The organism is Streptomyces laurentii, assembly GCF_040635425.1.
Lineage (GTDB): Bacteria > Actinomycetota > Actinomycetes > Streptomycetales > Streptomycetaceae > Streptomyces > Streptomyces laurentii.
Genome location: NZ_JBEYHT010000036.1, coordinates 1 through 57,671, shown reverse-complemented (window position 1 = coordinate 57,671; position 57,671 = coordinate 1). Strand labels below are relative to the sequence as shown.

Annotated in this window: 47 protein-coding genes and 1 tRNA gene (1 of these 48 running past the window's edge); 26 read left to right on the top strand and 22 right to left on the bottom strand. The window is 73.0% G+C overall.

From position 1 onward, the window contains the following. Window positions 1-74, bottom strand: the beginning of a protein-coding gene (locus ABZ693_RS22065) for an enoyl-CoA hydratase family protein (RefSeq protein WP_359879825.1). The gene continues 700 nt to the left of window position 1, outside the view; only the first 74 of its 774 coding nucleotides appear in the window; it begins with the start codon at window positions 72-74; the stop codon falls past the left edge of the window. 64 nt (window positions 75-138) lie between these two features. On the opposite strand from ABZ693_RS22065, the gene ABZ693_RS22060 reads away from it, so the two are divergent. Together ABZ693_RS22060 and ABZ693_RS22055 are read left to right on the top strand one after the other, a co-directional pair. After that, window positions 139-945: an SDR family oxidoreductase gene (locus ABZ693_RS22060; RefSeq protein WP_359879822.1), complete on the top strand. Its 807-nt coding sequence runs from the start codon at window positions 139-141 to the stop codon at window positions 943-945. Window position 946: 1 nt separating this feature from the next. After that, window positions 947-1,822 (top strand): SDR family oxidoreductase, encoded by an 876-nt coding sequence (locus ABZ693_RS22055; protein WP_359879820.1) that lies wholly within the window; start codon window positions 947-949, stop codon window positions 1,820-1,822. 168 nt (window positions 1,823-1,990) lie between these two features. On the opposite strand, the gene ABZ693_RS22050 is transcribed toward ABZ693_RS22055, so the two are convergent. The 3 genes from ABZ693_RS22050 to ABZ693_RS22040 form a co-directional block, all read right to left on the bottom strand. Further along, a complete protein-coding gene (locus ABZ693_RS22050; RefSeq protein ID WP_359879817.1) occupies window positions 1,991-3,205 on the bottom strand; it encodes a DUF3103 family protein in 1,215 nt (404 codons plus the stop codon). A gap of 300 nt (window positions 3,206-3,505) precedes the next feature. Next, the gene (locus ABZ693_RS22045) at window positions 3,506-5,059 is read right to left on the bottom strand and encodes an ankyrin repeat domain-containing protein (RefSeq protein WP_359879815.1); all 1,554 of its coding nucleotides are present in this window, start codon (window positions 5,057-5,059) and stop codon (window positions 3,506-3,508) included. A gap of 40 nt (window positions 5,060-5,099) precedes the next feature. Beyond that, window positions 5,100-6,008 carry a hypothetical protein gene (locus ABZ693_RS22040; RefSeq protein WP_359879813.1) on the bottom strand — a complete coding sequence of 303 codons (909 nt, stop codon included), beginning with the start codon at window positions 6,006-6,008 and terminating at the stop codon, window positions 5,100-5,102. A gap of 421 nt (window positions 6,009-6,429) precedes the next feature. Between ABZ693_RS22040 and ABZ693_RS22035 the strand changes: the two genes are divergently transcribed. Further along, entirely contained in the window at window positions 6,430-7,218 is a 789-nt protein-coding gene (locus tag ABZ693_RS22035) for a S1 family peptidase (RefSeq protein WP_359879811.1), read from the top strand. 122 nt (window positions 7,219-7,340) lie between these two features. Here the strand turns inward: ABZ693_RS22035 and ABZ693_RS22030 are convergent, their stop codons facing one another. After that, complete coding sequence (locus ABZ693_RS22030; RefSeq protein ID WP_359879810.1) at window positions 7,341-9,128, bottom strand: glycoside hydrolase family 35 protein; 1,788 nt, start codon at window positions 9,126-9,128, stop codon at window positions 7,341-7,343. 229 nt (window positions 9,129-9,357) lie between these two features. On the opposite strand from ABZ693_RS22030, the gene ABZ693_RS22025 reads away from it, so the two are divergent. From ABZ693_RS22025 to ABZ693_RS21990, 8 genes are all read left to right on the top strand, one after another. After that, window positions 9,358-10,245, top strand: coding sequence for a helix-turn-helix domain-containing protein (locus ABZ693_RS22025; RefSeq protein ID WP_359879808.1), 888 nt, complete (start codon window positions 9,358-9,360; stop codon window positions 10,243-10,245). A gap of 11 nt (window positions 10,246-10,256) precedes the next feature. Next, a complete protein-coding gene (locus ABZ693_RS22020) occupies window positions 10,257-10,640 on the top strand; it encodes a chorismate mutase (RefSeq protein ID WP_359879806.1) in 384 nt (127 codons plus the stop codon). A 114-nt stretch (window positions 10,641-10,754) separates the two neighbouring features. Then, window positions 10,755-11,810: an asparaginase gene (locus tag ABZ693_RS22015; protein WP_359879804.1), complete on the top strand. Its 1,056-nt coding sequence runs from the start codon at window positions 10,755-10,757 to the stop codon at window positions 11,808-11,810. A gap of 127 nt (window positions 11,811-11,937) precedes the next feature. Then, window positions 11,938-12,555 (top strand): TetR/AcrR family transcriptional regulator, encoded by a 618-nt coding sequence (locus ABZ693_RS22010; RefSeq protein WP_359879802.1) that lies wholly within the window; start codon window positions 11,938-11,940, stop codon window positions 12,553-12,555. Then, complete coding sequence (locus tag ABZ693_RS22005) at window positions 12,552-13,118, top strand: SRPBCC domain-containing protein (RefSeq protein WP_359879800.1); 567 nt, start codon at window positions 12,552-12,554, stop codon at window positions 13,116-13,118. Before ABZ693_RS22010 ends, ABZ693_RS22005 begins: the two co-directional genes overlap by 4 nt. 124 nt (window positions 13,119-13,242) lie before the next feature. Continuing rightward, window positions 13,243-15,726 (top strand): aminopeptidase N, encoded by a 2,484-nt coding sequence (gene pepN, locus ABZ693_RS22000; protein ID WP_359879798.1) that lies wholly within the window; start codon window positions 13,243-13,245, stop codon window positions 15,724-15,726. A gap of 237 nt (window positions 15,727-15,963) precedes the next feature. Beyond that, on the top strand, window positions 15,964-17,403 hold the full coding sequence (locus ABZ693_RS21995) for a pyridoxal phosphate-dependent decarboxylase family protein (protein WP_359879795.1): 1,440 nt from the start codon (window positions 15,964-15,966) through the stop codon (window positions 17,401-17,403). Next, the gene (locus ABZ693_RS21990) at window positions 17,400-18,929 is read left to right on the top strand and encodes a lysine N(6)-hydroxylase/L-ornithine N(5)-oxygenase family protein (RefSeq protein ID WP_435842498.1); all 1,530 of its coding nucleotides are present in this window, start codon (window positions 17,400-17,402) and stop codon (window positions 18,927-18,929) included. The genes ABZ693_RS21995 and ABZ693_RS21990 overlap by 4 nt, the downstream gene beginning before the upstream one ends. Before the next feature lie 33 nt (window positions 18,930-18,962). On the opposite strand, the gene ABZ693_RS21985 is transcribed toward ABZ693_RS21990, so the two are convergent. Then, window positions 18,963-20,783, bottom strand: a complete 1,821-nt coding sequence (locus ABZ693_RS21985) for a bifunctional metallophosphatase/5'-nucleotidase (protein ID WP_359879793.1) — start codon at window positions 20,781-20,783, stop codon at window positions 18,963-18,965. Window positions 20,784-21,082: 299 nt separating this feature from the next. Between ABZ693_RS21985 and pyk the strand changes: the two genes are divergently transcribed. Next, on the top strand, window positions 21,083-22,513 hold the full coding sequence (gene pyk / locus ABZ693_RS21980; protein WP_359879790.1) for a pyruvate kinase: 1,431 nt from the start codon (window positions 21,083-21,085) through the stop codon (window positions 22,511-22,513). 21 nt (window positions 22,514-22,534) lie between these two features. Here pyk and ABZ693_RS21975 read toward each other — a convergent pair whose 3' ends face one another. Further along, window positions 22,535-23,317, bottom strand: a complete 783-nt coding sequence (locus ABZ693_RS21975; protein WP_359879787.1) for a helix-turn-helix domain-containing protein — start codon at window positions 23,315-23,317, stop codon at window positions 22,535-22,537. 110 nt (window positions 23,318-23,427) lie between these two features. Then, window positions 23,428-23,500 (bottom strand) — tRNA-Leu (locus tag ABZ693_RS21970). A 101-nt stretch (window positions 23,501-23,601) separates the two neighbouring features. Here ABZ693_RS21970 and ABZ693_RS21965 point away from each other — a divergent pair. After that, entirely contained in the window at window positions 23,602-24,282 is a 681-nt protein-coding gene (locus ABZ693_RS21965; protein ID WP_359879784.1) for an ANTAR domain-containing response regulator, read from the top strand. A gap of 68 nt (window positions 24,283-24,350) precedes the next feature. On the opposite strand, the gene ABZ693_RS21960 is transcribed toward ABZ693_RS21965, so the two are convergent. The 8 genes from ABZ693_RS21960 to ABZ693_RS21925 form a co-directional block, all read right to left on the bottom strand. Beyond that, entirely contained in the window at window positions 24,351-25,067 is a 717-nt protein-coding gene (locus ABZ693_RS21960) for an ABC transporter ATP-binding protein (RefSeq protein WP_359879782.1), read from the bottom strand. Continuing rightward, complete coding sequence (locus ABZ693_RS21955) at window positions 25,064-26,188, bottom strand: ABC transporter ATP-binding protein (protein ID WP_359879780.1); 1,125 nt, start codon at window positions 26,186-26,188, stop codon at window positions 25,064-25,066. Before ABZ693_RS21955 ends, ABZ693_RS21960 begins: the two co-directional genes overlap by 4 nt. A gap of 5 nt (window positions 26,189-26,193) precedes the next feature. Continuing rightward, the gene (locus tag ABZ693_RS21950; RefSeq protein WP_359879778.1) at window positions 26,194-28,263 is read right to left on the bottom strand and encodes an ABC transporter permease subunit; all 2,070 of its coding nucleotides are present in this window, start codon (window positions 28,261-28,263) and stop codon (window positions 26,194-26,196) included. Between the two features lie 5 nt (window positions 28,264-28,268). After that, on the bottom strand, window positions 28,269-29,201 hold the full coding sequence (locus ABZ693_RS21945; RefSeq protein WP_359879775.1) for a branched-chain amino acid ABC transporter permease: 933 nt from the start codon (window positions 29,199-29,201) through the stop codon (window positions 28,269-28,271). A gap of 138 nt (window positions 29,202-29,339) precedes the next feature. After that, a complete protein-coding gene (locus tag ABZ693_RS21940) occupies window positions 29,340-30,578 on the bottom strand; it encodes a branched-chain amino acid ABC transporter substrate-binding protein (protein WP_359879773.1) in 1,239 nt (412 codons plus the stop codon). Window positions 30,579-31,028: 450 nt separating this feature from the next. Beyond that, window positions 31,029-31,496: a hypothetical protein gene (locus tag ABZ693_RS21935; protein ID WP_359879771.1), complete on the bottom strand. Its 468-nt coding sequence runs from the start codon at window positions 31,494-31,496 to the stop codon at window positions 31,029-31,031. A 317-nt stretch (window positions 31,497-31,813) separates the two neighbouring features. Continuing rightward, window positions 31,814-32,317: a hotdog fold thioesterase gene (locus ABZ693_RS21930; protein ID WP_359879768.1), complete on the bottom strand. Its 504-nt coding sequence runs from the start codon at window positions 32,315-32,317 to the stop codon at window positions 31,814-31,816. A gap of 77 nt (window positions 32,318-32,394) precedes the next feature. Next, the gene (locus ABZ693_RS21925; protein ID WP_359879765.1) at window positions 32,395-34,677 is read right to left on the bottom strand and encodes an FdhF/YdeP family oxidoreductase; all 2,283 of its coding nucleotides are present in this window, start codon (window positions 34,675-34,677) and stop codon (window positions 32,395-32,397) included. A gap of 436 nt (window positions 34,678-35,113) precedes the next feature. Here ABZ693_RS21925 and polA point away from each other — a divergent pair, with 436 nt between their 5' ends. Then, window positions 35,114-37,834 (top strand): DNA polymerase I, encoded by a 2,721-nt coding sequence (gene polA, locus ABZ693_RS21920; protein ID WP_359879762.1) that lies wholly within the window; start codon window positions 35,114-35,116, stop codon window positions 37,832-37,834. A 75-nt stretch (window positions 37,835-37,909) separates the two neighbouring features. Here polA and ABZ693_RS21915 read toward each other — a convergent pair whose 3' ends face one another. Then, complete coding sequence (locus tag ABZ693_RS21915) at window positions 37,910-38,779, bottom strand: DUF4184 family protein (protein WP_359879760.1); 870 nt, start codon at window positions 38,777-38,779, stop codon at window positions 37,910-37,912. 193 nt (window positions 38,780-38,972) lie between these two features. Between ABZ693_RS21915 and ABZ693_RS21910 the strand changes: the two genes are divergently transcribed. From ABZ693_RS21910 to pgfA, 3 genes are all read left to right on the top strand, one after another. Beyond that, complete coding sequence (locus ABZ693_RS21910) at window positions 38,973-40,895, top strand: lytic transglycosylase domain-containing protein (protein WP_359879758.1); 1,923 nt, start codon at window positions 38,973-38,975, stop codon at window positions 40,893-40,895. A gap of 164 nt (window positions 40,896-41,059) precedes the next feature. Next, complete coding sequence (locus ABZ693_RS21905; protein WP_359879756.1) at window positions 41,060-41,197, top strand: SPW_0924 family protein; 138 nt, start codon at window positions 41,060-41,062, stop codon at window positions 41,195-41,197. Between the two features lie 11 nt (window positions 41,198-41,208). Beyond that, on the top strand, window positions 41,209-42,174 hold the full coding sequence (pgfA, locus tag ABZ693_RS21900) for a cell envelope lipid trafficking protein PgfA (protein WP_359879753.1): 966 nt from the start codon (window positions 41,209-41,211) through the stop codon (window positions 42,172-42,174). Here the strand turns inward: pgfA and ABZ693_RS21895 are convergent. The 3 genes from ABZ693_RS21895 to ABZ693_RS21885 all read right to left on the bottom strand — a co-directional run bounded on the left by ABZ693_RS21895 (window position 42,161) and on the right by ABZ693_RS21885 (window position 46,255). Continuing rightward, window positions 42,161-42,676, bottom strand: a complete 516-nt coding sequence (locus ABZ693_RS21895; RefSeq protein WP_359879750.1) for a GNAT family N-acetyltransferase — start codon at window positions 42,674-42,676, stop codon at window positions 42,161-42,163. The two genes, pgfA and ABZ693_RS21895, sit on opposite strands and share 14 nt — an antisense overlap. 75 nt (window positions 42,677-42,751) lie before the next feature. Continuing rightward, entirely contained in the window at window positions 42,752-45,307 is a 2,556-nt protein-coding gene (hrpB, locus tag ABZ693_RS21890) for an ATP-dependent helicase HrpB (protein ID WP_359879748.1), read from the bottom strand. Window positions 45,308-45,412: 105 nt separating this feature from the next. Continuing rightward, window positions 45,413-46,255, bottom strand: coding sequence for a class I SAM-dependent methyltransferase (locus ABZ693_RS21885; protein WP_359879745.1), 843 nt, complete (start codon window positions 46,253-46,255; stop codon window positions 45,413-45,415). 360 nt (window positions 46,256-46,615) lie between these two features. On the opposite strand from ABZ693_RS21885, the gene rpsA reads away from it, so the two are divergent. The 4 genes from rpsA (at window position 46,616) to ABZ693_RS21865 (ending at window position 50,530) form a co-directional block, all read left to right on the top strand. After that, window positions 46,616-48,124: a 30S ribosomal protein S1 gene (gene rpsA, locus ABZ693_RS21880; protein ID WP_359879743.1), complete on the top strand. Its 1,509-nt coding sequence runs from the start codon at window positions 46,616-46,618 to the stop codon at window positions 48,122-48,124. Window positions 48,125-48,316: 192 nt separating this feature from the next. Next, window positions 48,317-49,255, top strand: a complete 939-nt coding sequence (locus ABZ693_RS21875) for a PAC2 family protein (RefSeq protein ID WP_359879741.1) — start codon at window positions 48,317-48,319, stop codon at window positions 49,253-49,255. A gap of 31 nt (window positions 49,256-49,286) precedes the next feature. Next, on the top strand, window positions 49,287-49,910 hold the full coding sequence (gene coaE / locus ABZ693_RS21870; RefSeq protein WP_359879738.1) for a dephospho-CoA kinase: 624 nt from the start codon (window positions 49,287-49,289) through the stop codon (window positions 49,908-49,910). Window positions 49,911-50,074: 164 nt separating this feature from the next. Then, window positions 50,075-50,530, top strand: coding sequence for a tetratricopeptide repeat protein (locus ABZ693_RS21865; RefSeq protein WP_359879736.1), 456 nt, complete (start codon window positions 50,075-50,077; stop codon window positions 50,528-50,530). Between the two features lie 77 nt (window positions 50,531-50,607). Here the strand turns inward: ABZ693_RS21865 and ABZ693_RS21860 are convergent, their stop codons facing one another. Beyond that, window positions 50,608-50,877 (bottom strand): DUF6343 family protein, encoded by a 270-nt coding sequence (locus ABZ693_RS21860; RefSeq protein WP_359879733.1) that lies wholly within the window; start codon window positions 50,875-50,877, stop codon window positions 50,608-50,610. A gap of 118 nt (window positions 50,878-50,995) precedes the next feature. Between ABZ693_RS21860 and ABZ693_RS21855 the strand changes: the two genes are divergently transcribed. Then, window positions 50,996-51,712: a class I SAM-dependent methyltransferase gene (locus tag ABZ693_RS21855; protein ID WP_359879730.1), complete on the top strand. Its 717-nt coding sequence runs from the start codon at window positions 50,996-50,998 to the stop codon at window positions 51,710-51,712. Window positions 51,713-51,743: 31 nt separating this feature from the next. Here the strand turns inward: ABZ693_RS21855 and ABZ693_RS21850 are convergent, their stop codons facing one another. Then, window positions 51,744-52,076: a hypothetical protein gene (locus ABZ693_RS21850; RefSeq protein ID WP_359879728.1), complete on the bottom strand. Its 333-nt coding sequence runs from the start codon at window positions 52,074-52,076 to the stop codon at window positions 51,744-51,746. A 269-nt stretch (window positions 52,077-52,345) separates the two neighbouring features. On the opposite strand from ABZ693_RS21850, the gene ABZ693_RS21845 reads away from it, so the two are divergent. The 4 genes from ABZ693_RS21845 to ABZ693_RS21830 all read left to right on the top strand — a co-directional run bounded on the left by ABZ693_RS21845 (window position 52,346) and on the right by ABZ693_RS21830 (window position 57,581). Beyond that, window positions 52,346-55,237 (top strand): SCO1167/SCO6262 family helicase, encoded by a 2,892-nt coding sequence (locus tag ABZ693_RS21845; RefSeq protein ID WP_359879725.1) that lies wholly within the window; start codon window positions 52,346-52,348, stop codon window positions 55,235-55,237. Next, a complete protein-coding gene (locus ABZ693_RS21840) occupies window positions 55,234-56,586 on the top strand; it encodes an SWIM zinc finger family protein (RefSeq protein WP_359879723.1) in 1,353 nt (450 codons plus the stop codon). The genes ABZ693_RS21845 and ABZ693_RS21840 overlap by 4 nt, the downstream gene beginning before the upstream one ends. A gap of 38 nt (window positions 56,587-56,624) precedes the next feature. After that, on the top strand, window positions 56,625-57,092 hold the full coding sequence (locus ABZ693_RS21835; protein WP_359879720.1) for a hypothetical protein: 468 nt from the start codon (window positions 56,625-56,627) through the stop codon (window positions 57,090-57,092). A gap of 69 nt (window positions 57,093-57,161) precedes the next feature. Then, window positions 57,162-57,581 carry a hypothetical protein gene (locus tag ABZ693_RS21830; RefSeq protein WP_359879717.1) on the top strand — a complete coding sequence of 140 codons (420 nt, stop codon included), beginning with the start codon at window positions 57,162-57,164 and terminating at the stop codon, window positions 57,579-57,581. Window positions 57,582-57,671 lie beyond the last annotated feature (90 nt).

The following is a 57,671-nucleotide window of genomic DNA, read 5'->3' as shown; positions in this document are numbered from 1 at the left end:
AGGGCGTTGACGGGGGGGAAGTCGACGGTGACGACAGTGACGCCCGGACGTGGGCGGGAGGTGGAGACACTCATGAGCGGATCGGCTACCTTTCCACCAAACGTTTGTTAGGTAACGCTGAGAGGAAGGTAGCAGCCGATGGAGCTGGAGGGGAGGGTCGCCGTCGTCACCGGCGGCACCCGCGGGGTCGGCGCGGGCATCGCCCGGGCCTTCCTGCGGGCCGGGGCCGAGGTCGTCGTCTGCGCCCGCAGGCCCCCGGACGCCCCGGTCGCGGAGGCCGGCCGCGCGGCCGCGTACCACCCCGTCGACCTGCGCCGCCCGGACGAGGTGACCGGTCTCCTCGCCCGCGTCACCGAGCGGTACGGGCGGCTCGACACCCTCGTCAACAACGCCGGCGGCACCCCGTACCGCCCCCTCGGCGGCGGCGCCGACGGAACGGATGCCCAACGGCACGCCCGGATCGTCGAGTTGAACCTGCTCGCCCCGATGGCCGCGTCCCTCGCCGCGTACCCGCTGCTGCGGGCCGCCCGGGGCAGCGTCGTCATGATCGGCAGCGTCAGCGGTACGCGCCCCTCGCCCGGCACCGCCGCGTACGGCGCCGCCAAGGCCGGACTGGAGAACCTGGCCCGCTCGATGGCCGTCGAATGGGCCCCCGAAGTCCGCGTGAACACCCTCGTCCTGGGCATGGTCCGTACCGAACTGTCCCACCTGCACTACGGAGACGCCGACGGCCTGGCCGCCGTCGGCCGCACCGTCCCGCTCGGCCGGCTCGCCGAACCGTCCGACGCCGGCGAGGCCGCGGTCTTCCTCGCCTCCGACCGGGCGGCCTACATCTCCGGCGCCTCGCTGCTGCTGCACGGGGGCGGCGAACGCCCCGCGTTCCTGGCCGCGGCGACCGCCGACGCTTCCGGCACTTCCGACACCCAAGTGGACAAGGAGAACTGAGATGGGTCTGTGCGACGAACGCGTGGTGATCGTGACCGGCGGCGGACGCGGACTCGGCCGCGCCCATGCCCTGGCCTTCGCCGCCGAGGGCGCGAAGGTCGTCGTCAACGACCTGGACGTCGGCCTCGACGGCCGGGTCTCGGGCGGCGGCGCGGCGGCCGACGTGGTCGCCGAGATCCGGGCGGCGGGCGGCGAGGCCGTCGCGCACGGCGGCGACATCGCGAGCGAGCAGGGCGCGGCGACCCTCGTGCGGATCGCCCTGGAGACGTACGGGCGGCTCGACACCCTCGTCAACAACGCGGGCTTCCTGCGGGACCGGATGCTCGTCAACCTCACCGAGACCGACTTCGACGCGGTGCTGCGGGTCCACGTGAAGGGCCACTTCCTGCCGCTTCGGCACGCGGCCGCGTACTGGCGCACGGAAACGAAGGAGGGCCGCGAGGTCGTCGGACGCGTCGTCAACACCACGTCAGGAGCAGGGCTGTTGGGCAGCGTCGGGCAGGCGAACTACGCCGCGGCCAAGGCCGGGATCGTCGGCCTGACCCTCGTCGCGGCGGCCGAACTGGCCCGCTACGGCGTCCAGGTCAACGCCATCGCCCCGGCCGCCCGGACCCGGATGACCGAGCGGGCCTACGGGGACCTGGCCGCGCTGCCCGAGGACGTCTCGCCGCTGGTCGTCTGGCTCGGCTCGGCGGCCTCGGCCGGGGTCACCGGCCGGATCTTCGAGGCCGAGGGCGGGCGGCTGACCGTCATGGAGGGCTGGCAGGCCGGCCCCACCGCCGACAAGGGCACCCGCTGGACCCCCGCGGAGGCGGGCGAGACCGCCCTGAAGCTGCTCGCCTCCGCCACCCCGCCCGGTCCCGTCTACGGCGCCTGACCCGACGGCCGAGCGGTCGATCGGTCGATCGGTCGAGCGGCCGAACGACCCCAAGCGGCCGGGGAGTCGGGAGACGCGAAGGGGCCCGCGGAGAACTACCCTCTCCGCGGGCCCCGTTCGGGCGCCGCCGCGCCCGCCCGTGTGCGCGTGCGTGCGTACGCGCGGGTGTCAGAACTGCTGGACGAAGTACGGCTCGACGGTCATGTAGCCGTTGCCGCGGGCGCCGTAGAGGGTGCCCTTGCTCTGCTGGGCCAGGGTGTACCAGGACTCGACGTAGTCCGGGTCGTCGGTCCACCAGGAGTCCGGGATGGCGTCCAGGATCGCGTTCACCAGCGGGATGTACGCGCCCTGGTCGGTGATGGTCAGCAGGATGCCGGCGACGGCCTTGGCGAGGTCGCGGTAGTTGGTGCTGCCGTCCTCCTCCATCATCACGACGTCGGCGAGGTTGTACTTGTAGCTCGACCAGTTGACCAGCAGCTGGTTCGGGCGGTAGACGACGCCGTCGTCCTTGATGTACGGCATGGTGACCGGGTCGACGCGGACCTTGCCGTCCAGGCCGAAGCCGCTGACGAGGCTGTAGATCTCGGCGCCGCCCTTGATCCAGGGCTCCTCGTCGTTGTTGAGGTGGACGGCCGTGATCTTCGTGCTCCAGTAGCCCGCGGTGGCGGCCGCGGCGACGCCGGCCGGCTGCTTGGCGGCCGGGACCTGGGCCTGGCTCTGGGGCGTGGTGTTCACGGCCCCGGGGCCGGCGGAGGGGACGCCCGCCTTGTTGAACTCCTCGCGCATGACGTCGAGTCCGGCGGCGAGGGCCTTGTCGCCGTCGACATCGATGACGTACACCGGCCGCGTGGGCGCCTTGTCGGCGGACAGCTGGTGGGCGACGCCCTGGCTGTCGTACGCGGTGACGGTGGTCAGGTCGTCGTCGGAGACGGCGGCGGCGACCCACGGGGCCGTCCCGGCTTCGAGGGCGGCGCGCATGGACGCGTCGCCGAGGCGCAGCCGGAGCAGCGAACCCGTCTTCGCGTCCAGGCCCTTGGCCTTGACGATGTCCTGGTCGGCGGCGGCGAGCTGGGCCTTGAGGCTGCCGGTCGCCCGCTCGGCGACGGGCACCTCGGCCGACTTCAGGGCGGCCGCGCGCAGGCTCTTGTTCCAGGACGCGTCGCCGAGCGAACGCGCGACGGCCTTGGCCGCCCGCTCCTGGGCGGAGGTCACGGCGGCCTGGGTGGCGGTGCGGGAGTGGGCCGCGGCGGCGGCCGCCCGGTCCGGGGCCGGCGCCGCGGTGGCGGCGGAGGCGACGGACAGGGTCTGGGCCGCGCAGAGCGCGACCAGGGTGGCCGCGGTCGCGGTGAGGGTGCCGCGCCGTCGGGTGTGACGAGGTCTCACGGGCTCGATCCTCCTGGCTGGGAGCGGTCGGGGGCGTGTGTGGGGGGTGCGGGCCGCCGGATGGCGGAGGCGGAACGGGGTGACACGAAACAGACCCGGAAAGAGATGCGGAATTCCGGGTCCGGCAGGGGATCTATGCGAGTAGATTCTCGCTGCGGGCATCATCATGGCGTGCACATGTCATATGCACAAGATCTGTCGGACGCCGATGATCCGACGGATCAACTCGACGACGCGATACGACAGTTCGATGGCGGGTGCGCCCGGGGCGGGGCGGTCGGAAGCGCTCCGGGGCCCGGTTCAGCGGCCGCGCGGCAGAGTCCACTCCAGGCGGGTGCGGACCCGGGGATCCGCGAGGTGGTCGAGCGCCGCCAGTGCCGTCTCCCGCGCCGGACCCTCGGTGTCGCCGTCCGCGAGGATCGCCGCCAACGCCTCGACCGCGCGCGGATCCTGACGCAGGGCCAGACCGCGCGCCGCCTCTGCGGACGTCTCCGGATCCGGGTCGGCGAGCCGCGCCGCGAGCGCGTCCCGCACCACGGGCGTGTCGTCGGGGAGTTCGGCGAGCGCCAGCGTGGCCCAGTCGCGCACCCGCGGTACGGGGTCGCGGCTCAGCCGGACGAGGACACCGGTCGCCACCGCGTCCCCGCCGGGCACGAGCCCGGCCAGTGCCGCCCCTACCTGCTGCCGCACCTCCGGATCGGGATGTCCGGCGAGACCCAGCAGCTCCGGTACGGCGCCGGGGTCCGCGAGCCGCCCCAGCGCGACGACCGCGGACAGCGCGGGCTCCCGCGCGCCGAGAGCCCGCGCGTCCGCCGACCGGTACGCCTCCGCGCACCGCGCCGCCAGCCCGCGCAGCACCTCCACCGCATCCGCCCCGCCGCCCGGCAGCGCGCCCAGCACCCGGGCGCCGAACGCCCGGCGCAGCGGCTCCGGATCCGCGCACCAGCCGGTGGCGGCGGCCGACACCACCGACGTGCCGGAGGAACCGGCCGGGTCGGCGGCGCCGGCGCGTTCCGTGAGCGCGGCGACCGCCGTCGTCCAGTCCTCCTGCTCCGGGTCGCCGCAGCGCAGCGCCCGCCCGGCCAGCTCCTCCGGCATCACGGGCAGCCCCAGCGTGCCCTCAAGGAGGGTCGCGATCGCGGCGTGCCCGGTCTGCCGCTCGTCGCCCCGCCCCGGAGCGCCGTCCGCCCGCAGCAGCTCGACCACCACCGTGATCCCGCCGTCCTCGGGCACCCGCCGCACCACCGCCTCGTAGGTGTCCCCGGCGCCCCCGCCCCCGTCCCCGCCGTCGAGGAGCCCGCGCCGCAGCACCGCCGCCATGTCGACGCCGATCCACCGCCGGGCCTCGTCCAGCGCCCCGGCCGCCGCCCGGCGGTCGCGCCCCGCGCCGTACTCCAGCAGGGCCCGCACCAGGGAGGGCGAGCCGCGCCGGGCGGCCGCGGTCAGCGGAGCGAGCCCGTCCGGGCCGGGCCGGCCGGGATCGGCACCGGCCGCGAGCAGCTCCCGCGCCACCTCCGTATGCCCGAGCCGGACGGCCCAGGCCAGCGCGGTGTACCCGAACTCCTCCTCCTGGTCCGGCGCCGCGCCCGCCGCGAGGAGCGCCCGGACGACCTCGGCGTGCCCGCCGCACGCCGCCCCGCACAGCGGCAGGTCCACGGCGTCCGTCCCGCTCGCCCGCCCCGGATCGGCGCCGGCGGCGAGCAGGAGGCGGACGGCGGCCGGGCGGTTCTGGACGGACGCCTGGTACAGCGGGGTCTCGCCTTCGCCGGACCGTCCCTCGGGGTCGGCGCCGTCCCGCAGGGCCCGTACCACCGCGTCGTCTCCGGCCCACATCGCGTCGAACAACGTGCTCATGGGCCGATTCTCGCCCGCCGGGGCAGGGCGCCGCACCTCGCTAAAGGGCGCACTCCAGGACCGTACGGCACACTCCGCACCGGGCCTTGACGCCCCGTCCGCCGCCGAGCCCGCCGCCGAGCCCGCCGTGTCCGCCGCCGAGCCCCCTGTGCCGGCCCTCGTCCCCGCCGCCGTCCGGGATCCGCAGCCGCTGCGCGCAGACCGGGCAGGCGAGGACCCGGTCCCCGCCGGCCGCCCGGGCGCGGCGCCGGGCGGCCCAGCTCGCGCCGGCCAGCGGCGCGCGCCGCCAGTCGCGCGCGGCCTCCGCCCGGCCCCGTACCCACGCGTCGTACGCGACCGCGCTGGTGAACCACGGCGACGGGTCCTCGCCGAACACCTCGGCCCGCTTGGCGAGGACGTAGCCGAACTCCTCCGGCGTCAGATAGCCGAGCTTCTGGCTGGACATGCCGTCCTGCCGGAACGCGTCGAGCAGCAGCCAGCCCGCGCCGAGGTAGGTGGTGACGACGTCGGTGAGGATCTCGTTCCCGGCGGTCGTGGGGAACGACAGGCCGAGCCGGTGCAGCAGGACGTGGGTCATCTCGTGGGCGAGCGCGGCGCCGATGTCGCCGCGGTGGGTGCGGAAGCGTTCGTTCAGCTCGACGGCGTACGCGGGGCCCGCGGCCGGGTCGACGCTCGCCGCGTGCTCCATCGTCCGGAAGGTCACCAGGGTGGGGGCGTCCGGCAGCCGCAGATGCCGGACGAGGGCGCGTGCGGCGCGGGCGGAGCCGGTGTGCGGGTCCTCGGCGGGGCCGACGGCGACGTCCGTGACCGGGACACTGCGCTCGTAGCGGCGTACGCCGTCGGGGGAGAGGCGCCGGTAGAGGGCCGTGATCGAGGATCGGACCGTGTCGAGGTGCGGGAACCCGTGCTCGACGCGGGAGACTGCATCGCTGTGCGGCACGTTCGCCATGCCGGACCACCCCCTGCCGTCCAGGGTACGGCCGGCCGGCCGCCGCCCCGCGTCACCGCCCGCCCGATCTCCCGCCCGCGCCCCTCCGCCTCCTCGCCTTCTCGCTTCCCCACTTCCCCACTTCCTCGCCTCCCTGTCGACCGACTCCGCCGGCCGCCCCCGCTGCTCCCTCGGCCCCCGCAGCGCGAAGCCGCTCCCGTGGCTCCCGCACCCCTTGATCTCCCCGGCCGCGCAGACCATTCCGGCCTCCCCGGCCTCCCCGTTCCCCCCGGTCTCGCGGCTCTCCGGTCCCTTCCCGGCGCCGCGAATCTGGCCGAAAAGGCCACCTTGTGGCTGCTGTCGGGCGTTGTTCATAATCCGGGACACGCCTTGACGGGCACATGTCATCAAGGTCATTCCCCCCACGAAAGAAGGCAGTCGCATGCAGCAGAAGAAGAACAGACTGGTCAGCGCGCTGCAGAAGCTTGCCGCGGCCGGTGCCGTCGTCCTCGCCGCCGTCAGCCTCCAGCCCACCCAGGCGTCCGCCGCGCCGAACCCCGTCGTCGGCGGCACCCGCGCCGCCCAGGGCGAGTTCCCGTGGATGGTCCGGCTCTCCATGGGCTGCGGCGGCTCCCTGATCAGCCCCCAGGTCGTCCTCACCGCCGCGCACTGCGTCGGCGCGACCGGCAACAACACCAGCATCACCGCCACCGCCGGCGTCGTGGACCTCAACTCGGCCAGCGCCGTCAAGGTCCGCTCCACCAAGGTCTACCGCGCGCCCGGCTACAACGGCGCCGGCAAGGACTGGGCCCTCATCAAGCTCGCCTCGCCCGTCACCGGCCTGGCCAACCTGAAGATCGCCGACACCACCGCGTACAACAACGGCACCTTCACCATCGCCGGCTGGGGCGCCGCCACCGAGGGCGGCGCGCAGCAGCGCTACCTGCTCAAGGCGACCGTCCCGTTCGTCTCCGACGCCAGCTGCCAGGCCGCGTACGGCAGTGACCTCATCCCCGGTGACGAGATCTGCGCCGGCTACCCGCAGGGCGGCACCGACACCTGCCAGGGCGACTCCGGCGGCCCGATGTTCCGCAAGGACAACGCCGGCGCCTGGATCCAGGTCGGCATCGTGAGTTGGGGTCAGGGCTGCGCCCGGCCCAACTACCCCGGTGTCTACAGCGAGGTGTCCACCTTCGCCGCCGACATCAAGGCGGCCGCGGCCACGCTGTAACCACGACCGCCCGCACCCGGGCGGCACGTCTTCGAGCGGTGCCCGGGGCCACGCAGGCCCCGGGCACCGTCGTCTCCCCGTACGGGCGGTGGTACGGGGGGACGGCCAGGGCCCGGCTCGCCCTAGGCCAGCTCCACCCCGGCCCCGGCCTCCGCGGGCCCCGCCAGCTCCAGCACCCACACCTCGTTCGCGCCCGCGCGCAGCACCGGACCCGGCACGAACAGGGAGTCCTGCGGGCCCGCGTTCCAGTAGCGGCCCAGGCAGAACCCGTTCACCCAGACGAACCCGCGGGTCCACCCCGACAGCCGCAGCGCCGCGTCACCGGGGGAGGGGACGCCCACGACCGCACGGAACAAGCCGGGCTCCGACGCCGCCGGCACCGCCCCGAACGGCACCCGCGCCACCGCCGCCGGCGCGAACGCGTCGAGCCGCAGGCCCTGGGACCGTACGCCGTGCAGATACTGCCGCTCGTGCAGCACCCCGCCGGTGAGCCCCTTCGGCTCCGCCTGCCGCGGGCCGTAGTTGACCCGGCCCAGCGACTCCACCCACAGCTCCACCGCCGCGGGCCCCGCCACCGGCTCGGGCAGCACCGCGTCCGCCCCGTCCTCCATGCCGGGGGCGCCCGTCGTGCCCGTCGCGTCCAGGACGCCGGCCAGGACCCCGTCCACGTACACCGTGGCCAGATCCGAGAGCCCCGTCACGCCCAGCGGATACGGCTGCCGCGGACCCGGCACGTCCACGCGGTAGCGGACCACGCCCCGGTCCACGCCCAGTTCCTCGAAGGTCGGCGGCACCGGCGTCGACCGCTCCTCGTCACCGAGGACCTCCAGCACCTTCGCCAACGGCGCCCAGCCGTCCACCGCGCCCGCCGCCGGCGCCCCGATCCGCGCCGGCGGCTCCGGCACCTTGGGCAGCGGACCCTCCACGTACTCCGCGAGGATGTCGCGGAACAGCCAGAACTTCTCCGTCGGCAGCCCCGCCTCGTCGACCGGCGCGTCGTAGTCGTACGAGGTCACCGTCGGCCGCAGCACGCCCCGGTGCAGCTCCCCGTCCCGGTTCGCCCCGGCCCAGCCGCCGAAGTTCGTCCCGCCGTGCGCCATGTAGATGTTGACCGACGCCCCGCACTCCAGGATCTCGCGCAGCGCGTCAGCGGCGTCGTCCGCCGCCCGGCCCACGTGCTTCTGCCCCCAGTGGTCGAACCAGCCGCACCAGAACTCCATGCACATCAGCGGCCCGTCCGGCTGGTGCCGCCGCAGCGTCTCGAAGCCCTTGCGCGCGCCCGAACCGAAGTTCGCCGTCGCCAGCACGCCCGGCACCGAACCGCCCGTCAGCATGTGGTCCTCCGGGCCGTCCGACGTGAACAGCGGCACCTCCACGCCGCACGCCAGGAGCAGATCCCGCAGCCACGTCAGATACGCCGTGTCCGTGCCGAAGCTGCCGTACTCGTTCTCCACCTGGACCATGAGCACCGGGCCGCCGCGGCCGATCTGCCGCTCCACCACCTGCGGCAGCAGCCGCCGGAACCAGCGCTCCACATGCTCCAGGTACTCCGCGTCGTGCGTGCGCGCCCGCCGCCCCAGACGGCCCGTCAGCCAGTGCGGCAGCCCGCCGTTCTCCCACTCGGCACAGATGTACGGGCCCGGGCGCACGATCGCCCGCATCCCGGCCCGCCCCACCGCGTCCAGGAACCGGCCGAGCGCCTCCACGTCCCCGTACCGGCCCGGCTCCCGCTCGTACAGATTCCACGGCACGTACGTCTCGACGCAGTTCAGGCCCATCGCCCGGAGCATCCCGATCCGGTGCTCCCACTGCTCCTCGTGCACCCGGAAGTAGTGCAGCGCACCCGACAGCAGCCGCACCGGCTGTCCGTCGAGCAGGAAATCCTCGTCACCCACCACGAACTCGCTCATACTCCTCACCCTCGCGCTTGGACGGCGGGCCGGTCCATGGACAAAGATCAGGGCGGTTTGGACGTTTCGCCACGAGGCCACGACACGGCGACAGCAGCACCCACGGCACCCTCACCAGCGACAACCGGACCGCGAGCACCACCGGTACCCCCTCGTGCCCATCGCACCAGCCGCACCACCCGCACCACCCGCACCACCGCACCAACCAGGCCAGGAAGGCAGTCGCGCGATGTACCACACCTGGATGCGCTTCTTCACGCCCAGCCCCGTCCACCACCGCCTCGGCCTCGTCTGCCTCGGCGTCGGACTCCAGCACGGCCCGCTGCCCGCCGTCGGCCCGCGCACCCTCGACCACCACGTCGCCGTCGTCGTCGCCTCCGGCAGCGGCTGGTTCCTCGGCCCCGACGGCCGGCGCGCCCCCGTCACCGCCCCCGCCCTGATCTGGCTCACCCCCGGCGTCCCCCACCACTACTCCGCCGACCCCGGCACCGGCTGGGACGAGTCCTTCGTCGACTTCTCCGGACCGGCCACCGCCACGTACACCGAACTCGGCTACATCGACCCCGACCGGCCCGTCGTCCCCCTCGCCGACGCCGCCCCCGCCCGCGCCGTCATCGGCCGCATCGCCCGCGCCGCCCGCCCCGGCAACCCCCTCCTCGAGGTCGAGACCGCCGCCGCCGTCCACGAACTCCTCGTCGCCCTGCGCCAGGCACGCGCCGACACCACCGCCGACGGCGCGCCCGTCCTCGCCGCCCTCGCCCGCGACGCGTTCACCCCGCTGACCGTCGCCGAACACGCCGCCCGGCACGGCATGACCCCCGCCGAACTGCGCACCGCCGTCCGCCGCACCGCGGGCTGCAGTCCCAAGGACTACCTGCTCACCGTCCGTCTCGGCCGCGCCAAGGAACTCCTCGCCGGCACCGAACTGCCCGTCTCCGCCGTCGCCCGCCGCGTCGGCTACGACGACCCCGCCTATTTCTCCCGCCTCTTCACCCGCCGCGTCGGCACCGCGCCCGTCCATTTCCGCGCCCGGCAGCGCGTCACCCTCCCGGGCGGCTGGAGCACCACCGTCCCGGATCCCGAACACAAGCCGACCGTTTCCCCCTGCTCCGGCTAGGCTCCCCCCTCATGAGCGACACCCGCGACGACACGAACGACCACCGCGAGACCGGCGCCGGCGGCACGGCCGGCGGCACGAGCGGCGGTACGCACGGCATCGACCCGGCCGTCCAGGCCGAGCTGAACCGGCTGCGCGCCAGCATCGACAACATCGACGCGGCCGTCGTCCACATGCTCGCCGAACGCTTCAAGTGCACCCAGCAGGTCGGCGTCCTCAAGGCCGAACACAACCTGCCGCCCGCCGACCCCTCCCGCGAGTCCCGCCAGATCGCCCGGCTGCGGGAACTCGCCGTGAACGCCAGACTGGACCCGGCGTTCGCGGAGAAGCTGCTGAACTTCATCATCGCGGAGGTCATCCGCCACCACGAGACGATCGCCGACGAGACCCGCTGACACACGAGACCCGCTGACACACGGGGCCACGGGGCCACGGGCACACGGGGCCACGGGCACGCGGGACACGCACAGGCAGACGAACGGGCACGGGAACAGGAACAGGGCAGGCACATGGCCGACGACACAGCACCCCAGCAAGCCGGCACCCCCGCCGGCACTCCCCGCCGCGTCACCGTCCTCACCCTCGGCGGCACCATCTCCGCCCGCGGCGGCGGCGCCGACGCCCGCCTCACCGGCCGGGAAGTCCTCGACACCCCCGGCATCACCCCGGCCGGCGTCCAGGTCGACCTCCACGACTTCCGCCGCGTGCCCAGCTCCTCCCTCACCTTCGAGGACCTGACCGCCCTCGCCGACGAGGTCCGCCGGGCCGTCGCCGCCGGATCCGGCGTGGTCGTCGTCCAGGGCACCGACACCCTGGAGGAGACCGCCTTCCTCCTCGACCTGCTGTGCACCACCGAACGGCCCATCGCCGTCACCGGCGCCATGCGCCGCCCCGACCTGCCCGGCGCCGACGGCCCCGCCAACCTCGCCGCCGCCCTCGCCGTCGCCGCCGACCCGGGCTGCCAGGGACTCGGCGTCCTCGTCGTCCTCGCCGACGAGATCCACGCCGCCCGGCACGCCACCAAGGCGCACACCACCTCCGTCGCCACCTTCGCCTCACCCGGCGCCGGCCCCCTCGGCGGCGTCGTCGAAGGCGTCCCGCGGATCCTGCTCCGGCCCACCGTGCCCACCCGCATGTGCGGCCTGAACCTCGACCCCGCCCTCCGGATCGCCCTGCTCACCCTCTCCCTCGGCGACACCGGCGAACTCCTCGACGCCGTCGCCGAACACCCCGAGCGTTACGACGGCCTGGTCGTCGCCGCCTTCGGCGCCGGCCACGTACCCGCCCGGCTCGTCGAACCGCTCGCCGCGCTGACGGCCCGTATGCCCGTCGTCCTCGCCTCCCGTACGGGCGCCGGCACGACCCTCTCGCACACCTACCGCGGCCCCGGCTCCGAAGCCGACCTGTTGCACCGCGGCCTCATCCCGGCCGGCCCGCTCGCCCCCGCCAAGGCCCGCCTGCTGCTGCACGCCCTGCTCTCCAGCGGCGCCCGCGGCCCCGCCGGCTACGACCGCCCCCGCATCACCGCGGGCTTCGCCCACCTCGACGGCGCGGGCCTCGCCTGACCCTCCGCCAGGCACGTCCTTTCCCCGCCGGCCGCCGGGCCATTTCCGCTACGGCCGTTGCGTAACCACCCCGGGAGGGCCTACGGTTCATTTACGCAACGAGCGTAGCGAAACCTGGGGTGTGGGCATGGCGGAACGAGGAAGGCCGCGGGACACCGCGGCGGACGAGCGGATCCTGCGGGCGGCACAAGCCCAGCTCATGGAACACGGCTACGCGGGCTTCGCCGTCGACAAGGTCGCCGAACAGGCCGGAGTGGCCAAGACCACGCTCTACCGGCGCTGGCCGACCAAGGACCACCTCGCGGTCGCGGTCGTCGCCCACATGCAGGACGACGTGCCCGTCACGGACACCGGCGACGTACGCGCGGATCTCGTCGCCTACGCGGGGCGGATCGCCGACGGCCTCCACCACATGCGGCGCGCCGGAGGCCACGGCGCGGCGGACGAGCACTCGGTCTGCGTGGTCGCCGAACTGATCGCCGCGGCCGCCCGCCACCCCGACATCGGCGTACGCGTACGCGCCGTCTTCGCCCGCCGCAACACCCTCGTCCTCGACCTGATCGACCGCGCCCGCCTGCGCGGGGCCCTCCGCCCCGCCACCGACCCCGTCGTGCTCTTCGACCAGCTGGCCGGCGCGCTCTACTACCGGCTCCTCATCACCGGCCTGCCCGTCGACGGCCCCTACATCGAACGCCTCGTCGACTCCGCCCTCCACGGCGCCCTTCCCCCTCAGGAGAACCGATGACCGCCACCCCTGTCACCACCCCCGCCCGCCGGCCCCGCTTACGCCGCCGGCGGCGCCTGCCCACGGCCCTCGCGGCCCTCGTCGCCCTGCTGGCGCTCTACACGGCCTGGACCAACACCCGCCCCCTCACCCTGAGCGCCACCGTGGACATCGACGCCACCCCCGAGGAGGTCTGGCACGTCCTCACCGACTTCTCCGCCTACGACGACTGGAATCCGTTCATGGTCTCCGCCGAGGGCACCGCCGAACCCGGCGCCGTCCTGCACCTGGTGATGCGTGACAAGACCGGGGACATGGCGTTCGACCCCACCGTGCGGGCGGCCGAGCCGGGACGGGAACTGCGCTGGCTGGGACGCGTCGGCCCCGGCTGGATCTTCGACGGCGAACACCGCTTCCTGATCGAGCCGTTGGCGAACGGCCGGGTCAGACTGACCCAGAGCGAACGATTCACCGGCGTGGCGGTCCCGTTCTTCCAGAGCATGCTGCACACCGCCACCCTCCCGCAGTTCGAGGCGATGAACCGGGCACTGGCCGCCCGTACGGCCGCCCTCCGCGCCCCCTGACGCGCTCTCCGCGCGCCCCCGCGCGCCCGTCCGGCCCCCACCGCGAGCCGCCACCGCGCACACCCGCCTGAGCTGTCGGTGAACGCCCCTCCCTCCGGAGAAGGCCATCGGGCAGCATGGGCGCATGTCCGTACTGACGCGCGACGAAGCGCAGACCCGTGCCCAGCTCCTCGACGTCCGCCACTACACCGTGGACCTCGACCTCACCACCGGCGACGAGACCTTCGAGTCCACCAGTACCATCCGCTTCACCGCCCGCGCCGCCGGGGACACCTTCGTCGAGCTCAAGCCCGAGACGCTCCACAGCGCCGTCCTCGACGGCACGCCGCTCGACGTCACCACCCTCGACGGCAACCGGCTCCCCCTCACCCTCACCGAGGGCGAGCACACCCTGAGCATCGCCACCACCATGCGCTACTCGCACACCGGCGAAGGCATGCACCGCTTCACCGACCCCACCGACGGCGAGTCGTACGCGTTCACCCAGCTGTTCATGGAAGACGTCCAGCGCGTCTTCGCCGCCTTCGACCAGCCCGACCTCAAGGCCGTCTTCGAGGTCTCCGCCAACGCCCCCGCCGGCTGGACCGTCCTGTCCAACGCCCGCACCGAACAGGGGTCCGACGGCCGCTGGCAGGCCGCCCCCACCCCGCCGCTCTCCACCTACTTCGTCTGCGTCGCCGCCGGCCCCTGGCACTCCGTCCGCACCGAACACGCCGGCCTGCCCTTCGGCATCCACTGCCGCCGCTCGCTCGCGCCCTACCTCGACGCCGACGCCGACGAGATCCTCGACGTCACCCGTGCCTGCTTCGACCGCTTCCACGAGAAGTTCGACGAGCCGTACCCCTTCGACTCGTACGACACGGCCTTCGTCCCCGAGTTCAACGCCGGCGCCATGGAGAACCCCGGCCTCGTCACCTTCCGCGACGAGTACGTCTTCCGCTCCGCCGTCACCGACACCGAACGCATGACCCGCGCCGTGATCATCGCCCACGAGATGGCCCACATGTGGTTCGGCGACCTCGTCACCCTCCGCTGGTGGGACGACATCTGGCTGAACGAGTCCTTCGCCGAGTACATGGGCTACCAGACCGTCAACGAAGCCTGCTCCGACCGCTTCTCCGACACCTGGATCGACTTCGGCATCGCACGCAAGGCCTGGGGCTACGAGGCCGACCAGCGGCCCTCCACCCACCCCGTCGCCCCCGACCCGGACGCCGTCCCCGACACCGCCTCCGCCCTCCTCAACTTCGACGGCATCTCCTACGCCAAGGGCGCCTCCGCGCTGCGTCAACTCGTCGCCTGGATGGGGGAGAAGGACTTCCTCGCCGGCATCAACATCCACTTCAAGCGCCACAAGTTCGGCAACGCCACCCTCGCCGACTTCATCGACAACCTCGCCGCCGCCACCGAACGCGACGTCCACGCCTGGGCCGAGCAGTGGCTGCGCACCACCGGCGTCGACACCCTCACCCCCCGCCTCGACGGCGAAGGCCGCACCTGGCGGCTCACCATCGACCGCGACGGCAGCCGCCCGCACCGCCTCGCCGTCGGCATCTACGACCGCGACGCCGCCGGCGGCCTCGTCCTGCGCGACCGCCCCCAGGTGGACGTCCCGCAGAGCGCCCCCCTCGAACTCACCGGCCCGCGCCCGGCCCTCGTCGTCCTCAACGACGGCGACCTCACCTACGCCAAGATGCGCTTCGACGACGCCTCCCTGGAGACCGCGCTCCGCTCCCTCTCCAAGATCCCCGACGCGCTCACCCGCGCCCTCGTCTGGAACGCGCTGCGCGACATGGTCCGCGACGGCGAGCTCGCCCCGGCCGAATACCTGGCCGTCGCCGCCGCCCACCTCGCCGACGAGACCGAACTTGCCGTCGTCCAGGGCGTCCTGGCCTTCGCCCGCACCCAGATCGCCGACCGGTACGTCTCCGAGGCCGACCGCCCCGCCGCCCTCGCCACCCTCACCGCGATCACCCGCGACCTGCTGCGCCGCACCGAGGACGGCGACGCGCCCGGCCTGCGCCTGGCCGCCGTCCGCACCCTCGTCGACAGCGCCACCACCCCCGACAAGATCGCCTCCTGGCTCGACGAGGGCACCGTCCACGGCGGCCCCGAACTCGACCCCGAACTGCGCTGGCGCATCCTCGCCCGCCTCGCCGTCCTCGGCGCCACCGACGAGACGGCCATCGCCGCCGAACTGGAACGCGACCCGAGCGCCACCGGCCAGGAAGGCGCCGCCCGCTGCCGCGCCGCCCTCCCGACCGCCGAGGCCAAGGCGGCGGCCTGGACCGCCATGTTCAAGACGGACGACCTGTCCAACTACCTGTTCACCGCCACCGCCCTCGGCTTCTGGCAGCCCGAACAGGCCGATCTCGTACGGGAGTACACGACCCGCTTCTACCCCGCGGCCCTCGCCCTCGCCGACCGCCGCGGCCCCGCCATGGCCGAAGCCGCCGGCCGCCACGCCTTCCCGGCCTACGCGATCGACGCGGAGTCCCTCGCCCTCGGCGAACGCCACCTCGCCGAAGACACCATGACCCCGGCCCTCCGCCGCAAGCTCGTCGACCAACTCGACGACCTCCACCGCGCCCTCAAGGCCCGCGCCTGAGAGGGGGGAGGGGGCGGATCCCCGCCCCCTCCCGTCCACCCGTCTCCTCTTTCCCCACCGGCGGAGAGCGGCCCACGACAGCGACCCCCTCCCCGGCCCCCGCGCAACCCACCACCCACCTCAGCCGGCCCGCACCCGAGCACCCCGCACCCCTCGCGCCCCACCAGGTACCTCGTTCGGGTCACGCTCCCCCCAAACCCCCGCACACCTCTCGAAAACCCCGGCACCCTGTCGTCCATGTGTGCCGAACCCCTCGCCGGAGGCGCCTCCGGCGCAGACGCCCTCCGCGCGCTCCTCCCTCACCTCCTCGCCGCCCTCCGCACCGGCGCCACCGCCCGCTCCGGCCCCCTCCCCGCCGGCGGCCCCGCCGCCGTCACCCGCCATGTCACCGAGACCCTCGGACCCGTCCTCCCCGACCACGGCACGGGCGCCGAGGAAGCCCTCCGTACCCTCGTCCACACCCTCGCGGCCGGCGCCGCCGACCCCGCCCACCCCTTGTGCGCCGCCCACTTGCACACCCCGCCGCTCGCCCTCGCCGCGGCGGCGGATCTCGCCGCGTCGGCGCTCAACCCGTCCCTGGACTCCTGGGACCAGGCCCCGGCGGCCTCCACCCTCGAAGCGCTCGTCACCCGCGCGCTGGCCGCGGAGGTCCACCCGGACGCGCCCGACCCGGACGCGCTGGTCACCACGGGCGGTACGGAGTCGAACCAGCTCGCGCTGCTCCTCGCCCGTGAACGCGCCGCAGCCGCGGCCCGCCCCGGCCACCCGAGCCATCCCCACTCCCACCCCACCCCCCTCCGCACCCTCGTCGGCGCCAACGCCCACCACTCCTTCCAGCGCGCCACCTGGCTCCTCGGCCTCCCCGCCCCCGTGGTCCTCCCCACCCCCCGCGGCACCCTCGACCCGACGGCCGTCCACCACGCCCTCACGGACCTCGCCGGGCAACCCGTCCTCGTCGCCGCCACCGCCGGCACCACGGACGCCGGCCTCGTCGACCCGCTCCCCGGGATCGCCGACCGCTGCGCCGCCCACACCACCCCCACCGGCCCCGTCGACTTCCACGTCGACGCCGCGTACGCCGGCCCGCTCCTGTTCAGCGCCACCCACCGCGGCCTTCTCGCGGGCCTGGACCGCGCCCGTACGGTCACCCTCGACCTGCACAAACTCGGCTGGCAGCCGGCAGCCGCCGGACTCCTCGCGGTCCGCGACCTCGCCGACCTCGCCGTCCTCGGCCACACCGCCGACTACCTGAACGCGGACGACGACACCGACGCCGGCCTCCCCGACCTCCTCGGCCGCTCCCTGCGCACCACCCGGCGGCCCGACGTCCTCAAGACCGCCGTCACCCTGCGCGCCCTCGGCCGCACCGGCCTCGGCGCGCTCGTCGACACCTGCATGACCCTCGCCCAGGACCTCGCCGACCTGGTCGAGAAATCCCCCCACCTGGAGCTCCACGCCCGCCCCACCCTCACCACGGTGCTGTTCCGGCCCTACGACGCCGACGCCCCCACCGTCGCCGCGATCCGCCGCACCCTCCTCACCGAAGGGCGTGCCGTCCTCGGCCGGGCCACCGCCGACGGCCGGCTCTGGCTCAAGGCGACGCTCCTCAACCCCCACACCACCCTCGACGACCTCATCCAGCTCATCACCCTCGTGGAAGGCAGCACCCCCCGATGACCGGCACCACCGGCAGCACGACCCGCACCACCAGCTCCACCAGCAACGCAGGCACGACCCGCACCACCGGCTCCACCAGCAACGCAAGCAACACCCGCACCACCACCCCCACCTCCCCGGCCGTCCCCGCCACCGCCCCCGACCGCCCCCACGACCTCGTCGGCATCGGCATCGGCCCGTTCAACCTCTCCCTCGCCGCCCTCGCCCACGGCACCCCCGGCCCCCTCGCCACCGCCTTCTACGACCAGCGCCCCGCCTTCCACTGGCACCCCGGCCAGCTCATCGACGGCGCCACCCTCCAAGTCCCCTTCCTCGCCGACCTCGTCACCCTCGCCGACCCCGCCAGCCCCTGGACCTTCCTCAACTACCTCCGCGCCAAGGACCGCCTCTTCCCCTTCTACTTCGCCGAGAAGTTCCACATCCACCGCGCCGAATACGACGCCTACTGCCGCTGGGTCAGCGAACACCTCCCCGGACTCCACTTCGGCCACCACGTCGACGCCATCCGCTGGAACCCCCAGCGCCGCCTCTTCGACGTCGACTTCACCCAGCTCGACACCGACGGCGAAGCCGCCGCCCTCGGCCGCGCCCACACCCGCAACGTCGTCCTCGGCGTCGGCACCGCCCCCCACGTCCCCGAACCGCTGCGCCCCCTCGCCGACGCCCCCGACGTCCCCGTCCTCCACTCCGCCGACTACCTCGCCCACCGCGACACCCTGCTCGCCGCCGGCCACGTCACCGTCATCGGCTCGGGCCAGTCCGGCGCCGAGATCTTCCTCGACCTGCTCCGCGCCCGCCCCGCCGGCGCCGAACGCCTCCACTGGCTCGCCCGCACCGAGGCCTTCGCCCCCATGGAGTACTCCAAGCTCGGCCTCGAACACTTCACCCCCGACTACACCCAGTACTTCCACGCCCTGCCCGAACCCGCCCGCGACACCCTCCTGCCCCACCAATGGCAGCTCCACAAGGGCATCGACACCGACACCCTCGCCGCCATCCACGACGAGCTCTACCGCCGCACCCTGCACGGCGGCTGGCCCGACGCCGTCCTCACCCCCGGCGTCCAGGTCCGCACCGCCGGCCGCGTCGCCGGCACCCACCTCGAACTCCACCTGGAACACCTCCGCCAGGGCACCCGCTCCCGCCTCGCCACCGACGCCGTCGTCCTCGCCACCGGCTACCGCGAACGCCCCCTCGACGGCCTCCTCGCCGGCCTCGACCCCCACCTGCGCCGCGACACCGCCGGCCGCCCCCGCGTCGGCGCCGACTACCGCCTCGTCCTCGACGACACCGTCACCGGCTCCGTCTACGTCCAGAACGCCGAACGCCACACCCACGGCGTCGGCACCCCCGACCTCGGCCTCGCCGCCTGGCGCAGCGCCGTCATCCTCAACACCGTCACCGGCAAGGAGCCCTACCCGCTGCCCCGCCGCACCGCCTTCACCACCTTCGGCCTGGACGCGCGAGAGGCGCCGAGCCTGCCGGCCCAGAGCCGGAAGCTGACGCCTCTCACGGAAACCGTGTGACCGACCGTACGGACGTACGCGTCACACCGCGGATCAGAACACCGGCACGCCGTCCCGGGTCAGCTTCCAGTCCACCGAAGCGAACGCCGCCGGGTCGATCGACCCCTTGGCCCGCACCCACTGGATGATCGTGTTACGGATCTCCTCCGAGTTCGCCCACAGCTGCTGGGCGCCGGCCACGTGCGGGAACGCGCCGCCGCCGCTCGCCCGGTAGTTGTTGACCGCGAACACGAACCGCGCCGCCGGGTCCAGCGGCTTGCCCTCGAACGACAGGTTCACGATCCGCTGCCCGACCGGCTTCGCGATGTCGATGTCGTACGTCAGACCCGACACGGCGTCGTAGTTGTAGTCCGGGGTGTCGCCCGCGTTCGTCAGCTTCGACGTGTCGACGGGCGCGCCCGCCGCCGTCTGGACGTAGTACTTCGCCGAGTACTCCAGGTAGTCCTTCAGCTGGGCACCCGTCAGCAGACGAGCCTCCAGGGTGTTCTCGAACGGGTACAGACCCGCCGCGTCCTTGATGGTGATCTCGCCCGCCGGGATCCGCGCGGTCCGCGAGAAGCACGACGCCTGCGAAAGCACCGGCAGATCCGCGTACGCGCCGCCGGCCAGCGCCTCGCGCACCGTCTCCGCCTGCACGACGTTGATCAGATCGATGATCGGCTCGTCCTTCCACGGCGCTTCCGCCGTGGTCATGGCCGCGGCCGAACGGCCGATCACCTGGTTGACGTACGCGACGACCTTCTTGTGCTCGTCCACCAGCAGACCGGTGACCGCCGGGTCCTCCGGCACCGTGTTGGAGTTCAGCACCCGGGCGCCGACCTTCTCGACGACCCAGCGGCCCTTCTCCCACACCACCTCGAAGTCGAACACCGTCAGCCGCTGACCCCACTTCAGCGGCTCGGACAGCACCACTTCCCTGCCCGTCTGCTTGTTGACGACCCGGTACTCCGGGATCTCCAGGTGCGCGTGACCGACCAGGATCGCGTCGATACCCGGCACCTGCTCCGCCACCAGCGCGGCCGCGTTCTCCACGTACGGCAGCTGGTCACCCCACGACGACGTGCCGTTCGTGCCCGAGTGCGCCGACACGATCACCACGTCCGCGCCCATGGACCGCAGCTTCGGCACCCACACCGCCGCCTGCTCCTCCAGGCCCGGGAAGACCATCTTGCCGGAGACGTTGGCCTTGTCCCAGATCGCGATGCCGGGGTTGGTCAGACCGAGCACCGCGACCTTCACGTCGCGGCCCTGCGGGGTCCGCAGCTTGTGCATGCTGTACGGGGCGAAGGCCGGGCGCAGCGTCTTCGCGTCCAGCGCGTTGGCGCCGAGCAGCGGGAAGTCGCACTGCTCCTGGAACGCCCGCAGCACCGGGATGCCGTAGTTGAACTCGTGGTTGCCGAGCGCGACGGCGTCGTAGCCGATCTTGTTCATCGCCACGGCCATCGGGTGGACCGGGCCGCCCGCCCGGGTGATCGGGTCGACCTTCGCGTAGTAGTACGACAGCTGGGTGCCCTGGATGGTGTCACCCGCGTCGATGAGCAGGGTGTTCTCCTTGCCCTTCGCCGCGCGGACCTGGTTCACCAGCGTCGAGATCTTGGCCAGGCCGACGTCGTTGCGGGCCTTGTCATCGAACTCCCGGTCCGTGAAGTAGTCCCAGTTGAAGACGTTCCCGTGCAGGTCGGTGCTGCCCATCACCGTGAACGCGTACCGCTTCTGCGGGTGCGGACGACCGCCGGCGGCGGCCGCGGCGGTGGACTCGGCGGCCTCGGCCGGGGCGACGGCCGCGCCCGTGAGGGCCACACCGGCTCCGGCGGCGGCCGAGCGCTCCAGGAACGTCCTGCGGTTCAGCGGCATGTGTTCTTCTCCTTGGTGGTTCAACGGCGTCATAGCGCATACGACGCGCGTAGATTCTGGCTCACGGGGCACTTGCGCAACAGGCCTATCGGGTTACGGAGTGGGAAAGTGTCCGTCACCACACGGCACCGACACGCCCGTCCACCCGCTGAGACAAACCCCGCAAGGCCCCCGAAACCGCTCATCGGAGCGACCGTGCGCACACATTCAAGACTTGTCAACAACCTTTCACGCAAAGGTTGTTGAGTCGTCATGGCGGACTCCTTCGCTACCCGTAAGTAAGCCCTAGGGTCGTGCCCATGCGCCGAGCGAAAATCGTCTGCACCCTTGGGCCCGCCACCGCGGCATACGACCAGATCAAGGCACTGCTCGAAGCCGGAATGGACGTGGCCCGCCTCAACCTCAGCCACGGCAGCTACGCCGAACACGAGGAGCGCTACCACAGCGTCCGCAAAGCCGCCGAGGAAACCGGCCGCGGCGTCGCCGTCCTCGCCGACCTTCAAGGCCCGAAGATCCGCCTCGGACGCTTCCGCGAAGGCCCCGTACTCCTTGAACGCGGCGACCACTTCACCATCACCGTCGAACCCATGGACGGCGACCGCCACTGCTGCGGCACCACCCACACCGGCCTCGCCACCGACGTCACCACCGGCGAACGCATCCTCGTCGACGACGGCCGCGTCACCCTCGAAGTCACCGCCGTCGACGGACCCCGCGTCCACACCCGCGTCGTCGAAGGCGGAATGATCTCCGACAACAAGGGCCTCAACATCCCCGGCATCGCCGTCTCCGTCCCCGCCCTCTCCGACAAGGACATCGACGACCTCCGCTGGGCCCTGCGCATCGGCGCCGACGTCATCGCCCTCTCCTTCGTCCGCAACGCCCGCGACATCGAGGACGTCCACCGCGTCATGGACGAGGAAGGCCGCCGCGTCCCCGTCATCGCCAAGATCGAGAAGCCGCAGGCCGTCGACCACCTCGAGGACATCGTCGCCGCCTTCGACGGCATCATGGTCGCCCGCGGCGACCTCGGCGTCGAAATGCCCCTCGAACAAGTCCCCATCGTCCAGAAGCGCGCCGTCACCCTCGCCAAGCGCAACGCCAAACCCGTCATCGTCGCCACCCAGATGCTCGACTCGATGATCGAGAACTCCCGCCCCACCCGCGCCGAGGCCAGCGACGTCGCCAACGCCGTCATCGACGGCACCGACGCCGTCATGCTCTCCGGCGAGACCAGCGTCGGCAAATACCCCGTCGAGACCGTCCGCACCATGAGCCGCATCGTCGAAGCCGCCGAGGAAGACCTCCTCGCCGCCGGCCTCCCGCCGCTCACCGAGAACACCAAACCCCGCACCCAGGGCGGCGCCGTCGCCCGCGCCGCCGCCGAGATCGGCGACTTCCTCGGCGCCCGCTACCTCGTCGCCTGCACCCAGTCCGGCGACACCGTCAAACGCCTCTCCCGCTCCCGCTCGCCCATCCCCCTCCTCGCCTTCACCCCCGACCCCGACACCCACTCCCAGCTCAACCTCACCTGGGGCGTCGAGACCTTCCTCGGCCCGCACGCCGACTCCACCGACGCGATGGTCGCCCAGGTCGACGCGGAACTGCGGCGCCGCGGCCGCTGCCGCGAGGGAGACATCGTCGTCATCACCGCCGGCTCCCCGCCCGGCGTCTCCGGCTCCACGAACATGGTCCGCGTCCACCACATCGGCGACCCGGTGACGAACTGACGGGGACTCGGCACCGGCGGCTCAGTACTTGGGGCCGACATGCGCGTCCATGAGCGCGACGGAGGCTTTGCGGGCGACGGACACGTTGAGCGGCTCGCCGTGCTTGGACGTCGTCGTCCACTCGACACCGACGGCACGGAGCGCGTCGCAGAACAGTGCCCTGATGTCGGCCGACTTGTTGGTGAAGAAGTACCGGGGGTACTCGTACCGCTTGCGTGCACCACCGACGAGGCGCGTCGTCCAGTTGATGATCCGGCAGCCGTCGGAATGGATGAGCCCCCGGATGAACTCCCACGGATGGGCGTCGACGATGTCCTGCTGCCAGGCTTCGAGGGCGATCCGCCGCTCGTGCTTCTTGCCGGGGCCGTGCTGCGGGAACAGGCACGTCCAGTGGCGGCCGTAGCTGGTGACCGCGACGCAGCCCTGCTTCCGTACGGCGATCACGGAGCCGTGGGGCTGTACGGCCCTGATCGCGTCGCGGCACGCCTCGATCAGCCCCGGCCAGGCGTCCGCGCAGGCGATGCGCAGATGCTGGCTGCCCTGCCGGTGCGGGCTGACGCAGCCGTCGCCGAGGTAGAGCCCGAGCAGATAGGAATACGCCTCCACGGCGTCGGGCAGGCCCGGGGTGGGGCGGCAGCGGACGCAGGGCGCGCGATGGGCGGACATGCGCGGGCGCGGTTCGAGGTGGGTCCGCCAGCCGCGGAGGGCGGCGCGGGAGATCCCGGTCTGCCGGCTGACGGAGTTGAGGCTGCGCCCCTGGATGACCAGGGACAGGGCTTGTCGCCGCGTTCCGATGTCGTACATGCGCCCGAGCGTGACGAGGCGTCTCACGAGGGGAGAGGGGAACGGCCCGGATGTCACGCGTGCGGGTGACACAGGCTCAAGGGGTTTTGACCATGGAATTGAAGGTAAAGTACCCCGGGTGGGATTCGAACCCACGCTGGATGGTGTTTGAGACCATGGCCTCTACCGCTGGGCTACCGGGGCATCCTTCGAAACGAAGGTTGGCGGTCACCCGCCGTGGTCCTACCTTACAGGAGGTGGGTAGGCTCGTGTCAGCAGTAGTTGCCCCGCAACGAGGAGCCCGCGTGACCGCCCCCGAGTCGCCCCAGCCCGCCGCCGAAGACGCCGAAGGTGCCGACGCCGTCGAGGCGTCCCACGTCCCTCCGCTGACGACCCGCGTCGTCATCGCCGAGGACGAGGCCCTCATCCGGCTGGATCTCAAAGAGATGCTGGAGGAAGAGGGCTACACGGTCGTCGGCGAGGCCGGTGACGGGGCCAGGGCCGTCGAGCTGGCGCGGGAGCACCGGCCCGATCTGGTGATCCTGGACGTGAAGATGCCCGTCCTCGACGGCATCTCCGCGGCCGAGAAGATCGCGGGCGAGTCCATCGCCCCGGTTCTCATGCTCACCGCCTTCTCCCAGCGCGAGCTGGTCGAGCGGGCCCGGGACGCCGGCGCGATGGCGTACCTGGTGAAGCCGTTCAGCAAGAGCGACGTCGTACCGGCCATCGAGATGGCCGTGTCACGGTTCGCCGAGCTGCGGGCCCTGGAGAAGGAGGTCGCCGACCTCAGCCAGCGCCTGGAGACCCGCAAGCTGGTGGACCGCGCCAAGTCGGTCCTGCAGACGCAGTACGGGCTGACGGAGCCCGCCGCGTTCCGCTGGATCCAGAAGACGTCGATGGACCGGCGGATGTCGATGCAGCAGGTCGCCGAGGCCGTCATCGAGGACGCCGAGGAGAAGAAGGCCGCGAAGGCCAAGGAGCAGTAGGCGGTACGACGGGAGGGCCCGCACCACGAAGCCGTGGTGCGGGCCCTCCCGTTTCCGTCCGTACGGGGCTACTCCTCGCCGAGGTACGTCTTGCGCACCTCGTCGTCGACGAGCAGGTCCTGGCCGGTGCCGTGCAGCTTGATTGTGCCGACCTCCAGCACGTACCCGTAGTCCGCCAGGGAGAGCGCGGCCTGCGCGTTCTGCTCGATGAGCAGGATCGTCATGCCCTCCGCCTTGAGGGTGGCGATGGTCTCCATGATCTTCTGCATCATGATCGGGGAGAGGCCCATGGAGGGCTCGTCGAGCATGAGCAGCTTGGGCCGTGACATCAGGGCGCGGCCCATGGCGAGCATCTGCTGCTCGCCGCCGGACAGGGTGCCCGCGGCCTGCTTGCGACGTTCGCCCAGGATGGGGAAGAGGTCGTAGGCGCGCTGGATGTCGTGGGCGATGCCGTCCTTGTCCTTGCGGAGGAAGGCGCCGAGCTGGAGGTTCTCGGTGATGGACAGCTTGGGGAAGATGTGCCGGCCCTCGGGGGAGTGGGCCATGCCGCGCGCGACCATCTTGTGGGCGGGGATGCCGTTGAGCACCTCGCCGTTGAAGGTCATCTTTCCGCCGGCCGGTTTGATGAGGCCGGAGAGGGTGCGCAGGGTGGTGGTCTTGCCGGCGCCGTTGGTGCCGATGAGGCTGACGACCTGGCCGGCCTCGACGGAGAAGGAGATGCCCTTGACGGCCTCGATCTTGCCGTAGGCGACCCTGAGGTTCTCGACCTCCAGGAGTGCGGTCACTTGGAGTCTCCTTCGGTGGTGCTGTCCGCGTCGGCGGCCGGAGTCGCGGCGTCGGCGGTGTCGGTGCTCTGGTCGGCCGCTCCGGCGGAAGCGTCGGTGGTCTCTTCAGTGTCGGGGGCGGCCTCGGTGTCGGCGGCGGCCTCGGTCGCTGCCTCCGCCTCCGCCTCCGCCTCCGCCTCCGCCTCCTCCGGCCCCTCGGCGTCCGCCGCCGGTTCCGCCTTGGCCTTGGCTTCCGCCTTCGCGGGTGCCGCCTCCTCGGCCGCGTGGGCCTCCGCCGCCGCGACCTCGGCGGCCTCCTCGGCGCCGGGGGCGCCCTCGAAGGGCGTACCGAGGTACGCGGCCACGACGCGCTCGTCGCCCTGGACGACCTCGGCGGTGCCCTCGACGAGCTTCTGGCCCTGGACGAGGACGGCCACCCGGTCGCACAGGTTGAAGATGAACTTCATGTCGTGCTCGATGACCAGGACCGCGACGCCGAGGTCGCGGATCGCGAAGACCAGCTCCTCGGTCGTCCGGGTCTCGTTCTGGTTCATGCCGGCCGTCGGCTCGTCGAGCAGCAGCAGGCCGGGGTCGCTGGCGAGGGCGCGGGCGATCTCCAGTTTGCGCTGCTCGCCGTACGGGAGGTTGCGGGCGAGGTGGTCGGCCTTGGCGTCGAGGCCGACGAACTCCAGGAGTTCCATGGCCCGTTCGCGGGAGGCGGCCTCGGCGCGCTTGAAGCCGGGGCCGCGCAGGAGCGCGGACCAGAGGCCTTCCTTGGTCCGGGTGTGGCGTCCGACGAGGACGTTCTCCAGGACGGTCATGTTGGAGAAGAGCCGGATGTTCTGGAAGGTACGGGCGATGCCGGCCTGGGTGACGAGGTGCGGCTTGGGCGGCAGCACCGTGCCCTTGTAGCTGACCTGGCCCTCGGTCGGGACGTACAAACCGGTCAGGCAGTTGAAGAAGGTGGTCTTGCCGGCGCCGTTGGGGCCGATGAGACCGACGATCTCGCCCTCGCGGACGGTGAGGTCCACGCCCTGGACGGCGGTGAGGCCGCCGAAGCGCATGGTGACGCCGCTGGCGTCGAGGACGGTGGCGGCGGTGTCCGCGGCCGTGCCGGTGGTGGTGGTCGGGGTCGTCGTCATGGCGTTCACGCACCCGCCTTCGCGGTTCCGGCGCCGGACTCGGCGGACTGCCGCTGTTCCGGTACGTCGAGCTGGGCGGCGTTCTCCTCGTGCTCGTGGAACTCGAGCTTGGCGCGCCGGTTGGGGATGAGGCCCTCGGGGCGGAAGCGCATGAGCAGGATGAGCGCGAGGCCGAACGCGAGGAGCTGGTAGTCCTTGAGGAAGGCCAGCTTCTCGGGGATGAGGAAGAGCAGTGCGGCGCCGAGGATGGGGCCGCGGATGGTGCCCATGCCGCCGAGGATGACGGCGGCGAGGAGGAACGCGGAGTTCGGGGCGACGGGGCCGGCGAAGACGTACATCTCGGGCACGACGGTGCCCTGGAAGTGGGCCTGGACGGTGCCGGCGACGCCGGCGAGGGTGGCGCCGAGGGCGAAGGCGATGAGCTTGACGCGGAAGCCGTTGATGCCCATGGCGGTGGCGGCGGTCTCGTCCTCGCGGATGGCGACCCAGGCGCGGCCGATGCGGGAGTCCTGGGCGCGGCTGAAGACCACCACGACGAGGACCAGGACGAGCAGCATCAGCAGGTAGTAGTTGGCGTACAGGCCCACCTCCAGGCCCAGGATGCTGTGGGGCTGGCTGAAGTCGTAGCCGAAGATGTCGAGCGCGGGGATGTTGGGGATGCCGTTGGGGCCGTTGGTGACGCGGGGGCCGTTGTTGCCGTCCAGGTTGCTGACGGTGATGCGGAAGATCTCTCCGAAGCCCAGGGTGACGATGGCGAGGTAGTCGCCGTGCAGTCGCAGGGTCGGCGCGCCGATGACGACGCCGAAGACCAGGGCGACGACGGCGCCGATGACGACGGAGGCGAAGAAGGGCAGCTGGACGCCGAAGGCGGAGGCGGTGGAGCCGGAGACCAGGGCGGCGGTGTAGGCGCCGACGCCGAGGAAGGCGACGTAGCCGAGGTCGAGCAGGCCGGCGAGGCCGACGACGATGTTGAGGCCGAGCGCGACGGTCGCGAAGATCAGGATGTTGACCGCGATGACCGTGAAGGTGTCGGTGTTCTGGGTGAAGGGGAAGACGGCCGCGGCGACGAAGGCGGCGATGGCGGCGACCTGCCGGTGCGCGGAGGCGATGGCGGAGACGCGGCTCACCAGGCCGGACTTGTTGAGGGCGGCGGCGACGAAGCCGGCGAGGATCAGGTAGCCGATGAACAGCTCGCCGTATTCGGTGGAGATGCCGTAGGTGACGGCGTACAGGCCGATCGCGAAGGCGGCGACGAGTACGAGGATCTGCGCCCAGGAGGGGAGTTCCTTGGGCTTCGCCGGGGTGCGGGCGTCCTGCGGGAGGGCGAGCGCGGCGAGCGGTACGGCGGAGGCGACGGCGGCGACGACGCCGCCGGGCTCCAGGTTGATCAGGCCGCCGAGTTCGATGGCGATGGCGAGGACGGTGTACCAGGTGGTGCCGAACGCGCCGAGGGCGAGCAGGCGCAGGGCGTTGGTGGAGCCCGCGGGGGTGAGCCAGCGCAGGCCCTTGACGCCGAGGCCGGAGAGGGCGAACAGGACGAGGAGGGCGCCGGCGACGAGGGTGAGGACCTGGAGGCCGCCGGGGTAGCCGGTGACGGTGAGGTCGCCGGGGAATTCGGCGGTGTAGGTCCAGGCGAGGAAGGTGGACGCGAAGGTGGCGGCACCGCCGGCGGCGACGATCCAGTGGAGGAGGCCGGAGGACTTGGCGCCGGTGGCGCCGGCCGCGGCCTTGGTGGCCTCGGCTGCGGCGGTGGCCTTGGGGTCCTTGGCTTCCGTGGAGTCCTTGGAGTCCGTGGCGGGCTCGGCCGTTTCGGCGGCCTTGGCGTCGTTGACGGTCTCGGCCTTCTCGGTGGCCTGGGTGTCCGTGGTGGTCTCGACGTCCGTGGCGGCCTCGGTGGTCGCGGCCTTCTCGGTCTTCTCGACCTTCGCGGCGCTCTCGGCCTTTGCCGTGTCCTCGGCCTTGCCGGCGGCGTTCTCGGCCGTGGCGGCCTGCTCGGCGGCCTGCTCGGCGGCCTGCTCGGCTGCTTGCTCGGCTGCCTGGTCGTTCTCGTTGTTCTTGTCGGGCTTGGAGGTCATCGTCATCACGCCCTGTCCGCGGTGCGCTGTCCGAGCAGGCCCTGGGGCCGGAACAGAAGCACGAGGATGAGGAGGGAGAAGACCCAGATGTCCTTCCACGCGCCGCCGCCGAACTGCGCCATGCCGGGTATGTGTTCGACGTAGGCGATGGACAGCGTCTCGGCGAGGCCGAGGACGAGTCCGCCGATCATGGCACCGTAGATGTTGCCGATGCCGCCGAGGACGGCGGCGGTGAACGCCTTGAGGCCGAGCAGGAAGCCCATCTCGAAGCGGATCTGGCCCTTGTCGAGGCCCTCGGCGACCGCGGCGACGGCCGCGAAGGCGGCGCCGATGGCGAAGGCCATCACGATGATGCGGTCGGTGTTGATGCCCATGAGCTTGGCGGTGTCGGGGTCCTGGGAGGTGGCCTGCATGGCGCGGCCGCTGCGGCTCTTGGAGACGAAGAGACCGAGGCCGATCATGCACACGGGGGCGGCGATCAGGACGAAGAGGTCGGAGCGCGCGATGGCGAGGTTGTCGAGGAGCTGGAAGCTCTCGCCCTTGAACTCCGGGAATTTCACGGGCTTGTCGGCGCCCGGGTAGAAGCCCCAGATGAGCTGCTGGAGCACGATCGACAGACCGATCGCGGTGATCAGGGGGGCGAGGCGGGGCGCGCCGCGCAGGGGACGGTAGGCGAAGCGTTCGGCGGCGGTGGCGACGGCCACCGAGACCACCGCGCCTCCGATCAGCATCACCGGAATGGCGACGGCGAGGGCGGTGCCGTCGGGGAGGATCGTGTACGCCGTGAGAGCGCCGAAGCCTCCGACCATGAAGATCTCGCCGTGGGCGAAGTTGATGAGCTGGACGATGCCGTACACCATCGTGTAGCCGATGGCGATGAGACCGTAGAGGGCCCCCAGGGCAAGGCCGTCGGCCAGCTGTTGCGGCAGTTCGTTCACCGCGGGCCTCCGATGAGCTTTGTCGGATATGACACCGCGCGAGGGCGCTGATTGCGCCCTCGCGCGGTCCGGTTCGGGTGGTGCGGGTGGTGCGGGTGGTTCAGGCGGCTCCCGGCGGGGCCGGGCGGAGCGCCGGGGTCAGTCCTTGAAGGTCTCGGACTTCAGGTCGGTCCAGGCGCCGTTCTTGACCGTGTAGACGGTGAGCTGCTTGTTGGTGGTGTCGCCGAACTCGTCGTACGAGATGGTGCCGGTGACACCGTCGAAGCTGACCTTGGCCATGGCCTGGGTGACCTTGGCGCGGGCGTCGGACGGGACCTTGCCGCCGTTGTCGGCGACGACGGCCTTGACGGCCTGGATGATCGACCAGACGGCGTCGTAGGAGTAGCCGCCGTACGCGGAGTAGGCCTCCTTGTAGCCGGCCGCCTTGTAGTCCTCGATGAACTTCTTGGCGTTCGGGAGCTTCTCGATCGGGTAGCCGACGGAGGTGGCGAGGTCACCGTCGTTGGACTCGCCGGAGGCCTTGATGAACTCGGGGTCGTACAGCGCGTCGCCGCCCATGGTGGGGATCTTGGCGCCGGCCTTCTTGATCTGGTCGGAGAGCAGACCGCCCTCGGGGTACTGGCCGCCGAAGTAGACGGAGTCGGCGCCGGAGCCCTTGATCTTGGTGGCGGTGGAGGAGAAGTCGGTCTCCTTCACGGTGACGGAGTCGGTGCCGACGACCTGGCCGCCGAGGCGCTTGAACTCGTCGGAGAAGATCGCGGCGAGACCGGCGCCGTAGGTCTGCTTGTCGTTGACGACGAAGACCTTCTTCTTGCCGGCGTCCTTGAAGAGGTAGTTCGCGGCGAACTTGCCCTGGATGACGTCGGTGGTGGCGGTGCGGAAGTACGTCGGGAAGGGACGCTTCTTCTCGCCCTTGCCCCAGTTGTCGCCCTGGGACAGCGACGGGCTGGTGTTGGCGGGGGAGATCTGGGTGAGGTTGGCGCGCGCGAAGTCGGCCTGCATCGACTGGGAGACGCCGGAGTTGAGCGGGCCGACGACGCCGAGGACGTCCTTCATGCCGACGAGCTTGGTGGCGTTGGCCTTGCCGGTGGCGGGCACGGCCTGGTCGTCGAGCGCCTCCATCTTGAAGGTGACGCCGGGGACTTCCTTGTTCTTGTTGGCGATCTGGATCGCCAGGTCCGCGGAGTTCTTGATGCCCATGCCGAGGGCGGAGAGCGAACCGGTGAGCGGGGCGTCGACACCGATGACGACGGTGGTGCCGCCGGCGTTGGTGTCACCGCCGCCGCTCTTGCCCTCGTCGCGCGATCCGCAGGCGGTGAGGGTGAGCGCTCCCGTGGTGAGAACGCTGGTGAGGAGGATCAATGAACGGTGTCGCACGAAGAATCCTTTCCCTGGCGCGGCCCCCGCGAGCCGAGGCGGTGCCGGAGCAGTGGAGCAAGAGAGGTGCCGTTTTCCGTTGCCGGGCCGTACGGGGTGGAGCGGCCGTGCAGAGGGGGCGCCCGGCGGCGCGGTGACTGGCCGTGACTCTAGGCGCAGGTAGGGAGGGACGGTTAGCGCCGAGGTCAGGATGTGACTGTCTTGTTATGCCGACGGGTGGAGTCGGTGTGCGGGCCGGGGGCAAAGCCGGGCACATCGGTCGGTTGTCCGGTGACCGCATGCTGAGAACACCCAGGCCCGCTAAGGGGCTTGAGTGGATCACGCTCCTGTCAGGGGGTGCGCGAGGGTATCCGGATATCGGACAGTCGGCGTGGTGTCAGCGGACGGCCGGGGCCGTTCGGCGGCTTCTGTCCGGGTGCCGGTCCGGCCTCGCGTGAATGTGACGCAGAGTCACCACGCCCGGGTCGGGGATGGCCGGGATCGATCGGTCGGTGTCCTCTGTTCGCCGGGCGGGCGCCAGTTCTCGGAGCTGCCGGTGGCGCCGTGCGCGGCCGCGCAGCGTCGCCGGCTCTCCCGGTCGGCGAGGGCGGCGGCGGCCTCGCGGCCGGCCCGCCGTTCCTCGGTGCGCGCGGCGGCGAGGATCTCGTCGTGGAGGACGAGCTGCTCGTTGCTCATCCCTTTCTGTTCCCAGTCGAGTCCGGCCTGCGGGCCGTCCGTGAGGGCTTCGCGCACCCAGTACGCCACCAGGCTGGTGCAGACCTCGACGGGGGTGACAGGGGTGCCGACCTGCGGTGCGGCGCGTTCGGCGGGTGCGGTCGGGACGGTGCAGGCGGTGAGCGGGAGGGTCAGGGCGCCGGCGGCGAGCAGGGCGGCGGCGGCCCGTCGGCGCGCCGGGGGACGGGGGCGTACGGCGGTCATGGCGGCCCCTCGCGAGATGGGCGGAACGCCAGTGAAGCGCTGCCGCGCGGCGTGGGCAAGGGGTCGGTCACGGACCCCTTGTGGTGGCCCGGTGTCCCGGCGGCCGGAACGCGGCTCGGCCCCGGACGGAAGGGATCCGTCCGGGGCCGAGGGAGGGGCGAGGCCCGGGTGGTTCGACGGCGCCGCCGTGCCGTCGTCCGTACCCCCACCCGTATCCGCGTATATGGCTGGATCGGATCGCACCGGTACGGGGCGTGGCGGCGGGGGCCGTCAGGGGCCGTCAGAGGAGCACGGCCACAGGGGGCGGGGCGCCCGGGTCAGGCGTTGTCGGCGCGGCCGGCGTCCGGGAGCACCGCCGCGTCGTTGGCGCCGACCTCCTTGAGCATGCAGGTGAGCCGTGCCGAGCAGACCCGCTTGCCCTGCTCGTCGGTGATGACGATCTCGTACGTGGCGGTCGAGCGGCCCCGGTGGACGGGCGTGGCGACGCCGGTCACCTGGCCGTCGCGGACCCCGCGGTGGTGCGTGCAGTTCAGGTCGACGCCCACCGCGATGCGGGTGAGGCCGCCGTGCAGCATCGCGCCGATCGAGCCGAGGGTCTCGGCCAGGACCGCGGAGGCGCCGCCGTGCAGCAGTCCGTACGGCTGGGTGTTGCCCTCGACCGGCATGCTGCCGACGACGCGGTCGGCGGACGCCTCCAGGATTCGCACGCCCATCCGGGTGCCGAGGTGTCCGGCCGAGAAGAGCGCCGGCAGGTCCACGCCGAGCGCCGCGTACTCGTCGATGACCTCCTGCGGGAACTTCACGTGCTGCTGCTCACCCATGGTCAGGCTCCGTTCGTCCTCGTACGGCTCAGGCGGCCGGCCCACCGGGGCCGGCCGCCTGAGCAAACGCTTAATGGTCAGGCGGAAGCGGATTCTTCCAGACGGACGATCACGGACTTGCTCGCGGGGGTGTTGCTGACGTCGGCGGTCGACTCCAGCGGCACCAGGACGTTCGTCTCCGGGTAGTACGCGGCCGCGCAGCCCCGGGCCGTCGGGTAGTGCACCACCCGGAATCCGGGCGCCCGGCGTTCGACGCCGTCGGTCCACTCGCTGACCAGATCCGCGTACGCGCCGTCGGCGAAGCCCAGCGCGGCCGCGTCGTCGGGGTGGACGAGGACGACCCGGCGGCCGCCCGTGATGCCGCGGTAGCGGTCGTCGAGGCCGTAGATCGTGGTGTTGTACTGGTCGTGCGAGCGCAGCGTCTGGAGCAGCAGCCGGCCCTCGGGGACGCGCGGGAACTCGACCGGCGCGGCCGTGAAGTTGGCCTTGCCGGTGGCCGTCGGGAAGCGGCGTTCGTCGCGCGGCGCGTGGGGCAGCCGGAAGCCGGCCGGGTCCGCGGCGAGCTTGGCGTTGAAGTTCTCGAAGCCGGGGATCACGCGCGCGATGCGGTCGCGAATCGTGGCGTAGTCCGCTTCGAACTCCTCCCACGGGGTGGCCGACGCGGCGCCGAGCACCGCGCGCGCGAGGCGGGCGACGATCGCCGGCTCGGACAGCAGGTGCGGGCTCGCGGGCGGCAGGTTGCCGCGCGAGGCGTGCACCAGACCCATCGAGTCCTCGACCGTGACGACCTGACGGCCGCCCTTCTGTATGTCCTTGTCCGTGCGGCCCAGCGTCGGCAGGATCAGCGCGCGGCGGCCCGTGACGGCGTGCGAGCGGTTCAGCTTCGTCGACACGTGCACGGTCAGCCGGGCCTTGCGCATCGCCGCCTCGGTGACCTCGGTGTCCGGGGTCGCGGCGATGAAGTTGCCGCCCATCGCGAAGAACACCTTGGCGTCGCCGTGGCGCAGCGCCTGGATGGAGCGGACCACGTCGAGGCCGTGGTGGCGCGGCGAGACGATCCCGAACTCCTTGTCCAGGGCGTCCAGGAAGGCCGCCGAGGGCCGTTCGAAGATGCCCATCGTGCGGTCGCCCTGCACGTTGGAGTGGCCGCGCACCGGGCAGACGCCGGCGCCCGGCCGGCCGATGTTCCCGCGCAGCAGAAGGAAGTTGACGATCTCGCGAATGGTCGGCACGGAGTGCTTGTGCTGGGTCAGGCCCATCGCCCAGCACACGATCGTCCGCTTCGAGGCGAGGACCATCGCGAGGGCCCGCTCGATCTCGGCCCGGGTGAGGCCGGTCGCGGCGAGCGTCTCGTCCCAGTCGGCGGCGGTCGCGGCCGCCGTGAACTCCTCGTACCCGTGCGTGTGCGCGGTGACGAACTCCTCGTCGACGGCGCCCGGCGTGTCCAGGATCAGCTTGTTGAGCAGCCGGAACAGGGCCTGGTCGCCGCCGATGCGGATCTGCAGGAAGAGGTCGGTGAGCGCGGCGCCCCGCAGCAGGCCCTGCGGCGTCTGCGGGTTCTTGAACCGCTCCAGGCCGGCCTCGGGCAGCGGGTTCACCGAGATGATCCGCGCGCCGGCCGCCTTCGCCTTCTCCAGGGCCGACAGCATCCGCGGATGGTTCGTGCCCGGGTTCTGTCCGGCGACCACGATGAGGTCCGCCTGGTGGAGGTCTTCCAGGGACACGCTGCCCTTGCCGACGCCGATGGTCTCGGTGAGCGCGGAGCCGGAGGACTCGTGGCACATGTTGGAGCAGTCCGGCAGGTTGTTGGTGCCGAACTCGCGGGCGAAGAGCTGGAGGAGGAACGCGGCCTCGTTGCTGGTGCGGCCCGAGGTGTAGAACAGCGCCTCGTCGGGGGAGGACAGCGCGGTCAGTTCCTCCGCGAGGATCGCGAACGCCCGCTCCCACGACACCGGCTCGTAGCGCTCCCCGCCCTCGGGCAGGTACACGGGCTGGGTGATGCGGCCCTGCTGGCCGAGCCAGTAGCCGCTGCGGGTGGCCAGGTCGGCGACCGGGTGCGCGGCGAAGAACGCGGGGGTCACCCGGCGCAGCGTCGCCTCCTCGGCGACCGCCTTCGCCCCGTTCTCGCAGAACTCGGCCACGTGCCGCTTGTCGCCCTCCGGCCAGGCGCAGCCGGGACAGTCGAAGCCGTCCTTCTGGTTGACCTTGAGGAGCGTCTGCGCGGTGCGCCGCACGCCCATCTGCGCCTGGGCGATCCGCAGGGTGTGCGCGACGGCGGGCAGGCCGGCCGCCGCGTGCTGCGGCGCCGCGACCCGCGGCGCGTCCTGGACCGGGTCGCCGGCGGGCGGCTTGCTGACCATCGCGCTCTCCTTCGAGCCCTGGGCGGAATACGGAAGGACGCGGGTGCCGTCCTCTGTGTCTCTGTCTCCGATCCTGTCACGGGCCACCGGGAACCGGCCACGTGCGGTCCGCGCACCGGCCGGAAACGGTCCGTCCGCGGTCCGTATATGTCCCGCCCGTGGCCCGGATCCGGCCCGTACGCGGTCCGTATATGTCCCGTACGCGCGCGGTGACGCGGTGGATGCGCGGAACCCGCGGAGGTACGGACGGATGTACGGGCGGATGTACGGGCCGTACGGACCGGGCCCGCCGCCGGCGCGGACCCCGCGCACCCTCGTACCGGTCTCGGGCCCTCCTCGCGCGCGTCTCGTGTCCCTCTCGCGTCCGCCTCGTGCGCGGCATCGCGTCCCGGCTCGCGTGGACCGGAATGTCCGTGGCGCGTGGCAGGATCGTTCCGTGGCCGAGACAGCAGCGAAGAAGACCGATGTGACCGAAGCGAACCGCCCGCGCCTGCTCCTCATGGACGGGCACTCCCTGGCGTACCGGGCGTTCTTCGCACTGCCCGCGGAGAATTTCACCACCGCGACGGGGCAGCCGACGAACGCGATCTACGGATTCGCCTCCATGCTCGCGAACACGCTCCGCGACGAGGCGCCCACGCATTTCGCCGTCGCGTTCGACGTGTCGCGCAAGACGTGGCGTTCCCAGGAGTTCCCCGAGTACAAGGCGAACCGCTCCAGCACCCCCGACGAGTTCCGGGGGCAGGTCGAGCTGATCGGCGAGCTGCTGGACGCGATGCACGCGCCGCGCTTCGCCGTCGACGGGTTCGAGGCGGACGACGTCATCGCCACCCTCGCGACCCAGGCCGAGGCCGCGGGCTTCGAGGTCCTCATCGTCACCGGTGACCGCGACTCCTTCCAGCTGGTCACCGAGCACACCACGGTGCTCTACCCGACCAAGGGCGTCTCCGAGCTGACCCGGTTCACGCCGGAGAAGGTGCAGGAGAAGTACGGTCTGTCGCCCTCGCAGTACCCGGACTTCGCGGCGCTGCGCGGCGACCCGTCGGACAACCTGCCCGGCATCCCGAAGGTCGGCGAGAAGACCGCCGCGAAGTGGATCAACCAGTTCGGGTCGTTCGCCGAGCTGGTCGAGCGTGCCGACGAGGTCAAGGGCGTGGCCGGCCAGAACCTCCGTGACCACCTGGAGGCGGTGAAGCTCAACCGCCGGCTGACCGAGATGGTCCGCGACGTCGAGCTGTCGAAGACGGTCGGGGAGCTGGCCCGCGAGCCGTACGACCGCAAGGCGATCGTGCTGCTCCTGGACACTCTGGAGATCCGCAACCCCTCGCTGCGCGAGCGGCTCTTCGCCGTCGACCCCGGTACCGCCGAGGAGACCGCCGCCGAGCCGGAGCCCGGCGTCGAGCTGGACTTCACGGTCCTCGGCACGGGCGAGCTGGCGCCGTGGCTGGCCGAGCACGGCGCCAAGCCGCTCGGTGTCGCCACCGTCGACAGCTGGGCGCTCGGCACCGGCAATGTCGCCGAGGTGGCCCTCGCCACCGGCGACGGGGCCGCCGCCTGGTTCGACCCGGCCGAGCTCGACGAGGCCGACGAGCAGGCGTGGGCGGGCTGGCTCGCCGACCCCGAGCGCCCCAAGGTCCTGCACAACGCCAAGGGCGCCATGCGGGTCTTCCCCGAGCACGGCTGGAGCGTCGACGGCGTCACCATGGACACCGCGCTCGCCGCGTACCTGGTCAAGCCCGGCCGCCGTACCTTCGCCCTGGACGCGCTCTCGCTGGAGTACCTGGGCCGCGAACTTGCCCCGGCCGCCGCGTCCGACGGCCAGCTCGCCTTCGGCGCCGAGGACACCGCCGAGGCCGAGGCCCTGATGACCCAGGCTCGCGCCGTCCTCGACCTGGCCGACGCGTTCGACGACAAGCTCGCCGAGGTCGGCGCCAAGGAGCTGCTGCACGACGTCGAGCTGCCGACCTCCGCGCTCCTCGCCCGTCTGGAGCGGCACGGCATCGCCGCCGACCGGGACCACCTGGAGGCCCTGGAGCAGCAGTTCGCGGGCGCCGTCCAGCAGGCCGTGAAGGAGGCGCACGCCTCCGTCGGCCACGAGTTCAACCTGGGCTCGCCCAAGCAGCTCCAGGAGGTCTTCTTCGGCGAGCTGAACCTGCCCAAGACGAAGAAGACCAAGACCGGCTACACCACGGACGCCGACGCGCTGGCCTGGCTCGCGGGCCAGACCGAGCACGAGCTCCCGGTGATCATGCTCCGGCACCGTGAGCAGGCCCGGCTGCGGTCCACCGTCGAGGGCCTGATCAAGACGGTCGCCGCCGACGGCCGGATCCGCACCACGTTCAGCCAGACCACCGCCGCGACCGGCCGGCTGTCCTCCACCGACCCCAACCTGCAGAACGTGCCGGTGCGGACGGACGAGGGCCGCGCGATCCGGCACGGCTTCGTCGTCGGCGAGGGCTTCGAGAGCCTCATGACCGCCGACTACAGCCAGATCGAACTGCGCGTGATGGCCCATCTGTCCGAGGACGAGGGCCTGATCGAGGCGTTCACCTCCGGCGAGGACCTGCACACCACGGTCGCCTCGCAGGTCTTCGGCGTCGAGCGGTCCGCCGTCGACCCGGAGATGCGCCGCAAGATCAAGGCCATGTCGTACGGCCTGGCGTACGGTCTGTCGGCCTTCGGTCTGTCGCAGCAGCTGGGCATCGAACCCGCCGAGGCGCGCGGTCTGATGGACACCTACTTCGAGCGGTTCGGCGGGGTGCGGGACTACCTGCGCCGGGTCGTCGACGAGGCCCGCGCCACCGGCTACACCGAGACCATGCTCGGCCGCCGCCGCTACCTCCCGGACCTCAACAGCGACAACCGCCAGCGCCGCGAGGCCGCCGAGCGCATGGCGCTCAACGCCCCGATCCAGGGCACCGCGGCCGACATCGTCAAGGTCGCCATGCTCGACGTCGACCAGGCCCTGACGGAAGCGGGCCTCGCGTCCCGCATGCTCCTCCAGGTCCACGACGAAATCGTGCTGGAGATCGCCCCCGGCGAGCGCGAGCGGGTCGAGGAACTGGTCCGCACCCGGATGGGCGCGGCCGTGGAGCTGCGGGCCCCGCTGGACGTGTCGGTGGGTGTCGGCCGGGACTGGGACTCGGCCGCGCACTGAGCGGGTGAGACGAGAAGGGCGGGGCCCGGCCAGCCGGCCGGGCCCCGCCCTTCTTCCGTACGCCGGTGCGCGCGGTCAGCGTCCCGGGCGGGCCGGCTCCGGCACCCGCGGGGCCTCGGAGGCCGCGGCCGTACGCGGTGCGGCGAGCGGCCACAGTCGCATCCCGGCGCCGTACAGCACCAGGCCGACGACCAGTCCCGCGCCCACCCCGAAACAGAGAGTCGGGACGATGTCGAGCGGCGTCGCGATCCGGCCCCAGTACGCGTACCAGCGCAGCACCCGATGGGCCGCGAAGCCCAGCACGCACACGGCGATCAGCGCGCCCGAGAGCAGCCGGCCCCGGCCGACGAGGGCGTCCGCCGCGGCCGGCCGCGGGGTGTCCGCCGACGCCGTGCGCAGTTCCCGGACCGCCCACCACACCAGCAGCGCGGCGGCCAGCGCCGAACTCCCGTACTGGAGGTAGAAGTAGCCGGGCAGGCCCGCCGCCACGGTCTCGCCGAGCACCGGGACCACCCGGGTGCCCCACCGGTCGTGGTGGGTGAACGCGTCCCAGCCGACATGGGTGGCCGAGCCGATCGCCGCCGACACGGCGAGCATGCACACCAGGGCCGCCGGGTGCCGCTCCCGCCACGGCCGGCCGCGCACCGCCCCGTACACCCGGCCGCGCCACCGCGTCGGCAGCAGGGCCACCAGCGGCTCACGCACCATCAGCCACAGCGCCACCAGCGCGGCCGTGACGAGCACGTCGACGGTCACGATCCCGGGCAGCGAGTGCGTGACGGTCCCGAACTCCGCGGCGCCGGGGACGACGCTGTCGGCGAAGTACGTCATGTCGGGTGCGAAAGATCCGGCGACCAGCGCCGAGGCCACCAGCGGCCCGCGCGCCGTCCCGCCGCGGCGGATGCCCGGCAGTACCGCGGCGGCGTGGCTGAGCGTGAACGGCACGCGAATCCCCCTCGTCCGGTGTGACCTTCAGTATTCAGGACGCCCCGAGGTCGAACACGTGGACGGCCGAGTGGTGACGAAACCGTGAAACACGGTCATGACCCGGTGTTCCGCCGCCCGGAGTTGACATAAGGTCGGCGGGTCGGAGCCGCGCCCGTGGCGCGGATGGGGTATTCGGGGAGGGACCACACGCATGGCAGGGCACTTGGGCCGTCGGCTGCGCAGGGGAGCCGCCAGTGGCGCGATCGTGGCCGCGGCCGTCGCCGCGCTGGCCGCCTCGCAGGCTCCGGAGAACGTCATCCCTCCGTCCACGGACACCGCGGGCGGCGACGTGCCGCTCGGCGCGGGCGACACCGCGACGCCGCCGGACGGTTCGGCCTCCGGCAACTCGCCGTACCACACGGATCTTCCGCCGCTGGACACGCCGAACAAGCCGGGCGTCGTCGTGCCGACCACGCCGGTCGTCACCGGCCCCGCCGAGGCGGGCATACCGGCGACGGTCCTCGCCGCCTACAAGCGCGCCGAGGAATCGATTCGCTCCACCGATCCGAACTGCAACCTGCCCTGGCAGCTGCTCGCCGGCATAGGCAAGGTCGAGTCGGGACAGGCGCGCGGCGGCCGGGTCGACGCCAACGGCACCACGTTCTCGCCGATCCTCGGCCCCGTGCTGGCCGGTGGCGCGTTCGCCAACATCCCCGACACCGACGGCGGTGCCTACGACACCGACTCCCGGTACGACCGGGCGGTCGGTCCGATGCAGTTCATCCCGTCCACCTGGGCGACCTGGGGCCAGGACGCCAACGCCGACGGCAAGAAGGACCCGAACAACATCTACGACGCGGCCCAGGCCGCCGGCCTCTACCTGTGCGCCAACGACCGCAACCTCGCGGTCAAGGCCGACCTGGACAAGGCCGTCCTCAGCTACAACCACTCCCGCGAGTACCTGAACACGGTGCTCTCCTGGGTCGAGTACTACAAGCGCGGCACCCACCAGGTGCCCGACGGCACCGGTGTGCTTCCCGTCGGCCGCAGCGACGGCCGGGGCCGTACGCCCGCCGGTACGGCTCCGGGCCTCAAGCCGCCCGTGGCACCGAAGCCGCCGGTCAAGAACCCGCCGGCGCCGCACAAGCCCGGCACGCCCACCCCGAAGCCGCCGACCCCGCCCGCCCCGCCGGCCGGCGACCCGGCGACCGCGGTCGTACGGTTCGAGAGCACCGCCCCCGGCGCCCTCACCGCCACCGCCGGTCGGACCTTCGCCGGCCGTCCCGCGGTCCGGGTGCTCGACAAGGCGGGCAAGCCCGTCGAGGGCGTCCGGATCCGCTTCGTGATCGGCGACGGCACGGACACCCGCTTCGCCCTGGGCGGCCTGCGCGAGCTCACCGTCGCCACCGGCAAGGAAGGCACGGCCGCCACGCCGGAGCTCAAGGCCGGTGAGAAGACCGGGGACTTCGCCGTCAGCGCCTCCGTGGTCGGCGCGAGCGGCCTGAAGGCCGTCTCGTTCCAGGGCACCGTCACCGAGCGCCGGGCCGACGCCCTCGCCCGCGTCGACGCCAAGGAGCTCTCCGCCGCGACCGGCGGCCGGTTCGCGGACGAGGTACGGGTCAAGGCCACCGAGGGCGGCAAGGCCGCTGCCAAGGTCACCGTCACCGCCACCTTCGTCACTTCGGCCGACGACGCGAAGCCCGCCACCGAGGGCCCCTTCTTCAAGGCCGCCGACGGCACCGCCGTCCGTACCCTCACGGGCCTGAAGACGGGCGCCGACGGTGTCGTGGCGCTGCCGGAGATCTTCGCCGGCGACAAGACCGGCGGCTTCACGCTGCGGCTGACCGCGCCCGGCGGCGGCACGGTGACCGTCGAGCTGAAGGTCACCGCCCCGACGGCCCCCGAGCCGACTCCGACGCCGTCGCCCACGACGCCGAGCCCGGCGCCGTCCCCGTCGGAGTCCTCCGCACCGTCGGCCAAGCCGTCGGCGACCGCCTCGGCCAAGCCGTCGGCGACCGCGTCCGCGAAGCCGACGGCCACGCCGTCCGCCACCCCGTCGAAGACGGCGTCCGCCTCGCCGTCCGCGGCGCAGCCGTCCGCCACGAGCACGCCGACGCCCACGACCGGCTCCTGACGCCCGGCCGAAGTACCTCCCGCCGCCCCTGGGTCCGCACCGGACCCGGGGGCGGCGTCCGTATGTGTCCGGGTGCCCGTGTACGACGGGTTCTCATCTCACGGCCGCGTTGCTACGGTGCCCCGACCTGACGACGTATCAGATCGTGTACCGGGAGGCCGACCATGCGCGCGCTCGCCGCCACCGCCATCGGACTCGCGCCCGTCCTGCTGTTCCTGCTGCTCGTCTCCTTCGTCGATCTGCCGCCCGACGGGTCCACCTCGCCCCGGCCCCTGCTGACCGCCGATCCCGGCCGGAAGTAGGGGGACCGCCCGTGCGCCGCCGAGCCGCCCTGGTCCTGCTCTCCTTCGCGGTGTTCTTCGCCGCCATGGCCCCCACGCTGCGCTGGTACGCCTTCCCGCGGCTCGCCAAGATCCCGCCGAACCAGTACCAGGTGACGGTCCTGGAGGCGAAGCCCGCCACCCTGCTCGACTACACGACCCTCAAGGCGCGGAAGGTCGACAAGATCACGATCATCCAGACGCTCAAGGGCGACGTCGAGGAGTCGAAGAGGGTCGAGCGCACCGCCGGCCGCGACGTCGTCGTCTGGGACTCCCTCTCCTATGTCGCCGGGCCCGACGGCAAGATGGTCTCCAAGATCCCCGAGCGCTACGTCTTCGACGCCCACACCCAGGACCCCGTCCACGCCGCCGGCGAGATGGTCGACGGCGATCCGGTCCGGCGCGAGGGCATCGAGTTCAAGTGGCCGTTCCTCACCGAGAAACGGGACTACCAGTACTTCGACGCCCAGACCCGTACCGCCGCCCCCATCCACTACGGGGGCACCCGCACCTTCCGCGGCATGGAGGTCTACTACTTCGAGCAGACCATTCCCTGGACCAAGGTCCCGATGCCCAAGGCCATGCCCGTCAAGGGCATCACCCCCGAGGTCCTCGCCCAGACCGGCCTGACCCGCTGGTACACCACGAAGCGCATGTTCTGGGTCGACCCCGTCACCGGCGCCCCGGTCAACGGCGAGGAGATCCACCGGGAGGAACTCCGCAACGCCCGCGCCCTGTTCGGCCAGGACACGGTCACCGTCTTCGCCGGCGACGTGAAGATGCGCGAGGACAGCATCGCCGAGGTCGTCGACCTGGTGAGCGCCAACCGCCTGAAGGTCCTGCTGCTCGTCTCCTATCTGCCCTGGAGCTTCACCGGCCTCGCCCTCCTCCTGCTCGCCCTCTCCCTCGTCCTCGAAGCCCGCTCCCGCGCCGGCCGCCGCCGGATCACTCCGGCCTGAGGTCGGTCCGCGGATCGATCGCCCAGTGATTGCTCCGCAGGACGCGGCCGGCGAACGTGACGTCCTGCTGCGCGACCAGACGGAAGCCGAGGGACCGGCAGATGCCGTTCGAAGCGCCGTTGCCCACCGCGGGGAACGCGTGCACGACGCCCCAGCGGTCCTCGTCCCGGGCCCGTTCGAGCAGCGCCCGGGCCGCCCGCTTGGCCAGACCGCGGCCCTGGAACGGCGGCAGGATCATCCAGCCGATCTCCGACAGGGGCCCCTCGTCGGTGTCGTGCGACCAGAGATTCACCGTTCCGGCCACCACACCGGGGGCATCCGCGTCGGGCACGATCATCTTGATCCACGAGGTGCCGGCCGCCGCCTCCCTGACGTCCCGGCGCACGATGCCGGGCTGGCGTTCACGCGGCAGCGGCCCGCCGAGGTCGGCCATCATGACCGGGTCGCAGCGCATCCGGATGTACGCGTCGACATCGTCCGGGGTGACATCACGTAACTGCATCGAGTGCTCCTTGTACGGTCGGAAGGCCATCTGGTCCGGGGCGGCGGAGAGGCCGCCCCGCTTACCGCACCCCGCTCACCGCTCCCGGCTCAGCCGCGCGCTGGTGTGCCGGGTCGGTACGGCCGCCGAGGGGTCCTCCGGCCACGGGTGCTTCGGATAGCGGCCGCGCAGCTCGGCCCGCACCGCGCGATAGCCCTCCCGCCAGAACGAGGCCAGGTCCGAGGTCACCGCCGCCGGCCGCCCGGCGGGGGAGAGCAGATGCACCAGGACCGGCACCCCCGCCACGCGCGGGGTCTCGGCGAGCCCGAACATCTCCTGGAGCTTCACCGCGAGCACCGGCCGCTCCCCGCCGTAGTCCACCCGTATCCGCGACCCGCTCGGCACCTCGATCCGCTCCGGCGCCAGCTCGTCGAGGCGCCCCGCCTCGCCCGTCGCCCACGGCAGCAGCCGGCGCAGCCCCTCGCCGGCGTCGATCCGGCCCAGATCCGCCCGCCGCCGTGCCCGGGACAGCTCCGGCTCCAGCCACTCCCCGGCCCGGGCGAGCAGCGCCTCCTCCGTCACGTCCGGCCACGGCTCGTCCAGCTCCCGGTGCAGAAAGGCCAGCCGGTGCCGCAGCTCCCCGGCGTCCCGGCTCCAGCGCAGCAGCGCCGTGCCCTCCCGGCGCAGCCCGTCCAGCAGGGCCTCCCGCACCGGCCCCGGGTCCGCCTCCGCCCGCAACGGGCGGACCGCCAGCTCCACCGCCCCCAGCCGCTCCACCGCCCGGGCCACCACGTCGCCGTCCTCCCAGTGGACCTCCTCGCCCGCCCGCAGCAGATGCCCCGCCGCGCGCCGCGCCACCGCCTCGTCCACCACCGCCGCGAGCCGCACCCGGGCCGTCGCGCTCTGCGCCGTCCGGTCCGCCACCGCGACCGCCAGCCACCCGGGCGTGCCGAGCCGCGACCCCTCCGCGAGCCGGGCCCCGGTGCCCGACACCATCAGATAGCCGTCCCGCTCCCGCGCCCGCGCGACCCGCTCCGGGAACGCGAGCGCCGTCACCAGACCCGCCGCCGCGTCCTCGCCCAGGGACCCCGGCCCACCCGCACCGTTCTCCGCGCCGTCGGCCTCGGCGCCGGCCGCGCGCTCCAGCCGCCGCACCTCCGCCTTCCAGCGCGCCGCGTACCCGTCGCCGCCCCGGCGCGCCTGCCGCCAGGCCGCCGCCAGATCGTCCCCGTACTCCCGGGGCGGCTCCTCGCTCAGCAGCGCCACGACCTCCGCAGCGCGACGGGCACCCACGCCGGCCGCGCCGTCGAGCAGCGCCCGCGCCAGCCGCGGATGCAGCCCCAGCCGGGCCATCCGTACACCGCGCTCGGTGGCCCGGCCGTCCCCGTCCACGGCACCGACCGCCTCCAGTACCGTGCGCGCGGCCGCCATGGCTCCGGCCGGCGGCGCGTCCAGCAGCGCGAGCCCCGCCGCCGACGGATCGCCCCAGCAGGCCGCCCGCAGCGCGAAGCCCGCCAGATCGGCGATCCTGATCTCGGGGGAGGGGTACCGCGCGCGGCTGCCGTCCTCCGCCTCCGCCCAGCAGCGGTACACCGCCCCGAACGCCTCGCGCCCGGAGCGGCCGGCCCGCTGCGTCGCCGCCGCGACCGACACCGGCACCGTCGCCAGCGAACCGAGACCGCGCGCGTGGTCCATCCGCGGCTCCCGCGCGAGCCCCGAGTCCACGACGATCCGGACCCCCGGCACCGTCAGGCTCGACTCGGCCACCGACGTCGCGAGGATCACCCGGCGCCGCCCGTCCGGACCCGACCCGCGCAGCACCGCGTCCTGGACGGCCGCCGGCGCCCGCCCGTGCAGCTGCAGCACCTCGGCGTCCAGATCCGCGAGCAGCCCCGCCGTCCGCGCGATCTCCCCGGTGCCGGGCAGGAAGCACAGCACGTCGCCGTCGTGCCGCTCCATGGCCCGCCGGACCGTTGCCGCCACATGCCGCAGCAGCGCCGCGTCCACCCAGGTGCCGTGCGCCGGCCGGATCCCGGCGGGCGGCGCGGCGAAGTGGACCCGGTAGCCGTGCCCCTCGCCCTTCGCCCGCACCACCGGCGCGGACCCGGTCCCGTCCAGGGCCGTCAGCAGCCGGGACCAGGCCTCCGCGTCGCTGGTCGCCGACGCGGCGATCAGCGTCAGCTCGGGCCGCAGCGTCGCCCGTACGTCCACCAGGAACGCCAGCGCCGTGTCCGCGTCCAGATGCCGCTCATGGCATTCGTCGAGGAGGACCACATCCACCCCGGCCAGCTCCGGATCGCGCTGGAGCCGCTGGAGCAGCACGCCCGTCGTCACCACCTCGACCCGCGTCGCGGGACCGGTCCGCCGCTCCCCGCGTACGGAGAAACCGACGGACCCGCCGACCTCCTCGCCCAGCAGCCACGCCATCCGCCAGGCCGCGGCCCGCACCGCCATCCGGCGCGGCTCCGCCACCAGCACGCGCCGCCGGGGCCCGTCCCCTATAAGACCCGCGAGGGCCAGCGGGACCAGCGTGGTCTTGCCCGTCCCGGGCGGGGCGTGCAGCACGGCCGTACCCCGCTCCTCGAGCGCGGCGAGCAGCTCGGGAACGGCGTGGCGGACGGGAAGACGGTCGAGCGCGTCGTATCGGATCACGCGTTCAGTCTCGTACGCCCGCCCGCCGCCCGGCGTCCGTTGTCCACAGGCACCACCGATTCATACGACTTATACGGCGCGTCGGCGGGCCGGGCGGATCGTGCCTCAGTCGTCGAGGCGCTCGCAGACGAAGATCGCCGTGCCCGGGATCAGATTCCCCCGCAGCGGGGACCAGCCGCCCCACTCCTGGCTGTTCCAGTCCGGCCACTCCGGCTCCACCAGGTCGACCAGCCGGAAACCGCCGGCCACCACGTCCCGCACCCGGTCCCCGAGCGTCCGGTGGTGCTCGACGTAGACCGCGCGCCCCTTCTCGTCCTGCTCGACGTACGGCGTCCGGTCGAAGTACGAGGCCGCCACCGACAGGCCCTCCGGCCCCGGCTCGTCCGGGAACGCCCAGCGGATCGGGTGGGTCACCGAGAACACCCACCGGCCGCCCGGCCGCAGCACCCGGCGCACCTCGCGGAAGACCCGCACCGGGTCGGCGACGAACGGCACCGCGCCGTACGCGGAGCAGGCGAGGTCGAAGGAGCCGTCCCGGAACGGCAGCGCCCCGGCGTCCGCCTCCACCAGCGGCAGGCCCCCGCCGATCCGCAGCGCGTGCTGGAGCTGGCGGTGGGAGAGGTCGAGCGCCACCGGCCGGGCGCCCCGCGCGGCCAGCCAGCGCGCGCACTGCGCCGCGCCCGCGCCGATCTCCAGCACGTCGAGCCCCCGCAGCGACCCGGCCGGGCCGAGCAGCTCCGCGTCCTCCTCGTCGAGCCCCTCGGGACCCCACACGAACCGGTCGTCCCCGAGGAACGCCCCGTGCTCGGTCTGGTACTCGTCGGCGTTGCGGTCCCACCAGCCCCGGCTGGCCCGGCTGCTCTCCGCGTCCCCCGCGTCGCGCCGGGTCGCCTCCGCCTCGTCCTCGGGGACCTCGGGGCCGTCTTCTCGTCCGTACTCTTGGTTCATCTCGCCCGTCGATGTAGTTTGCGCTCAGAGCCATGGCGCGTGGCGCGACACGGCTTTCCAGGGCCAGGAGGGCCTGGGGTGACGTGAGTTGCGCCGGATATGAGGCGACCCGCCCCTGGTGTGCGCTTCGCGCATTGACCCTGTCCGGCCGTCCCCGTATGCTAAAGGTTGCGCTGCGGGCCTGCGCGCCTCAGACAGAGCAGGCCGCGCTCGCATCTGTTGTATGTCCCCTCGGTTTTCGAGGCGCTCCCGTTCTTCGGGAACGGCGCTTCCTTGGTCGTCCGGCTTCTTCAGTGCGATACGGGCTCTCGGCGTAGCAGTACCTACGACTTCAATGTCCGTACCGGAGCCCTTTCCCACATGACGAGCAGCACCGAGACCACCGCCACCAGCACCACCCCGCAGGTTGCGGTCAACGACATCGGTAACGAGGAAGCCTTCCTCGCCGCGATCGACGAGACGATCAAGTACTTCAACGACGGCGACATCGTCGACGGCGTCATCGTGAAGGTCGACCGGGACGAGGTCCTGCTCGACATCGGTTACAAGACCGAAGGTGTCATCCCGAGCCGCGAGCTCTCGATCAAGCACGACGTCGACCCGAACGAGGTCGTCAAGGTCGGCGACGAGATCGAGGCCCTGGTTCTCCAGAAGGAGGACAAGGAAGGCCGCCTGATCCTCTCGAAGAAGCGTGCCCAGTACGAGCGCGCCTGGGGCACCATCGAGAAGATCAAGGAAGAGGACGGCATCGTCACCGGTACCGTCATCGAGGTCGTCAAGGGTGGTCTCATCCTCGACATCGGCCTCCGCGGCTTCCTCCCGGCCTCCCTGGTCGAGATGCGCCGTGTCCGCGACCTCCAGCCCTACGTGGGCAAGGAGCTCGAGGCGAAGATCATCGAGCTGGACAAGAACCGCAACAACGTGGTCCTGTCCCGCCGTGCCTGGCTCGAGCAGACCCAGTCCGAGGTCCGCCAGACGTTCCTCACGACCCTCCAGAAGGGTCAGGTCCGCTCCGGCGTCGTGTCCTCGATCGTCAACTTCGGTGCCTTCGTGGACCTGGGTGGCGTCGACGGTCTGGTTCACGTCTCCGAGCTGTCCTGGAAGCACATCGACCACCCGTCCGAGGTTGTCGAGGTCGGCCAGGAGGTCACCGTCGAGGTTCTCGACGTGGACATGGACCGCGAGCGCGTCTCCCTGTCGCTGAAGGCGACCCAGGAGGACCCGTGGCAGCAGTTCGCCCGTACCCACCAGATCGGCCAGGTCGTTCCGGGTAAGGTCACCAAGCTGGTTCCGTTCGGTGCGTTCGTCCGCGTGGACGAGGGCATCGAGGGTCTGGTCCACATCTCCGAGCTGGCCGAGCGCCACGTGGAGATCCCGGAGCAGGTCGTCCAGGTCAACGACGAGATCTTCGTCAAGGTCATCGACATCGACCTCGAGCGTCGTCGCATCAGCCTCTCGCTGAAGCAGGCCAACGAGTCCTTCGGTGCCGACCCGGCCTCGGTCGAGTTCGACCCGACCCTGTACGGCATGGCCGCGTCGTACGACGACCAGGGCAACTACATCTACCCCGAGGGCTTCGACCCCGAGACCAACGACTGGCTCGAGGGCTACGAGACCCAGCGCGAGGCCTGGGAGACCCAGTACGCCGAGGCGCAGCAGCGCTTCGAGCAGCACCAGGCTCAGGTCATCAAGTCCCGCGAGGCCGACGAGGCCGCCGCTGCCGAGGGTGGCGCCGCCGCTCCGGCCGGTGCCCCGGCGGGCGTGTCGGGTGGCTCCTACTCCTCGGAGTCGGACGACAACGCCGGCGCCCTGGCGTCGGACGAGGCGCTTGCCGCCCTGCGCGAGAAGCTGGCCGGCGGCCAGAGCTGAACCAGCTCACCCGCTGACCCGCTCCTGTAGCGAGTACGAGGCCCGTCTCCCCTTCGGGGGAGGCGGGCCTCGCCCGTTCCCCGGGGTCCGGCGGCTCCGGGCCTCGGGGGATCCGGGGTGATTCCCGGGCCCGGGGAATGACGGTGTGTCGGAAGGCGTTGTGGTGGTAGAACGCGAGGAGGAGCGGAAATCGTGCTTGATCCCCAGGATTTGTACGAATGGGACCGGAAGGGTCTCGCCGTGGTCGACGTGGCCCTGGCGCAGGAGTCGGCCGGGCTGGTCATGCTCTACCACTTCGACGGCTACATCGACGCCGGTGAGACCGGCGAGCAGATCGTCGACCGGCTGCTCGACACCCTGCCCCACCAGGTCGTGGCCCGCTTCGACCACGACCGGCTCGTGGACTACCGGGCCCGGCGCCCCCTGCTGACCTTCCGCCGCGACCGCTGGACCGCGTACGACACCCCGGTCCTGGAGGTCCGGCTGGTCCAGGACGCCACCGGCGCGCCGTTCCTGCTGCTGTCCGGCCCCGAGCCGGACGTCGAGTGGGAGCGCTTCGCCGCGGCCGTCCGTCAGATCGTCGAGCGCCTCGGCGTCCGCCTCGCCGTCAACTTCCACGGCATCCCGATGGGCGTCCCGCACACCCGTCCCGTCGGCCTCACCCCGCACGGCAGCCGCACCGACCTCATGCCCGGCCACCGCAGCCCCTTCGACGAGGCCCAGGTGCCCGGCAGCGCCGAGTCCCTCATCGAGTACCGCCTCACCGAGGCCGGCGTCGACACCCTCGGCGTCGCCGCCCACGTCCCGCACTACGTGGCCCGCTCCCCGTACCCGGACGCCGCCCTGACCGCCCTGGAGGCCGTCACAGCCGCCACCGGTCTGGTCCTGCCCGGCGTCGCGCACGCCCTGCGCACGGAGGCCCGGCGCACCCAGACCGAGATCGAGCGGCAGATCGGCGAGGGCGATGAGGAGCTGACCGCCCTCGTCCAGGGTCTTGAGCACCAGTACGACGCGGCGGCGGGCGCCGAGACCCGCGGCAGCCTCGTCGCCGAACCGGCCGACCTTCCCTCCGCCGACGAGCTGGGCCGCGAGTTCGAGCGTTTCCTCGCGGAACGGGAGGGCGACGCGTAGCCACCCGGCGGCGCGATCTAAGCTGCCGCTCATGCTGAAGGTAGGTTTGACCGGCGGCATCGGCGCCGGCAAGAGCGAAGTCTCCCGGCTGCTCGTCTCGTACGGAGCAGTCCTGATCGACGCCGATCGGATCGCCCGAGAGGTCGTGGAGCCCGGCACGCCCGGGCTCGCGGCGGTCGTCGCGGAGTTCGGCCCGGAGATCCTCACGCCCGAGGGCGCGCTGGACCGGCCCGGGCTCGGCGCCATCGTCTTCCACGACGCCGGGCGCCTCGCCGCGCTGAACGCCATCGTCCACCCCCTCGTCGGCGCCCGCTCCGCCGCGCTCGAGAGCCAGGCAGGACCCGGCGACGTCGTCGTCCACGACGTACCGCTGCTCACCGAGAACGGCCTCGCCCCCCTCTACGACCTGGTCGTCGTCGTGGACGCGTCACCCGAGACCCAGCTGGACCGGCTCGTCCGGCTGCGCGGCATGACCGAGGCCGACGCCCGCGCCCGGATGTCCGCCCAGGCCACCCGCGCCCAGCGGCGCGCCGTCGCCGACCTCCTCGTCGACAACGACGGCCCCCTGGAGAAGCTGGAGCCCCAGGTGCGCGAGGTGTGGCAGGAGCTGGTGCGGCGGGCCGCCGAAGCCGCCTCGCGGCCCGGCACGCCGTGACCGCCCCGTAGGTTCGGAACGCCTCGCGGGCCGTGAACACCCCATGGGTGGGGTAGGCATGACGTCCGCGAGGGAATACCCCACCGGGGGGACGGGGTTCCCGCGCGGAATACGGCCGCCGTGCCGGCTGTTGAACCGCCGAAGCGAGGGAAGGAGCCGCCGTCGTGGCCGAGAGGGATCCGCAGACCCACGTCATCGACTACCGCGCCGCCGAGCAGCTGCTCGCCGCCCGTGACCCGCGGGGCGCGGTCAAACTGCTCGACTCGGTGATCGCCGCCCATCCCGAGAACACCGCGGCCCGGCTGCTGCGCGCCCGCGCCTTCTTCGCCGCCGCGCAACTCCGCCCGGCCGAGCTGGAATTCGAGCTGGTCCTGGAGCGGGAGCCGGACAACGCCTTCGCCCACTTCGCGCTCGCCCGTACGTACCAGCGCGCCGGCCGCCCCGACCAGGCGACCCGTCACTTCCGCCTGGCCGCCGCCCTCGACCCCAAGCCCGAGTACCTGGAGGCGGCCCGCTTCGGTCCGGCGATGGGCGGGGCCGGGGAGAAGAGCGGGGCCGGGGAGAAGCGCGAGGCGGGAGAGGGCAGAGAAGCGGGGGAGAGCGGAGCGACGGGGGAGTAGGGCGATGGGCGCCCGCCCCGCGACCGGGGCCGGGCCGCGCGTCGTCCTCGGCGTGATGCCGTCCTCGGCGTCTCCGGTCAGCGTTTCCGGCCGCCGCGATCCGGTTCGTACGGCGGGACGTCCCGTCCCGGCTGCCAGTGCGGGCCCTGCCGGAGATGGCGGATCACCAGGGTCATGTCCACGGCGGCCACCAGGAACAGCACCCCGCACGCCGCCGACCACCCCACCGCGCCGAACAGCGCGAACACCGTCGCACCGAAGGCGGCCCACAGCATTCCCCACAGGCTCAGCCAGAAGCGCAGCCGCAGCGTGCTGCGCGCGGTCGCCGGTTCACTCCCCGTACGCATCACTTCGCATCTCCCGGGTGGGCCGACCCCCGAAGGCTCTTCCAGGATCCACCCGCGGCGCACGATCCGAAAGCCCCCGCCGAGCGGCGGCGGGGCGACGACGAGAGGACGTGAGGGCATGAGCGAGGACGGGAACCTCCAGCGGACCCGGGAGGGCCACGAGGGCACCGGACCCGGCGCGATCACCCCGGACGGCTGCGCCGTCGAGCTGTACCGGCGGCTGGGCGCCGGCACCGAGCCGGACGTCATCGGGGCCGCCGTGCCGGCCGGCGCGACCCTCCTCGAACTGGGCAGCGGCGCGGGCCGGGTGACCAGGCCGCTCGTCGAGCGCGGCTTCGCCGTGACGGCCGTGGACGAGTCCGCCGAGATGCTGGAGGCGGTCGGCGAGTGCGCGCCGGGGGCCGAGACCGTGCTCAGTTCGATCGAGGACCTGGACCTGCCGCGGACGTTCGACGCGGTCGTGCTCGGCTCGTTCCTGGTGCACACGGCCGACGCCGGGGGACGGCAGGCCCTGCTGGAGACGTGCCGGCGCCATGTGAAGGACGACGGGCGGGTCCTGATCCAGCGCGAGGGCGCCGACTGGCACACCGATCTGCCGCGCGAGCGCCACGACCCGGCCGGCTACACGGTACGGATCGTGTCGGCGGAGCCGGTGGGGGAGGGCGTGAACTCCGTGCACGCCGAGTACGTCTTCCCGGACGCCCGATGGACCCAGACCTTCCTGTCCCGGCCGCTGACCGCCGAGGCCCTGGAGGGGTACCTCGCCGAGGCCGGGCTGGCCTTCGACGGCTATCTGACCGACGACGGCACCTGGCTGGCCGCCCGCCCCCGCTGATCCCGCCGGGCCGCCCGGTCCTCCGCCGGGATCAGTGCACGACGCTGTAGCTGCGCCAGGTCAGGGTGCCCGGCGCGATCTGGTCGGAGGTCCGGGTCGCCACGTACGTGTTCGGGCCCCGGCAGTCGCGGGTCCGGAACAGCCGCATGTCGACCAGCGTCGCGTTCCGGACCCGCGTCGCGCCGCCCGGCGACAGCTTGTGGCAGCCCCGCACCCCGGGGCTGGTCACCGTCACCTCGATGTCGTGCGCGGTCTCGTACGAGACCGTGCCGACCATGCTGCGGCCGAGGCCCGAGCAGCCCGAGACGGCGAGCGTGAGCAGGACGGCCCCGGTGGCGATCGTGAGACGCCGGTGAACGGACATGGCGGAAATCCTCGTCTGTCGGGTCGGGTCGGTTCAGGTCGGGCGGCGGGTCGGGTCGGTTCAGGAAGGCGTGACCGGGCGGAACGGGGGGCCGGCGCGGGCCCGGGCCGCGCGGGCGCGTGCCGGCCGACGCCCGTTGCCGCCACCCTCCCCCGCCCCGATCGGGGTGTCACCCGCTGCTGGGCCGCCCGGGGGACCCGGTTGTCGGACCCCGCCCGTAAGGTCGGGAGTGCAGTCGGAACACGTCGCGGACCAGGAGGTGAGAGCGCGTGCCGCACACCGGGAGTGCCTGGACCGTCCCCGGCGGCCTCGCGGCCGTCTTCCTGCCCGCCGCCCTGCCCCGCGAGGGCCGGATCGCCCTGTGGTCCCCCGACGGCGGACCGCTGCCCGAGGAGGGCGCCCCAGCGCTGCCCGCCGGGGCCGAGCGCGCCGAGCTGACCGTCGTACGTCGGCACGGCACCGGGGCGCGGAGCCGGACCGTGCCCGCCCTGCTGCTGCCCGTCGCCGCCGCCCTGCCCGCGCTGACCGCCGCCCGCCACCACCCGGCCGCGCACCCCGCCACCGTCTGCTGGGGCGCCGCCGCCCTGCACGCGCTGCACCTGGTCGCCCGGGGGCGGCTGCTGCCCGGTCTCACCGCGGACGATCACGACGCCTGGCGGGCCGGACCGCTCGACGCCGACGACATCGCCCACCTGCGGGCGATCGCCTCCGTCATGCCGTACGAGGCCCACGCCACCCCCGTGTCCGGCCGGGGCCCGCTGCGGCTGCCCGAGCCCGAGGCGCTGGTCCGGGCCTTCCTGGACGCCGTCGCCGACACCCTGCCCCGTACCCCCGCCGCCCCGCACGCGGTCGGTCCGGCGTTCGCCGCGCGGGAGCCGCAGCGGCTGCCCCGCGCGCGTGCCTGGGCCGCCGAGGCCGCCGCCGGCATGGACGCGGGCGTACGGGTCTCGCTCCGGCTCGACCTGTCCGCCTTCGAGCTGTTCGACACGTCCGATCCGGCCGAGATCGCCGCAGGGACGGATCCCGAGGAGGACGGCGGGCGGCATGTCGCCGCCGCGCTCCTCCAGGTGCACAGCCTCGCCGACCCGACCCTGGTCGTCGACGCGGCCGCCCTGTGGGCCGGGGAGGGCGACGAGAGTTTCGGCCCCCGCGCCCGCGTCGACGCCGTCCTCGCGCTGCGCCGGGCCGCCCGCGTCTGGCCGCCCCTCGGCGGTCTCCTCGAACGGGACGTGCCCGATGTGCTGCCGCTGCGCGAGGAGGAGCTGTACGAGCTGCTCGGCCCGGCCGCCGCCCGGCTCGCCGACGCCGGAGTCGCCCTGCACTGGCCCCGTGACCTGGCCCGTTCCCTGTCGGCCTCCGCCGTCGTACGCCCCGCGCAGAGCGCGCCCGGTTCCGCGACCGACGGCACGTCCTTCTTCGACAGCGCCGAGCTGCTCCGCTTCGACTGGCAGCTCGCCCTCGACGGCGACCCGCTCACCGCGCGCGAGATGGACGCCCTCGCCGAGGCCCACCGCCCCGTCGTCCGGCTCCGCGACCAGTGGGTGGTCGTCGACCCCGATCTCGTCCGCAAGGCCCGCAAGCGCGAACTGGGCCTGCTGGAGCCGGTCGACGCGCTCGCCGCCGCGCTCACCGGATCCGCCGAGGTCGACGGCGAGACCGTCCCCGCCGTGCCCGTCGGCGCCCTCGCCACCCTGCGCGACCGGCTGCTCCTTGGACCGGAGGCCATCCCCGCGCCGCCGGGCCTCGACGCCACGCTGCGTGACTACCAGCTGCGCGGCCTCGCCTGGCTCGACCTCATGACCTCCCTCGGCCTCGGCGGCTGCCTCGCCGACGACATGGGCCTCGGCAAGACCGTCACCCTCATCGCCCTGCATCTGCGCCGCGCCCACCCGGCCCCGACCCTTGTCGTCTGCCCGGCCTCGCTGCTCGGCAACTGGCAGCGGGAGATCCGGCGGTTCGCCCCCGGCGTGCCCGTGCGCCGCTTCCACGGCACCGGCCGCAGCCTCGACGGGCTCGACGAGGGCGGCTTCGTCCTCACCACCTACGGCACCCTGCGCACCAGCGCGCCCCATCTCGCCGAGCAGCGGTGGGGCATGGTCGTCGCCGACGAGGCGCAGCACGTCAAGAACCCCTTCTCGGCGACCGCCAAGGCGCTGCGCACCCTGCGGGCGCCCGCCCGGGTCGCCCTCACCGGCACCCCCGTCGAGAACAACCTCTCCGAGCTGTGGGCGCTCCTCGACTGGACCACCCCCGGCCTGCTCGGCTCCCTCAAGGCCTTCCGCGCCCGGCACGCCCGCGCCGTCGAGAACAGCGAGGAGGTGGAGAACGAGGAGGCGGTCGAGCGGCTGGCCCGGCTCGTCCGGCCGTTCCTGCTGCGCCGCCGCAAGTCCGACCCGGGCATCGTCCCCGAGCTGCCGCCCAAGACCGAGTCCGACCACCCCGTCCCGCTCACCCGCGAACAGGCGTCGCTCTACGAGGCGCAGGTGCGCGAGACGATGGCGCGGATCGAGGCCGCCGAGGGCATGGCCCGGCGCGGACTGATCATGAAGCTGCTGACCTCGCTCAAGCAGATCTGCAACCACCCCGCCCAGTACCTCGGCGAACCGGCCGCGGACGGCGCGCGGCTGTCCGGTCGCTCCGGCAAGCTCGCCCTGCTCGACGAACTCCTCGACACGATCGTGGCCGAGGACGGTGCGGTCCTCGTCTTCACGCAGTACGTGTCCATGGCCCGGCTGCTCGCCGGCCACCTGGCCCGCCGGGGCATCGCCGCCCAGCTGCTGCACGGCGGTACGCCGGTCGCCGAGCGCGAGCGGATGGTCGACCGTTTCCAGGACGGCGAGGTGCCCGTCTTCCTGCTGTCGCTGAAGGCCGCGGGCACCGGCCTCAACCTGACCCGGGCCGGTCATGTCGTCCACTACGACCGCTGGTGGAACCCGGCCGTCGAGGAGCAGGCCACCGACCGCGCGTACCGGATCGGGCAGACCCGGCCGGTGCAGGTCCACCGGATGATCACCGAGGGCACGGTCGAGGAGCGCATCGACGAGATGCTGCGCGCCAAGCGGGCCCTCGCCGACGCCGTCCTCGGCTCCGGCGAGGCCGCCCTCACCGAACTCACCGACCGCGAGCTGGCCGACCTGGTGTCCCTGAGGAGGTCCGCGTGAGCCCCCGCCCGCCCGGCCGCGGCCCCGCCGCCGCCCGTGCCGGTGCCATCCCGGCCGGCGCGCTGCCCCGCCATGACGACCGCCGCCGTACGTTCCCGCAGCTCGCCCCGCACGGGGACCCCGACGGGCGCTTCGCCGCCACCTGGTGGGGCAACGCCTGGGTGGACGCCTTGGAGGACACCGCCCTCGACCCGGCGCGGCTCGCCCGCGGCAAGGCGTATGCCCGCGGCGGCCATGTCGACGCGATCACGGTCACCCCCGGCCGGGTCGTCGCCTACGTCCACGGCAGCCGCCCCCGCCCGTACCGCGCCGAGATCCGGCTGCGGACCCTCCGCGACGACGACTGGGAACGCTTCCTCGACGAGGCCGCCGCCCGGCCCGAGTACATCGCCGCCCTCCTCGACAAGGACGTCCCGCACGCCCTGGAGGCGGTCACCGGACTCCTGCCCGCCTCCGGCGACCTCGTGCCCGACTGCTCCTGCCCCGACGACGGCTACCCGTGCAAGCACGCCGCCGCCCTCTGCTACCAGGCCGCCCGGCTTCTCGACGAGGACCCCTTCGTCCTCTTCCTCATGCGCGGCCGCGGCGAGCAGGAACTCCTCGCCTCCCTCGCCCGCCGCAACGCGGCCCGTTCCGCCGTCGAACAGACCGAGCGGGCCGAGCGCAGCCGAGAGGCCGGGCCTCAGGGACGTACGGACGGCGCCCCCACCCTGCCCTCGGTGCTCGCCCGTACCGTCCTCGCCCCGTCCGGCGGACCCGCCGCGCCGCTCCTCCCGCCGCCGCTGCCCGCCCCCGCGGGCCCCGGCCGCCCCGCCGTCTTCCCGGCCGACCCCGAGGCGCCGGACCCGCTCGCCCTCGACCTCCTCGCCACCGAGGCCGCCGCCCGCGCCCACCTCCTCCTCACCACCGGCCGCGACCCCGTCGCCGGACTCACCCCCTGGCAGGACGCGGTACGGCTGGCCGCCGCGCACCCCGGCTCCGGCCTCACCGCCTCCACCCGCGCCCTCTACCGGGACCTCGCCCACGCCCAGGACCGCACCCCCACCGACCTCGCCCGCGCCGTCGCCGCCTGGCGCCAGGGCGGAGCGGCGGGACTGGCCGTACTGGAAGAGCCGTGGGATCCGCCCGCAGGCCCGTTCGACCGGGCCCGGCCCGCCCTGATCGCCGCCGACCTGCCCGCCTTCCGCCCCTGGCGCAACCGCCTCTCGACCGCCTCCCTCCAGCTCCGCCTGGGCCGTGACGGTCTCTGGTACGGCTACGAGTCGGACGCCGGCCGCGAGGACTGGTGGCCGCGCGGTACCCCCGACGCCGACCCGGTCGGAGTGATCACCGCGCTGCTGGGCAGGTGACCGTTAGGCTGGTCGCACGATGCTCTGAAGGAGGCCTGGTGGAAGCCGAGTTGGTGGCACTGGCGACGGCGGGGGCGACGGCGCTCGTCCAGCAGATGGTCGGCGAGGGATGGGAGCGGGCCCGGACCCGGATCGCGGGGTTCTTCGCCGCCCGCTCCGGAGCCGACGAGGAGACGGTCGGCGCCGAACTGGATGCCGCCCGCGACGACCTGGTCCGCGCCGGACAGGACGGTGGCGAGGAGGCGGTGGAGGAGGCCAGGGCCGAGGCCGAGACCGAATGGCGTGCCCGGATGCGCCGCAGCCTGCGCGCCGCCCCCGAATCGGCCGCCGAACTCCAGGCGATCCTCGACGAGCTGAGGCGCGAGCAGGGCACGGGAGCGCAGCCGGCCCCGGTCGTGCACCACACGCACAACACCATCAGCGGGGGAACCAACCAGGGCGTGTTCATCCAGGCCGGATCGGTCGGCGAGACCTCGGTGCACCACCACGGCGGCCCCCGCGCCTGATCCCCGCACCGAACGGGGCGCCCGCCGAAACGTGTTGCGGAAGTGGATCAAGCTCGTCACAGTGACGGCATGTCACTGAGCCGCGTCGTCCTGTCGTCCGGTCGTTCGATCACACTCGCCCAGCTGCGGATGTCCTCCACCTACGGCGGGATGCCGGCGGGTTACCCGTGCAAGCGGGTCAACGACCGGAAGGTCGAGGCGCTCCGGCAGGAGGCCGAGCGGGCCTTTCCCTCCTGGCCGGTCCACCTGGTTCCGCCCACGCGCGCGTACCCGGACGAGAGCGGCGGCGGCTTCGGCCCGGTCGAGGTGATGCCCGCGGTGACCTGCGTCGGTTTCTTCCACTCGGCCGCGATAGCTCAGGGATGCGACTGGTCCGTCCTCGCCGTGGCCTGGTTCCAGGCCGCCCCGGTCGTTCCGTCGGGCGAGGACGCCGACCTCGGGCTCCGCGGCATCCCCTGGGAGGAGCTGGCCCGGGACGACGAGTTCTAGGGCGTGTGTCGAAAGTAGCTCCGTCCGCCCGGAGGGCGGGGCCTGCGGCGTCTGGTGCGTGCGATCGCAAGGCGGAGGATCATCCTCGTA

What these genes read in the sequence shown, in the direction of transcription:
- ABZ693_RS22060 (WP_359879822.1), top strand. Translation starts at nt 139, where the DNA reads ATGGAGCTGGAGGGGAGGGTCGCCGTCGTCACCGGCGGCACCCGCGGG.
- ABZ693_RS22055 (WP_359879820.1), top strand. Translation starts at nt 947, where the DNA reads ATGGGTCTGTGCGACGAACGCGTGGTGATCGTGACCGGCGGCGGACGC.
- ABZ693_RS22045 (WP_359879815.1), bottom strand. Translation starts at nt 5,059, where the DNA reads ATGAGCACGTTGTTCGACGCGATGTGGGCCGGAGACGACGCGGTGGTA.
- ABZ693_RS22040 (WP_359879813.1), bottom strand. Translation starts at nt 6,008, where the DNA reads ATGGCGAACGTGCCGCACAGCGATGCAGTCTCCCGCGTCGAGCACGGG.
- ABZ693_RS22035 (WP_359879811.1), top strand. Translation starts at nt 6,430, where the DNA reads ATGCAGCAGAAGAAGAACAGACTGGTCAGCGCGCTGCAGAAGCTTGCC.
- ABZ693_RS22030 (WP_359879810.1), bottom strand. Translation starts at nt 9,128, where the DNA reads ATGAGCGAGTTCGTGGTGGGTGACGAGGATTTCCTGCTCGACGGACAG.
- ABZ693_RS22025 (WP_359879808.1), top strand. Translation starts at nt 9,358, where the DNA reads ATGTACCACACCTGGATGCGCTTCTTCACGCCCAGCCCCGTCCACCAC.
- ABZ693_RS22020 (WP_359879806.1), top strand. Translation starts at nt 10,257, where the DNA reads ATGAGCGACACCCGCGACGACACGAACGACCACCGCGAGACCGGCGCC.
- ABZ693_RS22015 (WP_359879804.1), top strand. Translation starts at nt 10,755, where the DNA reads ATGGCCGACGACACAGCACCCCAGCAAGCCGGCACCCCCGCCGGCACT.
- ABZ693_RS22010 (WP_359879802.1), top strand. Translation starts at nt 11,938, where the DNA reads ATGGCGGAACGAGGAAGGCCGCGGGACACCGCGGCGGACGAGCGGATC.
- ABZ693_RS22005 (WP_359879800.1), top strand. Translation starts at nt 12,552, where the DNA reads ATGACCGCCACCCCTGTCACCACCCCCGCCCGCCGGCCCCGCTTACGC.
- pepN (WP_359879798.1), top strand. Translation starts at nt 13,243, where the DNA reads ATGTCCGTACTGACGCGCGACGAAGCGCAGACCCGTGCCCAGCTCCTC.
- ABZ693_RS21995 (WP_359879795.1), top strand. Translation starts at nt 15,964, where the DNA reads ATGTGTGCCGAACCCCTCGCCGGAGGCGCCTCCGGCGCAGACGCCCTC.
- ABZ693_RS21990 (WP_435842498.1), top strand. Translation starts at nt 17,400, where the DNA reads ATGACCGGCACCACCGGCAGCACGACCCGCACCACCAGCTCCACCAGC.
- ABZ693_RS21985 (WP_359879793.1), bottom strand. Translation starts at nt 20,783, where the DNA reads ATGCCGCTGAACCGCAGGACGTTCCTGGAGCGCTCGGCCGCCGCCGGA.
- pyk (WP_359879790.1), top strand. Translation starts at nt 21,083, where the DNA reads ATGCGCCGAGCGAAAATCGTCTGCACCCTTGGGCCCGCCACCGCGGCA.
- ABZ693_RS21975 (WP_359879787.1), bottom strand. Translation starts at nt 23,317, where the DNA reads ATGTACGACATCGGAACGCGGCGACAAGCCCTGTCCCTGGTCATCCAG.
- ABZ693_RS21955 (WP_359879780.1), bottom strand. Translation starts at nt 26,188, where the DNA reads ATGACGACGACCCCGACCACCACCACCGGCACGGCCGCGGACACCGCC.
- ABZ693_RS21950 (WP_359879778.1), bottom strand. Translation starts at nt 28,263, where the DNA reads ATGACCTCCAAGCCCGACAAGAACAACGAGAACGACCAGGCAGCCGAG.
- ABZ693_RS21935 (WP_359879771.1), bottom strand. Translation starts at nt 31,496, where the DNA reads ATGACCGCCGTACGCCCCCGTCCCCCGGCGCGCCGACGGGCCGCCGCC.
- ABZ693_RS21930 (WP_359879768.1), bottom strand. Translation starts at nt 32,317, where the DNA reads ATGGGTGAGCAGCAGCACGTGAAGTTCCCGCAGGAGGTCATCGACGAG.
- ABZ693_RS21925 (WP_359879765.1), bottom strand. Translation starts at nt 34,677, where the DNA reads ATGGTCAGCAAGCCGCCCGCCGGCGACCCGGTCCAGGACGCGCCGCGG.
- ABZ693_RS21910 (WP_359879758.1), top strand. Translation starts at nt 38,973, where the DNA reads ATGGCAGGGCACTTGGGCCGTCGGCTGCGCAGGGGAGCCGCCAGTGGC.
- ABZ693_RS21905 (WP_359879756.1), top strand. Translation starts at nt 41,060, where the DNA reads ATGCGCGCGCTCGCCGCCACCGCCATCGGACTCGCGCCCGTCCTGCTG.
- ABZ693_RS21895 (WP_359879750.1), bottom strand. Translation starts at nt 42,676, where the DNA reads ATGCAGTTACGTGATGTCACCCCGGACGATGTCGACGCGTACATCCGG.
- ABZ693_RS21885 (WP_359879745.1), bottom strand. Translation starts at nt 46,255, where the DNA reads ATGAACCAAGAGTACGGACGAGAAGACGGCCCCGAGGTCCCCGAGGAC.
- rpsA (WP_359879743.1), top strand. Translation starts at nt 46,616, where the DNA reads ATGACGAGCAGCACCGAGACCACCGCCACCAGCACCACCCCGCAGGTT.
- coaE (WP_359879738.1), top strand. Translation starts at nt 49,287, where the DNA reads ATGCTGAAGGTAGGTTTGACCGGCGGCATCGGCGCCGGCAAGAGCGAA.
- ABZ693_RS21860 (WP_359879733.1), bottom strand. Translation starts at nt 50,877, where the DNA reads ATGCGTACGGGGAGTGAACCGGCGACCGCGCGCAGCACGCTGCGGCTG.
- ABZ693_RS21855 (WP_359879730.1), top strand. Translation starts at nt 50,996, where the DNA reads ATGAGCGAGGACGGGAACCTCCAGCGGACCCGGGAGGGCCACGAGGGC.
- ABZ693_RS21850 (WP_359879728.1), bottom strand. Translation starts at nt 52,076, where the DNA reads ATGTCCGTTCACCGGCGTCTCACGATCGCCACCGGGGCCGTCCTGCTC.
- ABZ693_RS21830 (WP_359879717.1), top strand. Translation starts at nt 57,162, where the DNA reads ATGTCACTGAGCCGCGTCGTCCTGTCGTCCGGTCGTTCGATCACACTC.